Below are 57,671 nucleotides of genomic sequence, written 5' to 3' on the forward strand. Positions count from 1 at the left end.
GGCCTAAAGTAAGACGCATCATGATTGTTCATGAATTCCTCATAGGCTAATTGTTGTTCGTTGAATCGCATGGGCAATACATAAGTTAAACAATAAACTACAGCGCATAGGATTGCGCTAGATAAGGTAACTTGCAGATATACTTTTTTTGCAACACCTTTACTATTTTTTGATTTTCTAAAACTTTGTTCAACAAAGTAATATGAAAGCACACCTAGTAAAATTGAAAGGATCAATACAATAACTTTATCTAGTGCTTTCAGTTCTGTTTCAAAATGAAGTTGATAGAAGATTATAACAGGCCAATGCCATAGGTAGAGAGAATACGAAATATTACCTATAAATTCTGCAGGCTTGACCGATAATAATTGGTAGATGAATAAATCCTTTCTTGAAAAGGCAAGCACAGCAACTGTAGCTAATGTAGGAATGACAGCTTTTATTCCTGGAAACTCATCATGAGTAAGAAAAAAGCAGCTTGCGAGGAGGGTAATTACACCAATAGATGTCAATAATTCGCAAAGAGTGCGATGGTTTTTTAATTGTAAGCCATAAATAGCTATAGCCCCTCCTAAAATAAATTGCCAAAACCTTGTAAATGACGCGAAAAATGCAAAGCTAACATCACTATGAGTTAAATAAACACACCCAATAAAACTCAATGCACCAATGGTACTTAAAATAGCAATAGAAAACCTTTTATATGCCCCATACGCAAGTATCATAATTACTGGCATGAATGCATAAAATTGTTCTTCGACCGAAAGCGACCAAGTATGTAGCAGAGGGGAGCCTTGTAGTTCGCTATCGAAATACCCTGACTTCGTATAAAAGTAGAAATTTGAAACATAAAGACAAGAAGAAATTAAACTCCACGCATATTTACTGAATTCACCGGGAAGGAAGTACAAAAAAGCGAAGAAAGAAGATACTGAAACTGTCGCAAAAAAAGCGGGAAATAAGCGTTTAAAGCGTTTTACGTAAAAGTCTGAAATAGAAAACGCGTTTTGCTGAATTTTATTGTATATCTGCCCCATGATGAGATAACCAGATATAACGAAGAAAATATCTACGCCTATGAAGCCTCCAGGTAAATGGTGAGGGCTGATATGATATATGACTACACTCAATACAGCTAATGCTCGCAAGCCTTGAATGTCTTCCCTGAATGTCATTTTTTGTTTTACCTGTTGTGAGAATTTATTTTTCTTAATTTTATACACATAAAGGCTAGTGATGAACAGCCTTACAGTAATATTTAGGGATATTCACTATGCTAAGTTCAAAGAGTAGTAGCTTTAAAAGGGTACGCTCTTGGAAATTTCGCCATTATCAGCTATATAGGGTAGCGGTAATGTCTGTCACTCGTGTAAACTACCACTTTTATTTCAGGCAAGCCTTAGCGCACAGAAAAATTCTTCCTATGCTTTGGCCATGCAGTCATCATGTAAATTGAGGAAAACATGGAGCTTGACGCTATTATCAATCAGGCACAAAGCCAGATTGACGCTGCACAAGATGCAGCCACATTAGACCAAGTTAGGGTCGAATTCATGGGTAAGAAAGGTAAACTTACCGACTTACTTAAAGGGCTAGGAAAGTTATCGAACGAAGAACGTCCTGCCGCAGGCCAAAAGATTAACCAAGCTAAGCAGGTTATTCAGCAAGCTATTTCTGCAAAAGGTGAGTTTTTACGCACTGAAGAGCTTAACAAAAAGCTAGCCGAAGAAGCCATTGATGTTACTTTGCCTGGCCGTACTGAAAAGCCTGGTAACTTGCACCCGGTTAGCCGCACAATTGCGCGTATTGAATCTTTCTTTGGTGAGCTTGGCTTTTCGGTAAAGACCGGCCCTGAAATTGAAGATGGTTTTCACAATTTCGACGCACTGAATATTCCTGCGAATCACCCAGCGCGTGCTGATCACGATACCTTCTATTTTAACCCAGACATGATGCTTCGTACGCAAACCTCTGGTGTTCAAATTCGTACTATGGAAGCGGAAAAGCCGCCATTGCGTATTATCTCGCCAGGGCGGGTGTATCGTAACGATTACGATCAAACTCACACGCCAATGTTCCACCAGGTGGAAGGTTTGATGGTTGATAAGAACGTTAGCTTTACCGACCTTAAAGGTATTTTGCATGACTTCTTACATCACTTCTTTGAAGAGTCGCTAGAAATTCGCTTCCGTCCGTCTTACTTCCCGTTTACTGAGCCTTCAGCTGAAGTAGACGTTATGGGTAAAAACGGTCAGTGGCTTGAAGTTCTAGGCTGCGGCATGGTGCACCCAAATGTACTTAAAGCTGTGGGTATCGACCCTGAAGAGTACACAGGTTTTGCCTTTGGTATGGGCGTAGAGCGTTTAACTATGCTTCGTTACGGTGTTAACGACTTACGCGCGTTCTTTGAAAACGATCTTCGTTTCCTTAAGCAGTTCAACTAAGGCAGAGAGTACACATGAAATTCAGTGAAAAATGGTTAAGAGAGTGGGTTAACCCGTCGCTGTCGGCACATGAGCTGTCTGAACAGTTGAGCATGGCTGGCCTTGAAGTAGACGGTGTTGAGCCAGTGGCAGGCGATTTTAAAGGCGTGCTAGTAGGTGAAGTAGTTGAGTGCGGTCAGCACCCGAATGCCGATAAACTGCGCGTAACTAAAATAAACGTAGGTGGCGATGAGCTACTTGATATCGTTTGTGGTGCGCCTAACTGTCGTCAGGGCATTAAAGTAGCCGTTGCTGTTGTTGGCGCTGTGTTGCCGGGCGACTTTAAAATTAAAAAAGCGAAGCTTCGCGGCGAGCCGTCATTCGGTATGCTATGTAGCTTCTCTGAGCTAGGTATTAGCGACGACCACGACGGTATTATCGAGCTTCCAGCCGATGCACCTATTGGCGAAGACATTCGCGATTACCTTGGTCTTGATGACAACGCTATTGAAGTAGATCTAACACCAAACCGTGCAGACTGCTTGGGTATTCGCGGTATTGCCCGTGAAGTAGGTGTGCTTAATAACCTTGACGTGTGCGAGCCTGAAGTAGCGGCGGTAGACGCAACTATTGAAGATAAATTATCAATTACGTTAAGCGCTGACGACGCATGCCCACGTTATTTGGGCCGTGTGGTTAAAGGCGTTAACGTAAAAGCGGCATCGCCATTGTGGTTAGTCGAAAAGCTACGTCGTTGTGGTATTCGCAGCATCGACCCCATTGTAGATGTGACTAACTTTGTATTACTAGAGCTTGGCCAGCCAATGCACGCGTTTAATCTTGCCAGCATTGAAGGCAACATTAACGTGCGTATGGCTAATGAAGGCGAAACGCTTACGCTACTTGACGAAACCGAAGCGAAGTTACAAAGCAATACGTTAGTTATTGCTGATGACAATAAAGCGTTAGCAATGGCAGGTATTTTCGGTGGCCTACACTCTGGTGTAACGACTGAAACCCAAGACATTTTGCTTGAAAGTGCGTTCTTTAGCCGTGATGCCATTATGGGCCGTGCCCGTCAGTACGGTTTGCATACCGATGCGTCGCACCGCTATGAGCGTGGTGTAGACCCACAGCTTCAGCGTAAAGCCATGGAGCGCGCCACTGCACTGGTACTAGAAATTTGTGGTGGTGAAGCTGGCCCTGTAGTTGAAGCAGTGGCTGAAGACAAGCTACCTAAGCAAGCTACGGTTACGCTTCGTCGCGAACGTTTATCTCGCGTACTAGGCATTAGCATTGACGATGCAAAAGTAACGGAAATGCTTAACCGCCTTGGTTTAGACGTTACTCAAACTGAAGCAGGCTGGGAAGCAGTTGCGCCAAGCTATCGTTTCGATATCTCAATTGAAGAAGATTTGATTGAAGAAATTGCGCGCGTATACGGTTACAACAACATTCCAAACGTGGCACCAAAAGCTACGCTAGCAATGCTGCCTTCGCAAGAAGCCAAACTGCCGCTAAACACTATGAAGTCGTTGCTTTTAAGCCGCGGCTACAATGAAGCGATTACTTACTCGTTTGTAGACCCTAAAATTCAAAACGCACTATTCCCAGACGTGAAAGGCATGGTGTTACCACATCCGATTTCATCTGATATGTCGGTAATGCGCGTAAGTCTATGGCCGGGTTTGCTAGGTGCTACTGCTTATAATCAGAAGCGTCAGCAACAACGTGTTCGCATGTTTGAAACCGGATTACGCTTTATTCCTCAACAAGATGCGCCAAATGGTGTATTGCAACAACAAGTAATTGGTGGTGTAGTAGCAGGGCGTCGTAATGAAGAACATTGGGACTTGGGCGACAGCCCGGTTGATTTCTTCGATGCGAAAGCAGACGTTGAGGCGTTGTTGGCACTTACAGGTAAAACCGGTGAGTTCCAGTTCGTTACAGGGCAGCATAGTGCGTTACACCCTGGTATGACGGCAAAAATTTTGCTTAATGATGAAGAAGTTGGCTATATTGGTGCTATACACCCGCAGTTTACTAAATTGCTTGGTGTTAACGGCCGTGTATTTGTGTTCGAACTAGTGGTAGATGCCATTACCGATCGTAAATTACCGTCAGCCGTACCAGTATCGCGCTTCCCATCGAATCGCCGTGATATTGCTATTACGGTTAAAGATGAAGTGCGTGTAGGGAATGTTCTTTCTTACATAGAAAATATTGGCGTAAATCAACTAGTTGCTCTAAACTTGTTCGATGAGTACAAAGGCAAGGGAATTGAGCCTGGCTATAAGAGCCTTGCTTTGTCACTTCATTTACAAGATCCGGATAAAACCTTAGAAGAAGCTGAAATTCAGCAAGCTGTAGATACTGTGGTTAAAGGTCTGGAATCTGAGTTTGGGGCCGCGTTAAGAGAGTAAACTATGGCATTGACCAAAGCCGAGATGGCTGAACACCTATTCGAGAAACTAGGCATTAACAAGCGTGATGCGAAGGATCTGGTAGAGCTTTTTTTCGAAGAGATTAAAGGCGCTCTGGAATCTGGTGAGCAAGTAAAACTGTCGGGTTTTGGTAACTTTGACCTGCGTGATAAAAACGAACGTCCTGGCCGTAATCCTAAAACCGGTGAAGACATTCCAATTAAAGCGCGCCGCGTGGTTACATTCCGCCCGGGTCAAAAATTGAAAAGCCGAGTTGAAAACTCAGAGCCTGTCGACCAATAATCTTTAGGTCGTTACAATACTGAAAAAAAGAGCGAGGTCTCTCGCTCTTTTTGTATTGCTTCTATTTAACAGTGCACCCGCACTGAATTTCATATGCAATTTCTTTGGAGGAAAGTGTGAAAAAAGCACTTGTCGTTCTTGCTATTATTATTGCCGCTACCTTTTCATGGCTTGCTTATTTGTCGGTAGATGCAGACAAACGAGACCAAGACGCAGCGCAAGTTCCGCTTATAACAGTAATGGAAATTCTTCACGCAAGCGATTTGCAGAAGGGTGTAAAGCAGGCTGTTAAAAATGATGACGCCGAAGCTGTTGTTTCATGGATGGCGCAGGCCCGTGAAGTAGGGCAGGCTGCTAAATTGTCACCTGAAGATATGGATTATCTTAATTCAGAGACCGCCAAAGACTACGTAATTTTTAATGCAAAACGCCAGCTGTATAACGAAGCCTTTGAAGCACGCTATTACGCACTAGAAGATGTAGATGTGCTTAAAGAACAGTATCCTGAAGCTAAAGATCTATTCCCTCGCACTGATGCGTTGATTAAAAAGCGCGATGACATTATTCAGCAGATTGCCGTAGCTATTTCGGGTAACGAACAGCCTGATGAAGCAGCGCTTGAAGAAGCGCGCAAGCAGTGGTTAGCGCAGGCTGGTAATTAGGCAATGTCTAAGGCTATAACTTAGGCTATTGCTCGCACTGCACTTACACACTCACCTGAAACCCATACCACAGCCCAGCTTCATATCCTTTCCTACTTCTAATACTATAAACTGATTGAAAGCTTATTTGAAAATGTACGCAATTTGGCGTACATTTTACGTGCATGCGGAGTGCTGGGTGGGTTACAAGGAAATAAAGCGGCAGGTCATTGACTGTCTAAATAAAGGATACGTTTCCCATGAGCAGAGAAACGATATTGATGTTAAAAACCTATTGGCAATTGGGCAAGTGTCGCTTGAGGAAGTTGCCGAAATTATAGGTCGAAGTCGTGGAAGCGATTATTCTTCCAGCCCTCATCATTTTGATAGCAGTATTACAGTACACGTAATTAAGACAAGACTAGCCGGTCATAATTGGTATGTTAAATGGTATTTCGTAGAGCCGAATAGTGTTTTTATTAGCGTCCATCATTGAGGAAAAGATATGAAAATTTTCAAAGTAGGCGAGTCGCAGAAAGCGGCATGCAGCAATTGCCAATCATTTGAAAATGCGACATTTCAACTTAGAGATGTTCCTTTCAGTGATGGTACGGGTGTAGTTAAAAAGGTTTTGGTGGGGGTATGTGATAAGTGTGAAAACGTGACTGTATTACCTCATCAATCAACACCTGCGGTTAAACGTCAATATGAAGCAAAGCGAAAGCCAGTGGAAGGGCGTTTACCAGCGCATTTAATCGATATTCTAAATTTAGCGACAATGGAAATTGGTGCAACTACAGACTTTGTTCCAAGCATGATGAAGTACTACATTCACTCATTGTCTGAAGATGAAAAATCAGCAAAAAAGATAGCGAATTACCTTCAAAGTGACTTGGCAAAAGGTAGATCAGAAAAGCGCCTATCGCTAAAAGGGCGCAAGATTTTCGAAGACATAGAGCATCTTAAGTCACTATCGCACATAGAGAACACTACTGATTTATTGAAAGGTATTATCCTCAAGATAAACGAAGATGTGCTGGTTAAAAAAAGGCTTAAATCAATCGAAAACCTTAAGAACATAATGGCGGCAGTCGCGTAACCAAAAGCTGCATTGTAAGTTTTTGCTAACGTATCTAACGATATATTGGATTGCGCTAAGTTAACTTACCGAAATATCCGCAAATTGAGCACCGGTCAGCAAAGCTAAATCGGCAGGGGAAAGCGCCACTTCTAACCCTCGCTTTCCTGCGCTTACGTGCATAGTGGCAAGGCCTTCAGCACTTTTGTGAATTACGCTGGCTAACCGCTTTTTCTGGCCCAACGGACTTACCCCACCTAATACATATCCAGTGGCAACCATTACCGCGTTTGCCTGAGCCATTTCTACCTTTTTTACACCTAATGCTTTTGCCATTTTCTTCTCGCTTAGCTTGGTGTTTACCGGTACTACAGCAACAGCCAGTTTATTGTTGTCTGTACTAACCACTAGGGTTTTAAATACGGTGTCGGCGTTAAGATTTAGTTTTTCAACGGCTTCCAGACCATAAGACGCAGCATTGACATCGTGGTCGTATTTTAAAACCGTATGTGCGATACGTTTTTTAGTAAGCAGTGTGATTGCGGGTGTCATTCAACCTCTTTTTTATAGAATGTTCGGCTGTGTATAGGCTCGCTCGGTAGTAGGGGCGTTGCCGCGTGAGTGGCGTAGTCGTTAAAACCGGCTGTAAAAAAATCTGACAGCGGGTGACCGCTCTGCCCACCCGGTAAGGTTAAAATGGCGTCTTCTAAGTGGCCTGGGCTTACAAAAAATCGCTCCGATGCGCCAAAGCTAGGGGCTTGCACTGCGGGCATGTAAGTATCACCAAAGCCTTCCACTTGCTGCATATTTAACATGCTTCCTATTAATGGAATTTGACTAGCGAAGGGGTGCTCTACCGATAGGGCATTAACCTTACCCCAAGCTAGGGCTTCCATATCAGCTTCTACCGGAGAATACTTATCTAGTAACTTGTGTTTGGCTCGGCGGTAAGCGTCTACCAGTAACTCGTCGAAACTTTCAGTGCCGGCAGGCAACCAAGAATCAGGTTGGCTATGGATAAGCTGCCAGGTAGCTGGTTCAATACCTCTAAGCAGACTACGGCTGTTTACACCTTGTTGATCTAAGTTCGAAAGTAAACCACCAAAAAGGGTTTGTATCACTTCGCGCCTAAAGTGTTTAACTAAGGTATAGCCTACCGAGTCTTCACATGCGCATTCTTTCCACGCGTTTAAATAAGCAAGATCTGGCTTAAACTCAATATCTTGCATGTTCAGCAAGCCGTACAATAGGTGTTGCCATGGAATAAGAAAGCGAGCGTGATTATCTAACTGTATGGCGTAGAAATCGGTTTCACTGAAGGTGTCTTTTTCAAAAAGTCTGTCTCTTATTTGCTGTCCGCGGGCACCTAGGGCATAGCCACCGTCGCCCCATATTTTAAAGTCGTCAGCTGAAATTACTCTGGCATTGGCTGTCCATATTCTTCCCATTTCAGGGTTCAACAACATAGGCAGTTTTGTAGCGCGTTCTGGCATCGTCGCGTCTTGCTGTTTTATAGCGGTGAACGACGCTTTTTTCCTATCCAAAACCGCGCCGCCAGGTAGCCACACGGCATTGCCGGTTTCATCTACAATAACTAAGTTCTGTGTTGGAATGGCAATGCGTTTGCCTATATCGATAGCTTTTTGAACATCTTTTGCAGCGCCGAAATTGATGATACCCAAATTAGCAGCAAAGGGATGATGCGCGACCCAGTTTAGTGCGTAACGTTTACCGTTAAGTCCTGTTACAGGGCCGTATTCGCTTACTTCAAATGTGAACTCATGCTCACCGTCCGGTAGGGGGATACGCTCTGTTACCGTGTTCGTTGGCGTTGTATTATCTAGCTCTACCCAATCTACGTTGTCTAAGTTTGCGTTAGTAAAGCCCCACGCAATATGACCGTTGGTTCCCACCACTATTCCAGGTATTCCTGGTAAAGAAACGCCAGTTACCTGCACCTTGCTACCCGATTCTTGGTAGTTAAGCTGGGCGCGATACCAAATAATTGGTACCCGCAAGCCTAAGTGCATGTCGTTCGCTAAAAGGCCTGCACCTGTTGCTGTGTGACTTCCTGTAACCGCCCAATTGTTACTGCCAATATCAGGTAGCTCAGTGCCGTTATATTCTGCACGAGCAATAGCAGTGTTGATGTTTTTGCTATTGCTTGCAGTTTTTGCGGTTAAATTGGTCGAGGTTGAAGTAGTAGAGATAGAAGCATCTGAGCCTTGTTCTGTGCTTTGTTTGCTGTTCTTTTTGGTGTTGAGCTCCGCGCTTTGCTCGCTTTCATCGTTCTGCTGATTGGTAAGGGTACGAAGGGAAGCAGGGTAGTCTGGTATTTCAGCCTCCAGTAACGGGATTTCGCTGGCGTCTAATGCAGCTTGATAATTACTTGGCTGGGTAATAAAGCTATATATATCATTTCCGAAAGTTGAAAGCAGTGCCTCTCTTGCTAAATCTAGTTCTACTTGGGTGCCTTGTAAGTCTAAATACATGCTGTAAATAACTAGAATGCTGTCGGTGGGCTGCCATTGTTTTATATCAACGCCTGCTGCGAGGTACTCAAACGGCGGCAAGGTGTATTCATCTAATGCATCATTTACACCGTGAGCGTAGCGTACTAACAACTCTTGCTGTGTTGAAGGCAGGCTTTTGAAAACGGCTTTCGCGCGTTTTTCAAATTGGTGAAAGCGGGCTTTCTTATCAATGTCTAGAGCTACATCGCCCACCCATTGCGACAAACTCCCAGATGCGGCGCGACGTTGTAAGTCCATTTGAAAAAAACGGTCTTGTGCGTGGGCAAAGCCTAACGCATAGGCAGCATCGAAAATATCGTCGGCATTAATGACAGCGTGACCTAAGCCGTCGCGACTTAACTCGGTGGGGGCGTTTACGTGATAGGTGGCACTATTGCCATCAAGCGCGGGTAAGCTTAGCCGAAGCGAGATATATATCCCCAAAGCCGCTATTAGAAGCAGTGTTAAAACACTTAAAACCAACCACTTGAACCAATTTATCACGTGTAAAATTCCTTGTTTTTCTCTATCCTAACCACAGAACTAGCAAAATTGAAGTGATGTTTTATGACACATACAAAGGCGGTGCTGTGGGACCATTAATGTTGGATTGTCAGGCTGAAGAACTTGCGCCTGAAGAAAAGGAAAAGTTAGCCCATCCAGTGGTAGGGGGCGTAATTTTATTTAGCCGTAATTATCATGATAAGCGCCAGCTTTCTGCGCTTGTTCAAGATATAAGACGGTATGCGAAACGCCCCGTACTGATAGCGGTCGATCACGAAGGGGGCCGCGTTCAGCGCTTCCGTGAAGGTTTCACCGCAATACCTGCTATGGGCAATATTCTAAAGCAGTCAGAACATCAGGATGAAAGTGCAGCGTATGCTAAGGCGTGTGGGCTAGTGTTGGCACATGAGCTTAAAACCCTAGATATCGATTTTAGTTTTGCGCCTGTGCTTGATATTAACGGTGTATCTAAGGTTATTGGCGATAGAGCATTTGCTGATAATGCAAAAGAGGTGATACGCCTTGCTACCCACCTTATACAAGGGTTAAAAACCGTCAATATGCCAGCTATTGGAAAGCATTTTCCTGGGCATGGCAGTGTTGCCCCCGATTCACATATTGCATTACCGGTAGATGAGCGAGATTTTGATGAGATAAGAAGCACTGATATGGTGGTGTTTGAACGCTTAATTGAGCGCGCTATGCTTGATGGCGTTATGCCAGCCCATGTTATTTATAACCAAGTGTGCGATAAGCCCGCTGGGTTTTCTCCGAAATGGCTACAAGATGTGCTTAAGCGTGACTTGGGCTTTGGTGGCGCTGTATTTTCTGATGATTTGTCTATGCATGGCGCTAGCGTTGCCGGAAGCTATGTGGAGCGCGCTGAAGCGGCGCTAGATGCTGGCTGCGACATGGTCCTTGCTTGCAATAATCCAAAAGGGGCAGAGAGTATTCTGGATGGATTAGAAGCACGCTTTTCTAACTTAAGTGAGGGCGATTCACAGAAGCAAGAGCGGGTTATGGCGCTTTACGGGCGGGTTATGCCTGCAGGGCTGAATGATAAGTACGACAGTGCCGTTGAGTTAGTAAAGCAATTAAGTGAACGGTAGGTTTTTAAAAAACTACCGTTTTTTGCTGAAAGCAATTCGCTGATTCGTTAACTTAGTATTGCTCATGCATACATCACATAAGAATCTTTCACACTGAAAAAGACCAATTTACAGCTTTTAATTAGCCATGTGAGAATCTCACACCACGCATAACGTGATATTTTTTTATATTTACACGTATAAGTTGAGATTTTTTTGATTGATGTTGCTTAACGAATGTTGATCAATGCAAAGGAGGTGTATTTCTAATTCTGCATAAAGCATCGGCAACACTCAGACTGGCAACTATTATAGAATGAGGTTTTATTGTTGATAAGCAGCTATGAGCGAATACCAGCCATTGAGATTGGCTCTATATAATGGTTAGTTAATTGTACTTTGTTCATATATTCAAGCAAACAAGCGATGCGCGCATATTTTTCCATTTAATTTGACTTAAAAGTTTTAGAAAACTTAGTGATAGTAATATCTTAGGTTATTTGCTAAAACGATAGAAAGTAGATAAATGAGCGTCAAGTCGGCAGAAATATGCGCGACTAGCGCACTATTAAATTGTTAGGCTGAATCGACTAGACTTTACTAGACAGATTTTCGTTTGAATTCTTCTAACTTTTCATAAGCCAGTGGAGGCATATTACTCGCTTCACCATGCTTGCATCTAGCGTTATAAAACATTTCGATGTAATCAAATATGTCGGCTCTTGCATGTTCACGTGTTGTATAAATTTTTTCTTTATTCGTTCTCTCTTAAGTAGCTGGAAGAAGCTCTCTGAGACGGCATTGTCGTGGCAGTTTCCTCGACGACTCATGCTGACCTTGAGATCATGCTCTGTTAAGAAGTCACTCCACTCATAGCCTGTAAATTGACTTCCTTGATCTGAGTGTATGAGCACTTGATTCTTGGGCTTTCTTCGCCATACTGCTGCTAGCAGTGCCTGAGTAACGAGTTCCGATTCCATACGAGAACTCATCGACCAACCACAGCGCGAGAGTGTAAGTCTAAAACGACGGCAAGGTAGAGCCAGCCTTCATGAGTGTGGATGTAGGTAATGTCAGTGACCCAGTACCTGTTCGGTTTAGCAACCGTGAATTGCCTATTGAGCACGTTATCGGCGACAACAGCAGGCTTTCCACTGTAATGCCCTTTATGCTTTTTATAGCCGACTTGTGCCTTTACACCTTCTAGTTTCATCAATTTAGCTACACGATGTTTGCTACAAGCTTCACCTAAAACTTTAATGTCTCTCGCGACTTTTCTATACCCATAGACACAGCCTCTTTCTAGCCAAGAATGCTTAATTAACCCCATTAGGCGCTCGTCTTCTAACTGTCGCTTTGATTTCGGTTTATCCACCCATGCATAAAAGCCACTTCGCTGTATTGAGAGCGCCTCACACATGAGTTTTATTGGGTAATTCTTGAGCCTAGTCTTTATGAATGCGTATTTTTCTTTGACTCGCCCGCGAAAAATACCGTGGCTTCTTTTAGGATGTCGCGTTCCATTGTTACGCGTTTAAGCTCTTTTTCTAGCTGCTTAATTCAATCAGATTGTTCTTGTGACTGCCTATGTTCTTTACTGTCTGGGCCATAGGCTTTTATCCAGTTATACAGCGAACTGCTAGTCATTCCCAGCCTCTCATAAACGCTTGCCACCGAATAGCCTTGGTCGGTAACTTGTTTGACGGCTTGTATTTTAAATTCTTCTGTAAATCGCTGAGACATATTTTCTCCTTAGCACACATAATTATAAATCAATTAAGTGTCTAGAGAAGTCTGGTCGATTCACTGCTTGACTCTGGTGAGCTTGGTAAAATTAAGCAAACTACTACTAATTAGATTATTGAAAAAGATTATCATTTTAGACATAGTGTTGCGTTAATAATCCCAGGCTGCATTACTGAACTTTTATTCGATTAATATGAGTTATGACATGCTTTAATTGTGCTCTTGTAGAATCTAGAGTGACCTTTGCATGCGGTCTTATATGGGGCAATCTGTTTATATAAAGTGAAATAGAAAGATGGATCTAAAATACAAAGGCACGTTTGTTGCCATAGAGGCATGGACTAAAAGCCATAAGAATGAAGATGAGATAGTCGGTGATATTCATTTTCCAGATGACGATATGATATATAGCGGAATCCTGGATTCATCATTGTTAAACAAGTGGAAGGTTTTTGAACTTGAAGCTGAAGCAGAAATACCAGTGTCTCTGGTAAGAGTGCAAAAAAGCGATGACTATGAATATGATTTTGAAGTTTTGACAGTAGACTTTGAAGTTGAAAACAAGTTTTCAACGACAGTTACTAACCTTGTCGCTGACACAAAGAATGATAATAAAGTAAAAGGTAGGGTAACTATTTCTCAAGATAGCAAGCCTGGAATTAGGTGCTATATCAATATAGATCTAGGGACAAATACATTTACTCTCCCTTCCCAAAAGTCCGCTTCGGATGGCGTTCATGCTGTTGTTAAATACAATTCAAAGAGTGAGTGGCCGTTTAGTGCCATCCAATTAGTGGGTGGATGTGTAGGCAATTTAATTGAATGTCCACAGTTAACCTTTCCAAAGACAACGCATGTGCCAGATGAAGGTTTTGATGATGTCACTTTTCAATTTGGAACATTGAGCATTTGCATACCACTTAGTGGCCAATTGTGGCACAAATTCAAAGACTCATTAGATTCTTATCGGTTGCGTTTGAATATCCCCCAATACAATGAGTTCACTTTCCCGGTTGTTTACAAGTTATGGAAAAACGAGCAGAACCGTATTGATTTAAATAAGGCACATATTCGTAGAATCTTTTCAAAACAAACATGTGTTGCTATAGAAGCCGACATCGAAGCAAAGGCTCCTTCTACATGGTTTCGCCCTGAGGGCGTTAGATATGACGTGAGTATTCAGCACAATGAAATGATGCTTCATGGTTTTAGAGATATAGAGATGAATACATCTGTTCAGTTTCAGCTCGAAGACGTTTGGGAAAAGCAACAAAGAGAAACGGACGAAGGAACAGAGATATTTTATAACTACGATAACCGCTGGCGTATTAAGCATATACAGCCCAATGAACAGCGAGTCTTGGCACTAGATGGAAAGGAGTTCAATGGTGAAGTGTTATTCGATTGGTCGTCTATTGGTGCCGAACATGATCTAGATGATGATCATTTGTGCCGTTTAGTCCCATCTACGCAGTCTCAGTGTTGGGTGACTGTAGAGGCTAAAGGAGTCGGAAAGGTCGCCATTCAAGTCAACCCTTCAATGCTAAAGTCACACTCATTCATACCTTCAGGCAGCCAAGTAGAAATTGAGTTACGTGTCGCACAACGTTGCGGTTTTGAAGATATCAATGAAGAAGGTGTTTTCGAAATATGGTGTGCAAGTATTTGTGTTGATATTGAAAAAAGAACGCCTTCAACCTCAAGGACTCGCCGTTTGAAAATTGAGAGTGTTGAAGAATCAATGAGCAAGAATAACAATGAGATGTTGAAAATAATTTTTTCTGATCCCACATCTAAATCTATAACAGTAAAAGAGTTTTCTCGTCCCTTGTCTTATTTGGAAGCAATTAATCTTATCGATGTAACTGATAAATATTGCCATGTTACTGCCTTCCGAATTAATGACACTTTGCATGTGAAACGTATCGATTTAATAGAGATGTAAATATATGAAAAAAGCTCTAGCCCTGCATTATAACTTGTTACAAGGTCATCCATTTGGTCAGCTCAGTAAGCCATTATTGAGTAATAAGGATACTTTAATCGCAGCTCATGGCGACATCAAACCCAATGCTTTTGGTGCACTTTCAAAATTAAGCTGCCTTTACCCTTATAAGGGATTTGAAACAGACAATAAAGACTTATTGAAAACGTTAAATGACGTCAAGGCCTCTAAATCTAAAGAGAGTGATGGCGCTGGTGGTGATAATCAAAGTTCAGACAAAAAATTACCCACTTTCAGCTGTAATAGATATGTTTTAGCAATTGACGTCAATCCTGCATATGGGCGAAAAACGATCACGGTAATGACTATTCCTGTGAGAATAAAAAACCTTAGTGGGAACTATAATCGTTTTGTATTTTATCCAGATACATCTTCATTTCCGATAATCAATCCAGAACTTTTGGAGGTAGAAGGAAATGTACCGCCACATTGTATCGGGAAAATGGAAAACTTTGATAAATTTGATTATTCAGTATTCAAAGAACCGACAGAAGACTTGCATGAGCTGTTTACAGTTTCTGAAGCAATGTTTGACAAAATCTGTGATACAACACTTGGTTCCGTGGAACACCATGAATCATTGAGTCTTGATAACCCAGATGTCACAGTGACGTTGCGTCGTGTGATGGCTGATAATTCAGCGAATCAACACATCATTAACCTCTATCGTGATCTTTTTACTGTCAGTGACGATTTATTGAAAGGAACATCTGTATGTAAAACAGATTCTGCTTATAAAGAGAATGGCGACGTAAAAAAGCTAAATGATGATTACCTTATCCGTTTGCTCCAATCTCGTGAAAAGCCATTTCTGGCTCATATGGACGAATGCACCGGTACTGATACAGGCGATTATAGACACAGGGAGCTGTTTGCTCTAGATAACACACAACGTGGAGCTGCTAGTGTTGCAACGTTCATGCGTGAAGGTGATGTTTTGGCGGTAAATGGACCACCAGGGTCTGGTAAAACAGCGATGCTCAAAGCCATCATTAGTCATCAATATGTAGAAGCTGCTTTGGCTAAAGGTGATTGCCCGATCGTTATTGGTGTCGGTGGAACAAATCAGTCTGTTACTAACATTGTTAATGCATTTCCTAACGTGTTGTATCAAGGGGACAGTAAAACACTGTTGCACATGAGACGATGGATTGATGGGCCTACTAATTACGGTACATACTTTCCATCAACTAGTATTAAAAATAATATGTCTCCTGAGCTGCTCAAATCGGCGGTGTTAGGGGAGATAGATAAATCAAATAAAGGCGGTGTGGTACGTTGGAGTGGAGAGCTCGCCAATTTAAACAACCCTTCAAAGTTAGATCAACTCATCGGTCAATTTACGAACTACTGTGAACAACATTACGCTAAAACATTTAGTGATTTAGAAAGCTGCGTTGCACAATTGCATCATACACTCACAGCTTACTCTAAAGCGATTAATACCTTGTATTATCAGCTTGTTGAAGAGTTTGACAAAGGTTTTGAGACACACCCTAATATTCACAAATCCTTTTCAAAACATTTTGACGAAAAACACAGTAATAGTCAGGGGGCGGCCCAAATTGAAACCATGTACGATTTACTGCATGGTGATGATTCGAAAAAAATTCAAATTATTTCAGACGTATGTCGAGAGTACCTGCGAGATAATGACTTGGAAGGTAACAATCCGGCTATATTAGAGAACTTTGGCGTTCTTTCCGGTATGGCAAAAGTCATTCTTGCTGATCGCGCGGTAGACCTTCTAATACGTTCAGAGCTATTCCATTACGCAGCCCGTTATTGGGAAGGGCGCTATCTGCTTTCTTGTTCGGAACATTTCTTAATCTACGCATCTCCGTCTAACCTTGAAACTGCGCTTCGAAGAATGTGCATGATTACGCCAATACTGGTCTCAACTGTACAATCTGCGCCCAAAATTTTTGCTTATCAGAAGCCTCCAGGGATATCTGAGCAGCCATATTTATACGGGAAAGCAGACTTATTGATTATTGATGAAGCTGGGCAGGCAGATATAAGGAGTACCTTACCATTACTTGCGTTGGCAAAGAAAACCATCGCAGTCGGGGATATAGCTCAAATTCCTCCGGTAATACAAGACGTTACTCCGATACAAGAACAAGGGTTGTTTCAGATATTGGGTATCGGAGTGAACGAAGCTCATACAAAGCGTTGTTTTGTCCATGCATTTAAAAAACAGCTACTGCCTAGTATCAGCGGTAGCATTTTGCATGTGCTTCGACAGATCTCATGTTTTAATCACCAAGGGCAAGGCATGTCACTGCGTGGTCATTATCGATGCCAAGAAGTCTTGAGTCAATTTTGTAATGAATTGGTCTATGACAATAGTATTTTTATTATCCCACCTCTTTTTAAAGAGAGGGGACCATTTCGACCACTTACTTGGGTTTCATCAGCATCGGAAACTCAAAAGGTAGGTACATCGCATAAGAATGAAAAAGAAGCTCGGACAATTGTAGAGTGGCTTATTGACCAATGGCCAAGGATTCATGACCACTATAATAAGCCAGGCAAGCCTGAAAAGCGTTTACCTGACCTAGTGGGGATTATCAGTCCATACAAAAAACAAAGCTTAGTTTTTATTGGTCACGACGAGGATGATAGTGGGAGTAAAGGTAAAACGCAGGGCATGTTGCATAACCTTCTAATTGAAAAGTTTAAAGGTACTGAATATGAAATCACGGTTGATGATGTAGATAAAATGAAGATCGGTACCGTCAATGCACTGCAAGGTGCTGAAAAGCCAATTATTTTATTTAGCGGAACTAAGAGTATCAAGTTTGGCGGAGATGTTCATTACCGTGCTGCTGCATATATCTTAAACGTTGCGGTTTCCCGTGCGAAAGAATGCTTTGTGGCATTTATTTGCGAAAAGACATTTGGGATTCCCACGGTAAAAGAAGGGTTAATACTGCCCACCGACCCAAAATCCGATTCAGTGAGGTATTTAGGTTACTACATCGGCAAACGTGGAGAGCGATTGTTCCCAAGAAGCGTTGTTATCATTGAATCTGACAACAAGATAAAGAAGCTCGAAGCATTGCTTGGTAAGCGCTACATAGTGGTTAGCACTAAAGGAAAAGTATTAGGTCTACCCTTTAGTGATAAAGAGGCTTTACTGGTAAAAAACGGATTACACCCTAAATACCAGTACAACGTCAAAAAAAATCCAAAGAAAAAAAGTAATGACAAAGGTAACGCAGCTCGTAAAGCGGTTAGCGATATTTTACAGCTCTGTGGTGGTGCAGATATTGATGAAATTATTTTGGCAACGGATGATGACAATGTTGGTGAACACATCGCATGGCATTTACAAGAGCTATTTAGGCAGCACCAACCAGGCTCTCTTGAAAAGCTTCAGCGCGTTAGGCTTCGTGGTCTATCACCTAAAGCTATTAAAGAGGCATTCGATGTAGATAATCGAGAGTCATTAGATATTGCGCGAGCTTCTGCTGAGATGGTCAGAGAGGCACTGGATTTAATTCTAGGGAGAAAGTTAAGTGCAATTACGAAAATGTGTCCCCCGGTTGGTCAAGGAGAAAGTGTTCGATTAGCTCTAGAGAAACGACTAATTCGCGAAGTTGATGAATCTCAAGTCAAGGGGATGGGGCGAGTGAAGGCTGCTATTTTATCTCTCGCTTATGGTCATCTTAAAGAACAACTGGCATCAATTACTCACCCCACGGAAGCGCCAGTAACTGTGGTCGTAAACGGGAAGAAACTTCGAGGAAGGTTGATTCAGCAGAGATCAATGAGTGAGACCCAAGAGGTAGGTAAGTCCATAGAATATATTCGAAGTAAAGCGCCATTCGCGTCTGAAGGTTCAGGCTGGACCGTAGTCGAATCTGAATTCGAGGAAAGGACGGTAAGCCCGCCGGATGCATCAACACTTAACGTGATGCGTCAAAATGCCATTGAACAACAAGTCAAACCCGTTGAGAGCTATAAAGCATTAACCGGGCTCTATGAGGGAAATGATTTATGATTCAGTCAAATAGTGCGCATGAACCAATCGAAATTATTGTAGATGAAAATGAGTTAGCTGAAACATATAAATTACTTGCGCAAAAACATAAATCTAGTTCAAACGACTCATATCTACATATGAGTAAAACACTTAATACTCTTGAAGCTTTTGAGAAAGCTAACAACACAGGTAATTGTCAATATCAGACTGCTCGTGTGGTCTTACAGTCAAATAAAAGCGGTTCTGTTGTAGTTGAGCTTGAAACTCATGTTTTGGTAGAGCCAGGTTGGACTGAACATTTGTCCATTGACATAGAGAACGCAGTTGACGTCGGAATTACCAAGGCTGATCTTGCGACATTTAAGCAAGGAAACTTTAGTGTTGAGATCTCCAAGCCACAAGCAATATCGAATCTGACAGTTGAAGACTTATTGTCATTAATGGACAAGTACATGATTGGTCGTCCATCGACTTATGCCGATGTTATTTGCGATCTTACAGAAGAGAGTAATTTGTTAAATATTGATGACAATAACGTTAGATTAACGACTTTAGGACTGTCGATAGCTGAACATCTTGCTAGTGAGGCGTTAGATGAGTTTTCACCGACTTTCAGTTTAATACTTGGTCAAGATTTAGAAAAAATCGAACAAGGAAAAATGTCGCCGCTGGATGTCCTGATAAAGTACCTTCCTCTTGTAGCGGATGAAAATGAGAGCGATGACTTCAGAGAGAACGCGTGGCATACCTTGTCTGATATCAGTATTGAAGTGTATTAGGGGATAGTTTGTGAGTAAGATCAGCTACCCACGTACGCAAACAAAACGTGCAAATCAGAGTAAGTGTCGTGAGTTGATTAAACGTATCGAGTCCTTGCTTTCAAAAGGTCATTTAACCGAAGCAGAGATCGAAGAGTTAATTGCCCTAATCGGGCACATCAATTGGGCCTATGGAGCTCGAAGCTACAGACTTAAAGCTCTTAGGCGGATACACAATTTACGTCAAAGGGTATTACGCGAGCAAGAGGAACGATTTAAACAAGAACTAGATGCCTATTACCAAAAACAAGCTGAGTTAGAAGAGCAACGAAAAGCAGCTATCGACGCTGGAAACGAAGCTAAGATGTTAGATGCACAGTTAACATCGCTGCTGCACAGTATCGCCCTACATAATGATTTCATTAATGATACGAATGAACTGAAGCTAGAAATCCAAACTGCAACATTGCTGTTGACGTCTAGTCACGACGTGCGTTCGATTGCGGATAAACTAAATCAGCCGCTTGAAGATGACTCTTCTTTTAAGCCCTACAATTTTAAAGAGTTAGTTGATACTAATAGTTCTAAATACTATCACGACCAGTACGGTGAGATATTACGTGAGACCGACTTGGAACAAGTTGATATAACAAAGTACGAAGAACGTGCTAAAAATATCAACAGGGATAAGTTAATTTCGGAAGCTGAACGGTCACAGTTAGAAAGTGAAGTGGATAACCTCAACACTTTATCTATCGACGCACGGAAAGCAATTTTTGATGGGTGGATGAAAGGTGGAATTACTCATATTGATAACGAGTTTGAAGAACTAAAAGATACTAACAAGTGTATTCAAGTGCTAAATGACTTTGGTGTGATGTTTGATACGTACAATGAGTTAGGAAAGCGAGGAGTTGGTCAGGAAATGTTCCATAAATATGGTTATCAAAAGGAGCATTATCCGCCATATTCATGCTTTACAGAAAGGTTGAAAATCGGTAAAGAGTCACGAGGTAGTATTCCGTTGATCGATGGGTTGAACAACTACAATGAGAAAAAGGCTCTTTGCTTTGCGATTTTTGATGGTCAACACATTAATGAAGAACATTATAAAGCTACCCGTGCATCTGAAGCATTTATGAAGGAACTACAAGCGAAAGGTGAGAATGCCACTTTAGGCCAATGGCTTGATAAAGCTGTTGAGTGGAATGCCGAAATTTTTACTGAACGCTTAGAGCGTGATGCAAAAGAACCGTACGATAGAGATGCTCTGGCGAAACAAGGACGCAAGGCCGCTGTTGCCATGAGAAATGTTACACAAGCGCACTTTGTTAGTTTGGAAGGTTCTAATGTATTGAGTCTCAAATTAGAAAATGGGAAACACAGAAACAAACCAAGCCCAAAGACAGCGAGCAGAGACCAAAATGATTTATAACCACGAAATTTCACGCCTTCGTGAAACCAAAAACAGAGATGCAGTTCTAGCTATAATGGTCAGTGTTCCTGACAACGGCAGTATGCCGACGAGTGATGTTTATCTTGGTATCTTTGATGAAAGCAAGGATAGTGGCTTTTGCTTTTGGGTAAACAGTACCGTACTGGATGCCGCTATGACTCAGTCTAACCAGTTCTGGTGTGTAGATAATGAAGGGCATGTATTTACAACATCAACATTGGTTAACGCCCCTTTGGCAGTATTGGAGGACGTTTCTTTTGGTTATAAAAAAGAGTACTTCTCCAAAGTTAATGCCTATCGTTTTTCTGAGTTACCAATCAATACTTTGTGGTGTAGTGACCTAGTAACTATATTTGCAGACGAATCGGGTACTGTGTGTCATATCGAAGGTGACAAAGTCACGTTACACTCTCTGGATCTAATTCCATTATCTTTTTTTGGAAATACTTACAACGATTTATATCTATATGGCAGAAAAACGAAGCTCTGGCATTTCAATGGTATACAGTGGACTGAAATCGCATTGCCTGATATTGGGCTTGATCATTTAGCGATCTCTGGAGGAATTATACTTAGTGACGCGGATGTGATATTTGTGACATCTTACGGGTTTGTTTTCAAAGGTAATGCTAAAAAAGGATTTTCGCTACTCTCTACTCCCAAAAAAACTTATTCGGGGATCTGTCAGTATGAGGGGCGTTATTTTGTTAGCGCAAAAGATGAAGGGTTGTTTGAAGTGACTAACATTGATAATCAGTGGCAATTTCATCTCATTTCAACAGCGCGGCTTCCTCTTTCACTTCATACAATGGGTAAGGAAGGGAACCAGGCTCTATTTATGGCGAGCGCATTGAATATTGGGAAACCGCATTTTTTTGTTGTGGATCCAGGCAACAATATTGGAGAAAAAGAAAGAGCATATAGCTGGGAGATAAACATTGAATAACATAACGGTCGTACAGCAGATTGAAGAACTTTCTGTTTATGCAAATTACCTAGATGAATCTGATCGACGCAAGCTGGTGGTTTGGTTCGAGTTGTTAAGAAATGCACTTCAAAGCAATGATCTAAACAAATCGCAGAGAGAGTCGTTGTGTCGACTGATGGTTGCTCAATGTACGCCAAATCGTTGTAAGAATGCAGGAGCTGTATTGTTCTATGTTCCATATGCGCTTCGCTGTTACTTTATTCTAGGGGATTTTTCTGAGGGAAACCTTATGAGTATGAAAGGTTTATACGCATTATTAGACCCTGAAGATTTGATTGAGGTATTAGATTGTCACTTTTTCTACCACCAACTTTTTGGTTTTCCCAAAAAATTGGCGAGCATCATAGAAGATGCAGATAAACAATCAGCTCAATCGTCTAATAATGTTAAAGAGTTTGTCTCTGCTATTAAACAAGCAAACACAATGACAATGGGGGCGCTTGACAAGCTTGAATATTTACCAAGTGTTAAATCAGATAGTGCTTGGAAAAAGTTGCCGTGGTTGAAGTGGCAGTTGGATACTATGAAGAGCGTAATTTAAGGGAATTGGAATGCAATAAAGTATGTTGTAGTGGTTTAATGATCTCGGACACCAAATTAGGTGGTAAAGTCTCCACCGTAAATGAGGTGTTCGATGACAAAACGACAGCGATGTACATTTTCTTCTGAGTTTTAAGTAGACGCCGCAAGCTTGTTTCTTGATCAAGGTTACTCAAAATCTGAGGCGGCACGTTCTCTAGACATCGGTGATACGGCCATACGGCGCTGGGTCGGTCTGGACTTCCCATAGTTTGCTAGACACCCAATGAGTTACATTGTAACTTCTAGTTAGAGGTGTTTTATGAGCAAAGGCAAACGGTATACCCAAGAATAGAAAATAGAAGCAGTTAAACAAATAATTGAATGTGGTTATTCAGTTGCTAAAATATCAGAACGATTAGATATTTGTACCAAAACGTTATATCACTGACGAAGCCAGTTATCAAAGAAACCCAAACAAACCAAATCATCAGATGAACAACTAAGGATCGCCAACCTTGAGGCCGAGCTAAAACGTATCACGGAGGAACGCGACATTCTAAAAAAGGCGCAAGGTACTTTGCCAGCAACCCCGAGTAAAGTACGCTTATATTCGTGAGCATCAAAATGAGTTTTCTATTGTTGCGATGTGTAAACTATTTAAGCTACACAGCAGTGGTTTTTATGCGTGCTTAAAGAAGTCATTGAGTGACAGAGCAATCAAAGATAATCGTTTGCTTAAGCTTATTAGAGAGTTTTACGTTGCCAGTGGTGGCATTTACGGTAGTCCTTGGATACACGCAGATTTACGTGAAGCTGTTGAGCAATGTAGTGTTAATCGCGTAGCTAAAAGCATGCACCAAAACCAAACTCAAAGCGCTAATAGGTTATAAACGTCGCCATATTAAAGGCGGTAAAACATCACGCATTGCAGATAACTTGCTAGCTCGTCAGTTTAATCCTCCTGCGCCGAATCAAACTTGGCTAAGTGATATTACTTATGTGAGAACCTATGAAGGCTTCTTGTATGTAGCAACTGTCATGGATTTATTCTCTAGGCGCATCGTAGGCTGGTCGATGGATAAAAACATGGACAAGCACTTAGTAATTAAAGCATTGCTCATGGCAGTTTATCAGCGCCAACCCAAAGCTGACGTACTGGTACATAGTGATCAATGAAACCAGTATGGTAGCGCTGATTACTTAGCCTTTATGAAAGAACATTACCTTGTACCCTCAATGAGTCGAGCGGGGAATTGTCACGATAATGCAGTTGCTGAAAGCTTTTTTGCGACGATTAAAAAGCGAATAGTTAAGCGTAAGATATATTCGACAAGGGAAGATGTGAAAGCTGAGATATTCAATTTTATAGAAATGTTCTACAATCCAAAAAAACGCCAGTCACACACAGGCGGTGTTTCACCTGCTAAGTTTAAGGAAGCGTATTTTTCTGGTACATTCATTATTTTTATCGGATGTAGGTTGGTTAAGCCGAAGGTGCCACCCAACATGCTTTCAAATTCACTTGTCATCCGCAATTGGCACTAAGCCGACTGCAGGTATTTACACATAGTTGCTTAGGAATACGTCTGATTATAATTTTTATATATGTTGACTGCGTGTTCAATTAATATCCATTTTTGCTACTTTAAATCGGCCAAAAATCTCACGCTTTGCAACAATCTCACTTTCGGTATGTATGCTCAGTAGCTTAGCTAACCGACCGTCAGTCATTTAATAAGCTGCTATGAGACGCACTTTAAACCTTTGTTTCCTCTACCCCGGCTTCTACATTCATGAAGCGCGCAAAGGTAAAAAGGAAGTCGCTTAAGCGGTTTAAATACGCATGTACTACTTCGGGTACGTCGTAGTGTTTGGAAAGGCTAATAACAGCCCGTTCAGCGCGGCGGCATACAGCACGACATACATGGGCCTGCGCAGCAGCTTTACACCCGCCGGGCAGTACGAATGACGTATTGGGCGGCATTTTACTTGTAATGGTGTCTATCAGGCTTTCTAAGCTTTCAACGTCTGCTGGCTTCAATGTAGAGCTTGCAGAGATGGCAAAACCAGCTTGGAACAGGTTACGCTGAATATCGTGCAGCATAGGCTGATGTTCGTCAGCAACATGAGCGGCTAGCAAACCAATATGGCTATTAAGTTCGTCCATGTCACCGTAGCTTTGAACTACCAAATCGTCTTTATCAACACGTACGGCTTTGTCGGCATAAATTTGCGTACTGCCTTTATCGCCAGTGCGAGTGTAAATTTTCATAAAAACCTTATTTTCTTAACTCAATTCTTGTATTGCTTTTACACGCTAGCTATTTAATGCGGCAAAACTAGCAACTAGCAAATAGCAACTAGCAAAGCTAGACGCGCCAATGCTGTAGCTGGCGCGAAAAAAGCTACTCGCTAATGTTAGGGCGGTTGTAACGACGCACCTGAACCACAAACCCAAAAAGCGGGTGGTCGAAATAGTGCAGCTGAGTACTGATCACCCGTCGTTGTTCGGCTAAAGGAACTGACACCAATTTGTATTCGGTTGGTGTTGCTTGGTCAGCTGATGCGGTGTTACTTTCTTCACTACTAAAGTAACTTAACGGCACTGGCTGGCGGTAGAACATCTCACCATCTACGTGAAGATACGGCACGCGGTTGATGTATTTAAGGAATACTTTTATTGTACCGTCAATTTCCCAAATAGGTGTTCTAAGTGATGGGTCTAGTGCGTTGTCGTCGCCTTGCTCTACAATTATGGCGGTATCTAGCGCTTTAAACGCTTCATACTTTATCGCTTGTGGGTTCGATAACCGGCGGTCGATATCAGCAAAAATATCTGAAGTGGTGGCTATTTCGGTTAACGAAAACTCGTTGGCGGCTGCGCTGTCTGCAAGAGGGGATGCAGCCTGACTGGTGCCAAGCGAGTTTGCATTACTCTCGTCACTATTTAAATTTGCGGTTGCGTCATAGCCAAATTCTGTCTCAGTGTTGGCAGACGCAACAAGTGCTGTGTGGCTTTCTTGCTCTAGCATGTCGCCATTTAAATCGAACTGCTGCGAATAGTTTTGACCCCCGTAGAGTCGAACATCAAAAGCATTGTTTTTGCCGAACATAACGGGTTGGCGCCAGGTAGCATGAAATAAGCGTTCTAACTGTCGGTTCGAGCGAATTTGGCGCGAGATAGATGATAGCGCTTGTTGCTCACTGGTAAGCAGGTGAGCTTTTGAGGCTAGTGGCCAGTCGTGCCCTTCAACCACTATGGGTAGGCTTGCAGGGGCGGGCATTCTGTTGTCTGGCTTGTTGACCTTCCAAACAATAGCCGGCTTCAGTGCAGACTGAATTACCCCTGTTTTATCTGAAATAGCGCTTGTCATTGCCTCGTTGTTAACGTCGCTCTCTGTCGAGGCTACAACGTTTAGTACAGTGGTAATTTCTGCGCTAAGCCAAGGCTTTGCTTCTTCACAATATTTAAACTTGGGAACAGTAACGGGCGTAGTTTGTTTTACCCCAAAAAACGATGTCCAGTAGCTAGCGATAGTTGTTGCATCTGGTGCGTTACCTGCAACTTCTTCATTTACATAGCCAAGGTTTTCGGTATAACCCGCCGATGAATAAGCCAGGTTACCTTGGTTTGAAGTATACGCGTCGTTTGCTTGGGTATTGGCATTTGCAGCGTGGCCAGTGGTGTTGTTATAGGCACTGCCAGCGTCGTTAGTGTTCGAGCTTGATGGCACATCAGTGTACGAATTTGCGCTTTGCTCGCTTTCTTGCGTTGATAGCGACAAAAAGTCCACATCTTTTGACGGATTATCAAATAGGGTTTCGTTTGGCCATTTTATTGTAGAGGCTTTACCGCAAACGGCTAAGCCCTGTTTTAAATAGCTAATATCGGGTGCAATTACATCGCTGATGATGTCTGCCTGAGCGCGAGGGGCGTTTAAGTTGTCGGCTAGCGAAAACTGCTCTTCTAACTCAGTCAGTGCCACGTTGCGCTTAAACGCAATCACTTCCACATCGAACCACCAGTTATCGTTGGCGTAAGCTGTGGTTGAAATTGTTGTTAAAAATACGGCGCTTATTGATGCGACTAACGGGCACCAGCGAGATAACTTCATGTTATCGCGACTCCTTTGCAAAATCGGCAATAATATCGCTAATAAACGCGATGCGTTCTTTAGCTGTTTCGGTCTTTTTCACCAAACGCAGTTTTTGGCTACCTTCAAATTTGAAAGTATTAGGTTTGGTTTGTACCAAGCTGATAATAAAGCCTGGGTTGACCTTAGTGTTTTCTTTAAACTCTATGGTACCGCCTTGCGCCGACAAGTCTACTTTTAGAATGCCTAACTCTTGGGCTTTTAGTTTAATTTCAGCTACTTCTATCAAATTTTTAGCAGGCTCTGGTAAAAGACCGAAACGGTCAATGCACTCTACCTGGAACTCATCAATATCGTCTTGGTTAGTACAGCTTGCCAAACGTTTGTATAGCGATAGGCGGGTGTTAACGTCGGCAATATAATCTTCAGGTAATAGAGCCGGAATACGCAGTTCTACCTCAGTGTGCCCTGATGTTGCATCGTCTAGTGATGGCTCACGACCATCTTTAAGGGCGTTAACCGCTTTATCGAGCATATCCATATAAAGGCTAAATCCAATGCTGGCGATTTGCCCTGATTGGTCGTCACCTAAAAGCTCACCAGCACCACGAATTTCCAAGTCGTGGGTAGCAAGGGCGAAACCTGCACCTAAATCTTCAAGTTGAGATATGGCTTCTAAGCGCTTCACTGCATCTTTGGTCATGCGCTTTGGATGCGGTGTTAAAAGGTAAGCGTAGGCTTGGTGGTGTGAACGCCCCACGCGGCCGCGAAGCTGGTGAAGCTGTGCTAAGCCGAGGTGGTCGGCCCTATCCATAATAATGGTGTTTGCACTTGGTACGTCGATACCGGTTTCAATGATAGTGGTACATACAAGTACGTTGTAGCGCTGGTGGTAGAAGTCGCTCATTACGCCTTCTAGTTCGCGCTCGCGCATTTGACCGTGCCCCATTGCAATACGTGCTTCGGGAACAATTTCGGCAATCTCTTCCACCGTTCGCGCGATGCTTTCCACTTCATTGTGAAGGAAGTAAACCTGACCACCACGCAATATTTCACGCATGATAGCTTCGCGAATAACGGCTTTATTACGCTGCTGCACAAAGGTTTTTATTGATAAACGACGGGCCGGCGCTGTAGCGATAATAGATAAGTCGCGCATGCCAGATAACGCCATGTTCAGCGTACGAGGAATAGGCGTAGCGGTAAGGGTTAGAATATCTACATCGGCACGTAAAGATTTAAGCTTCTCTTTTTGACGCACACCAAAGCGGTGTTCTTCGTCGATGATCACAAGGCCTAAGTCTTTGTACTTAATATCGCTAGATAGCAACTTATGTGTGCCTACCACGATATCGACCTTACCTTCGCCAATACGCTCCACCACAGACTTTTGCGCTTTACCGCTTACAAATCGGCTCATTACTTCAATTTCAAACGGCCAAGCGGCGAAGCGGTCTTTAAAGTTTTCGTAGTGCTGCTGCGCAAGCAGGGTAGTCGGTACTAATATAGCTACCTGTTTACCTGCATTTGCGGCAAGGAATGCCGCGCGCATGGCCACTTCAGTTTTACCGAAGCCTACGTCGCCACATACCAAACGATCCATGGCCGATGGGCTTCCCATATCGTGCATAACGGCAGCAATGGCTTGGGCTTGGTCTGGCGTTTCTTCAAAGGGGAAGCTGTCTGAAAATGCTTGGTAGTCGTCCCAATTTATATTGTAAGAGAAGCCTGGTTTAGCAGCACGGCGTGCATATACGTCTAGTAATTCCGCGGCAACGTCACGTACTTTTTCAGCGGCTTTTTGCTTGGCCTTTGTCCAAGCGTCAGAACCTAGTGCGCTTACTGGTGCACTGTCTGCATCTCCGCCCGTATAGCGAGAAATTAGATGCAGCGATGCAACAGGCACATAAAGTTTCGACTGCTTGGCGTATTCAATACACAGATATTCAGTGGCAACACCGCCCGCATCTAGCGTTTGCAAGCCTAGGTAACGGCCCACACCGTGGTCTAAATGCACCACAGGTTGGCCTATAGAAAGCTCGGCCAAGTTGCGAATGATGGCACTTTCATCGGTGGCAGAGCGCTTATCGCGTAAACGGCGCTGGCTTACTTTTTGGCCTAATAGCTCTGTTTCCGTAATAAATAGCAGCTCGCCTTCCTGGGTTTGCCAGCGAAAGCTGTTATCAACCATACCCACCGTGATACCAATAGTATCGTGGCTGGCTATGAAGTCGCTGAAGCTATCAACAATCTTGGGTTTTAAGCCTGCTTTGGCAAGCACAGTGATTAAGCCTTCTCGGCGACCTTGGGTTTCAGCACAAAACAGTACTTTAGCCCCGTTGTCAGTAGCCTGATCTACGGTTTTAATAAGTCTTTCAGCAGGTACTTTTTTCTGCGAGTTAATCGCTATGTCATCCAGTTTTTCGCACTGAAGGTTGGTAGAACCTTGTTTTTCTTCAAGTACCTTGCTGGAAAGGGACGCACGAGGCCACTGTTTAATGGCCCCGAATAGCTCGTTAATGGGTAAAAACAGTTCATCTGGTGCCAGTAACGGGCGAGCTAGGTTATAGCGATATTGCTCGTAACGTTCTTGTACGTCAGCCCAAAAGAACTCGCTGGCGTCTTGCACATCACCGTGAAGTAATATCAGGCTTTTCGGGTGAAGGTAATCGAACAAAGTCGCGGTTTGTTTGAAAAATAAAGGCAAGTAATATTCAACACCACTTGGCATGGTGCCTTTGCTCACTTGAGAAAAGACGCTTTCAGAGGCGTTGTTAGCGTCGAATTTTTCTAAAAACTGCTGGCGAAAAAGGGTTATCGCTTCTTTATCAGTTGGGAATTCGCGAGCGGGCAGCAGACGAATTTTATTCACGGCTTCGCCAGATCGCTGGGTTTCTGTATCGAAATAGCGAATAGAGTCGATTTCATCGTCGAATAAATCTATTCGAAACGGCTGGTCGCTACCCATTGGGAATAGGTCGATAATGCTGCCGCGTACCGAGAATTCGCTATGGCTCATTACCTGGCTAACGTGAAGATAGCCAGCTTGCTCTAAGTTGCGCCTAAATTGGTCTCTGTCTAAGTTGTCGCCTTTATTTAGCATCAGTAGGTACTTTGCTAAATAGTCGGTAGGCGCAAGGCGCTGCATTAGCGTGTTAACAGGAACAATAAAAACGCCTTCGACTTGTTGGGTAAAGCGAAACAGAGTTTCTAATCTTTGCGAAACAATATCTTGGTGAGGTGAAAAGGAATCGTATGGCAGCGTTTCCCAGTCTGGAAACAGGGTTATGGGCGTATTTTTTTGATTATCGCTTAAGAAAAATGCGATTTCTTTTTCGAGCTTCATTGCCGATGGCGTATCGGCGGTAATCAATACAATAGGGCCTTTGTATTGGTTTAGCGTTTGGCTTATGCATAGCGCGGCGCTGCTACCTTGCAGTTGGCCCCACTGTTTGTGATCTTGTGATGAGGCTTCTTTTTTAGGCGCAGGTAATGGAAGCGATAATAAAGTGGCTGTCATGACGTCCTGTTTTTTAAGTGCAAGATAAGTTTTACGGCTTATATACTGTTGTTAGGGGCTATTCAGATCCCGCTTTTTTTTCTTTCGCCCGTTTTCTTAATTGCTGTGTTTGAATATGCAAACTGGCGCGAACTAAAAGCTCCTGATCTTGCTCTCGAATGGTATTAAAAATAAAGGCGATATGGTAACTATCTTCAACTTGCTCGCAAGTAATTACTTCACCAAAACAAAAAATTGCTGCGGCTTCGGCATCGAGAAAAAGCTTTAGTTCTGCATATTTACCTACTTCTAGTGGGTCACTCGACTCGATAATAACGCCACCACCACCGAGTTTTACGGTTTTAAATCGGTATTCTGGTTCATCTTGTTGATGCAATACAAAAGACATCATCAGATCAATTTTTCGCGACTGATGATTTAGGTATTCGGCCAAGGTTTCAGCATGATCGCCTAAGTTTCTCAAAGGGCGAATTGCCTGCGCTTCTAACGCCGCCATTTCACTAGCAATGCGAAATGCATAGGGCATCGACTCTTCAAGATTTTCCTCATCAGGCACTTTTTCGTTTTCACCTAAAGGGCGCACGTTTGCATTTATGCTGTGCGCAATAGAAAAATACTCATCGAATTGGGCTTTTTTTTGTTCTAGGCTAAGTTCGCTCACATCATTCCTCTGCCACTATTTCTTGTGCCGCTAGTCACTTATAAGTAGTATACCGGTCACACGTAGTATACCCACTTTACTATTTTGGGGTTAACCCGTCATCTCGTCTTTGGGCTACTTATCTGAATTATTTATTCACTAAGCATAGCTAAATGTAAGGCAGATTACCGTATTACTGAAAAGCAAGGCGCTATGTTTTATCCTCTTTCTGCATTCATTGCTTATCGTTATGCCAAGTCTAACAAAGCAAGCCAAACCAGTTTTGTCTCATTTATAAACCGTTTCTCAGTGGCCGGCATCGCGCTAGGGCTCATGGCGCTTATTATCGTAGTATCCGTAATGAATGGCCTAGAAGGGCAGTTAAAACAGCGCATACTAGGCATAGTTCCCCACATTGAAATTACAAAGACACCCATCGCAACCAACAGCCTTAACAAGACACCCACTCAAAAAGAAGTTGCAAAGACACCCACGTTAAAAGAAGTTGCAGAGACACCCACGTTAAAAACTCAAAAGTCGGAATTTACAGAGACACCCACTCAAAATGCGTCCGCGTTGAAGCCTTTAACTTTAAATGAAGTTAGCATGACACCCATCGAAGGCGTTGTTACGAGTATGGACTACAGAGAAGCTGAAGCCGTAGTGCAATCACGCTCAGATTTGCGCGGCGTGCAGGTTCACGGTGTTCAGCCAGATGTGATGCTTGAGCACACCTTAGTTGCAAATCATATGGAGCAGGGCCGTTTTAGTGACCTCGCTAAAGGTAGTTTCGCCGCCATCATTGGCCGTTCGCTGGCTATAAAGCTTGAAGCGCGAGTGGGCGACAGGTTACGAGTTATGGTGGCAGGAGCCAGTGTTTATACCCCATTTGGAAGAATGCCAAGTCAACGGCTTGTAACTGTAGTGGGTGTCTTCGATATGGGCTCGCAAATGGATGACAAGGTGATGTACATGAACCTTGATGATGTAAATCGCTTAATGAGAGACCCCAAAGGCAGTGAACAATCATTGCGTCTCTTTTTGGATGACGCGTTTAATTACCAGGCGGTGGTTAATCAGTTAACTGATAGGGTGGGTGTCTCTGTAAATAATATAAGAACGTGGCGGGAGCGCCAGGGGCCGCTGTTTGACGCTGTAAAAATGGAAAAGAACATGATGACACTCATGTTGCTACTCATTATCGCTGTAGCTGCATTTAACATAGTGTCTGCACTGGTGATGGTGGTCACCGAAAAGCAAGGCGATATTGCGGTACTTCAAACTCAAGGTATGCTGCCTAGTTCGGTAATGTGGATTTTTATATTGAACGGCTTATTTAATGGCATAAAGGGCGCAGGGATAGGACTTATCTTGGGTGTCTTTATAACCCTTCAGCTTAATAATATCCTGGATGCAATAGGTTCACCCTTAGCACTTGCCGCTGATGGAAGAGGACTGCCTATTGAAATGGACGTAGTGCAAATTGTTAGCATCACCTTACTTTCGTTGTTGTTGTGCGTTTTAGCCAGTGTATATCCTGCGCGCAAAGCGATGAAAATAGCACCGTCTCAAGCCCTTCAAAACGAATAAATAGTTGAATTTACCGTGCAAAAGGCCGTGAAATTCACTATACTCGCGGTCTTTTAAAATTTGCTCAGTGAGACGTCATGAACAAAAATTTTATCACCTCGCAATCGCTTCTACAGGATTCCTTTCGCTTAGCGGCAAAGGTGTATGAAGACGGCTTCCGCCCTGACTTTATTATTGGTATTTGGCGTGGTGGTGCTCCAATTGGTATCGCAGTTCAAGAATTCTTTGAATTTAAAGATACGTCAACCGACCATATCGCGGTACGTACTTCGTCTTACTATGGAATCAATAAACAGTCGAAAGAAATCCGTGTGCACGGGTTACACTACTTGGTTGAAAACGCCAATGCCGATGACAAGTTATTGATTGTTGATGATGTTTTTGACTCAGGTCGCAGTGTCGACGCGCTTATCAAGCAAATTAATAAGCTTATGCGCTTGAACATGCCAAAAGACATTCGAATTGCATGCCCTTGGTATAAGCCTCAAAACAACACTACTGATATCGTGCCAGATTACTATGTAAACGAAAGTGATGAATGGCTAGTGTTCCCTCACGAAATTGCTGGTTTGTCAGAAGAAGAAATTCGCGAAGGAAAAGGTGAGTTGGCTGACGTTATGGACATTTTGTTCCAAAAATAGCGTTCCCACATTTAAAATAGCGATTACGAATCGCTATCGAGTCTGTCTAAACCGCACGTCTGTGCGGTTTTTTTATCTGCTAAATTCGTTGGAAATGAGAGCGTAAACGTAGTACCCACGTTAACCTCGCTATCAACGGCAATAGTGCCGCCCATGGCTTCAACGATAGAAAAAGAAATATAAAGGCCTAACCCTGTACCTTTCCCTGTGGGTTTGGTTGTATAAAACGGCTCGAAAAGTTTTTGAAGGGCGTGTTTTTCTATACCACTACCCGTGTCTTTAACGGTGATAATAGTATGGTTATCTTCTTCAAATGAAGAAATAGTTAGCCTGTCTCCATCTTCCATTGCTTGCGCAGCATTAACGAAGAGGTTTACCAATACTTGATTTAACTTTCCGGTTTTACCTTTAATTAGAGGAACTTCCGTTAAATGCTGTTGTATCTTGATACGGTGCTTTAATTCGCTATTTACCAGCCTTAAGGCATGGGCAATACAGTCATTTACATTAATAGTTTCGTCATCAGGGATGTCGGCATCATGAGAAAATGAGCGAAGGCTGGTGATTATATCAGTGACTCTGTTTAAACCTTCTTCAGATTCTCCACATATATCTGCAATCTCATCACTTAGTGAATCAATCTTGTTACGCGATTGCCACAATATTGCTTCTTGCGCTATTTTCAACCTTTCTTCATCGTTAGCACTTGATGCTAAATTCAGCACTATGTCTTGCATCTGAGATAGGGCAGGCAATACATTTCTTAAAAAGTGAATGTTGCTGTTGATAAACGCTATTGGATTATTTATTTCGTGGGCAACACCTGCGGCCAATAACCCTAAAGATGCCATTTTTTCAGCATCGATAAGGCTTTTTTCTACTTTGGCTTTTTCTTCTTTTAACCTTACGGTTTCCAGCGTCATTAATTTTGCCTGCATTCCCATGGCCATTTGTTCGGTAAAGGTGCGATACCTATTAGCCATATCTACGTATTCTTGGGTGTAATAACCCAGTGCTTGATGACAAAAAACAATGACGGCCTGCTGCTGATGCACCTTAAACGGACAGTAGAGTACCGATGTAACGGGAGTTTCAAATAAGGCTAGATGCTGTTGCCAAGTAGGTTGTTGTTGAATATTAAATAATGCAACGGGTTCACTTTTGACTGCGCGAGAAAGGGTGTCGTCGATTTCCCAAATTGTGTTAAGTAAAGCGTCATGTGTGCTGTTGATACATTTCATTTTGCCTGCACTTTCGTTCTGAAGAACAAAGCATGCTTCGTAATTGTAAAGCCCCTTAAAAACGCTAAACATCTTCTTGTAAAGATCTGCTTCATCCTCAGCGGTAAGCAGTACTCGCGTGCCCTCTAGCAACACATCGCTTTCTTTTTTATGGGCTTCAGCTTGCTGTTTCAAGCGGTAAACAAGGGCTAGGTCTTCTAAGATGTTTTCGTAATCTTTATTCATCGAGAAAATACTACCGCTGATATCATGAGGTTCCCGTGCCTATTCTTTCCGTCTAAAAAGCGCCCTTGTTCACCAAAAGTAAATGGGCCACAAATAGGCAACGAGGCGAACGTCTCTTGTAGAGAGTTCAACATAGCGTTTATTTCATCGCCCACCATTAACCGGCATCCGGCGCAATAGATCATCAATACGCCAACGGGCTTTTTGTTTTCTGGTAGCAGCATGATGGCATTATTGATAACACGCTCTGCGCGGGAGGTGAGGCTAGTAATATTGCCCTCCATTAAAACTAGCTCTTCGCCTTCTTGTACTTCGGAAAAAACATTAAGGGTACCATCCTCATCCACGGAGTCAGGGTGACAAAGAAGATAGTTTATTGCGCCATTTTCAAGCTCGACTGGCTTGCCTAAGGGGGCCGATGAAGTAAGGCCTAATATTTGCCCGCCCTTTAACTGATGTGAAATTAGGCCGTTAGTCGCATTATTGTAAATAGTGCTTGCTCTGTCATTATCGAGTTGTTGAAGTTGTCGCCCTTGAGCTCTGGTAGCTTTAAGTACCGTCTCAGTTGGTTTGTAACCAGAACTATAGCTTAACCCTAAGGGCGTTGAGGGATATAACACTGCTACAGCAATGGTCTGAGACCCCCATGAAGATTTAGTAACGGTACACCAATTCCCTGAAACAGTGTTGTCTGCCATCGACCCCCCAAAGATGGGGACTTTTGTGCCAACAACGCTAGCAAAACCTTCTAGTATACTCTCTTCATCACCAGGCGGCAGAGCACACCAAATGAGTGCTGGGCTTTCATACGGTCTTGCGGCGTTTATCAATGCTTCCTGCAGTGCGTAAGCACCAGCTTTAAATGGACCGCTTTCAAATAGATCTGCGCTGCCAACACCATAGGCGCCGCTATCATCGTCTATACAAAACAGCGCTAGATCACAATTGGCTTTGGCAATATTTTCGTCGCAAAACAAGGCGCCTAAACAAGAACTAGAGATAAAAATAGGTAGCTCTGCACCGCTTATCGTTGTTGCCAATGTCTCTAACGATGCATCCACATTACCGTAACCTATGAGTAATGAAGGTTTAGTATCGGTCAATATACTATTTAATTCTGAAGCTATGCTCGCAGTATCGTTGCACTCTAATGCGATTGTCTGAATATTCATTTGGCTCTACCACTTACTCAACAAGTTAATAATAGATTGAAATCAGCAAAACCTTATTAACTATTAGTTTAATAAATTAAATAAGTGAAGTGAGTTGAGAAGGTGGAGGATTTAATTGTCGAGATAAAACTTATCGTGGAAGGTATATACCCACGTCGGTTGATAGATGACGAGAAGTGTAATAGCCATTCCATTGAGGAGGGCTTCTGGAAACACCAATAACGGGATGAGTAAAATGTAGTTATCGAAAACGATGTCCCATGTGTATGTGCCTTCGATAAAATAGAAAGCGCCTAAGGATAGTGTTTTGAGTGCAATTGACAGCGCGGCCGGAAAGAAAGCGCATACAAAAATATACACAAAAAGTTGACGAGGTATGTGGTGGAAAGACAGCATGTAGAAAAGATAGGTTGTTCCAATTGGTAAAATAGTTCCAAGCAGACCATTAATACCAAAGTTTTCCCACGCGCCGTAACCTATTAGGTTTGCCCCCAAAAGCGCGATAAAAGAAGCAATGATTGCATTTCTAAAGCCTAACATAAGGGTGAGAACAGAAAGGCCTAGAAAATGAACGTCTAAGCCTTCAAAAATCCCTGCTTTAAACAACCAGAGCACAAATAGAGAAGCAGCAGTGCCGAATATAAGGTGTTGCTGCTGTTTGTTGCGAGCGAAGTGACTAAAATCGATGTGCTTAATCGCGCCTAACAAAAATGCGCCATAGAATAGCAATGCCAACAACTGTAATGAACTCACTGTTACTCCTTATTTTGGCGCTGTTTTAATCGCTATCGGCCAACTACTTTTTATATTCAGCCCAAATCGGCGCGTGGTCAGACGGCTTCTCAATGCCTCTTAACTCATAATCAACGCCAGCGTCGTGCAGATGCGAATGCAATGTTTTTGTAGCCAATATCAGGTCGATGCGCAGGCCGCGGTTGTCGTTAAAACCTTTTGAGCGATAGTCGAACCACGAGAACTTGTCATTAGTCTCAGGGTTAAGTGTTCTAAAGCTATCCTCAAAACCCCAGTCGATAAGTGTGTTCAACCACTCACGCTCTTCGGGTAAAAAGCTACACTTGCCTGTTCTCAACCAGCGCTTCTTGTTTTCTTCACCAATACCAATGTCTAAATCTGTATGGGAGATGTTCACATCGCCCATCACAATGACGTTCTCATCCGGCGTGTGGTTCTCGTTCAAATACGTCATTAGATCTTTATAAAACTTGCGCTTGGCAGGGTATTTTGTTTCGTGCTTTTCGTTCTCACCTTGTGGAAAGTAGCCGTTAAGGATAGTTACAGGTTCGCCCGCTTCATCAGTGGTTTTCAAGATGATCATTCTACGCTGGGCATCTTCTTCGTCGGTAGGGAAACCCATAGAAACAGAAAGGGCTTCTTTCTTCGCTAAAAACGCTACGCCATAATGACTTTTCTGCCCATGGAAATAGACGTGGTAGCCCATGGCTTCCACTGCCTCTACTGGAAATTGCTCGTTATGAACCTTAATTTCTTGCAAACCAATAATGTCTGGTTGGTGAGCGTCAATAACCGATTGTAGTTGGTGCAAGCGGGCGCGTATGCCGTTTATATTAAATGAGATTACTTTCATGTTTATGTTTTTGTTGTTTCAAGGTTGCTGTAATTCTATCAGAAACTCAGCAAGCGCTTAACGAAGAACTATTGATATATTAATGCATTCAGACGATTGCCATGATTAAGTTTATTTATAGCTTGGTAGGTTTGAACAACCCGGAGGAAAGTCGCCGGGAGTGGGTGAAACGAATTAACGTACAATTGGTTTATTTTTTGTTGAAGGACGAAGCGTTATCTTATATGGCGCTAAGCTATTTGCCTGTAACAGCCTGAGCTTTGCTATCGTGACCGATAACTTCAGCCTGTGAAATCAGGTAGTTAAACCAAGAGTTAGCGTCTGTCACTGCATCTGCAATAAAGCTTTCATTTTCCAGATCGAGTTCAGGGAGTAGCCTTTCTACTTCTTGTTTGAATGACACCCATGCTTTGGCGCACCCAGCCATCGCTTGGTAATAGTTCGTCGGTATATTGCGTTCCATAGCGTCTAATCTACGAACAATGATATTTGCACCCATTGATGAGCCTAACCATACGTATATTGCTGAAATAGCTTGGCTGGTTGGCGAGTTGCTGTGTTGCGTAGGTAGTGAGTTGGGGTGGGTGTCTTCGTAAGCTTGGTTACTAAGCGATACAGCAGTATTAGAAGCATTCAATGCGTGGGTGTCTTTGGTAAGTGAATCTCTGGTAAGCGCAACAATGTCTTGATTTAGCGCATCTTCAATTGCGCCACTGTTTATCATCGAAGCCACTGATGCAAGGGCAGGAACTTGGAGTTCAGCTTGTTGAACAGCGTTTGCGGCTGTTTGATGGAACTTACTCATGATCTTTAAAATAGCGAGATATGCCTTTTCATCGAACAAATTGTTTTTGTGGTAGATAGAAAATGGGAAGGTGTTTTCCAAAATATCGTGGTTTGCATGGGTGTCTTGCTTAAGAGCAGTGAAAAGATTGCGCATGGTTTTAAGTATCTTGGCGTTGTTGCTTTATAGTCATTATCGGTTTGGTTTTACTTTAGCATGGGTGTCTCTGTAACCGATAGTGAATTGAAGAAAAGCTAGATAATTTTAAATTTACTTGGTTCATTGTCGGTTAAGGTGGGTGTCTTTGTAAGAAAGGTTTCTTTGTAAAAAAGGTTTTGTTGCTTTTGGCATGGGTGTCTTTGTAAGGGAGGTTTTGGTTACTATTACATTGCGCCTTTTGCTGGTGCGGGTATACTTGCCCCAAATTTTGAGATAGGTGAATAAACGTGTTTCCAGAAACAATTGCAGACAAGTTGAGCGATACGGTCATTGAGCAAGCGATGAAGCTAAGTGCTGAAGAGCGACAAGAGCTTGTTGTTAGCTATGTAGCGAAAGCAAAAGAAATATGGATGATACAGGGCAGTGAAGGCTTTGTAATGTTCGAAGGCAGCGAGAGTGTTCAGCTACCCGTATTCCCACATCGCGACTTGGCGCAAAAGTTCGTAGACATAAATGAAATAGAAGGCCAATGCGTAAGTGTTGAGCTGGCTGAATTTACAGAAACTTGGTTGCCTGGACTTACAAAAAATGGTGTGGAACTGGTTATGTTTCCAACAACGAGTGACGTTGAAAACCTAGTGATGACCGCAGAGGATTTAGCTGCCGAGCTAAGCGGCAATTAAACTGGACTAGTAGCAGATGAGTTCGGATGAGACTTTGCTTCCTTTAGCTTCCTCACTTGCCGCTTCAAAAGGCTGGGATGATTTCACGCGCACGCTTATGTTGGCGGGGAAATCTTTGACGCCACTTCCTTTAGATGAGCGCACGCCAGATACAGCAGTTGAAGGATGTGAAAGCCCCGTGTGGTTGTCATATTCTGCGGAACGAGACAGCTTAATGGCATACTCGCCAAGTAAGGTGATACGGGGAGTACTAGCAGTATTACTTGAAAAAGCCAATACCTTGTCCAAAGCGCAGCGCGGTAATTTTGACTTCGAAGGTTACTTGTCCCGCTGCCAGTTGGAGCGATATCTAAGCCAGTCGCGAGGCAACGGAATAAAGTCGGTGATAACAAAGTTGAAGTGCGTATAGGCACCTCCCACGCTCCTCTACTTGCTTTTTGCTTCAATCCACTGGCTCATATATTTACTTGCTGCAAGCGTTTGGTGCCACAACAAGCTTTGCATAAACAACGTATCTCTATGTTTATCCAGACCTTGTTTTAATTCATTGATTCTTTCAATAAGCGGCACTTCTGGCTGCTGCTGTTTAAATTCGTCTAGCAAACTAGCCGTGTGTTTATTGGCTAAATTCCATACTTTCTCATCTTCATATAGCGCTACGGCCCTTTCAACGTAGTCGCGAATAACGGACGAATCAGTAATGTCAGCATCGCATAGAGCGCCAGGCCATTGTGCTGACTGCAAATTTTTAACCTCTTTTTCTGGTTTTACGTTCATACCACTATCTACATCAACGCTATCTTCAGCAATACCTTCCGCGCCAATCCAGGTCGTGATACTAGGCGTGCCGCAGCGCATCGCATCAAGCAATTTTCCTTTTATACCCGCGCCGAATCGTAAGGGTGCAATCAGGGCTTTAGCATTCATCATTACAGACTCAACATCGCTCGCCCAGCCTTTCACTAAAAAGCCTTGTTTCTCGTTGTGAAGCTGCGTTGCTTTCTTAGGTGGGTAAGCGCCGTAAATATGCAATTCAGCATGAGGCAATGCTTTTTTTATAGAAGGCCACAGGTGCTGCTTCAACTGCAACACCGCATCCCAGTTTGGCGCATGGCGAAAGTTACCAATATGAATAAAATGTGAGCGTTGCTCAAAAGAAGGGGTAGAGCTAATAGACGGGCCAACCACAAGAGGATGATACTGAAGTTGCGCTGAAGGTACACCGTAGTGTTCAGTCAATAAGGCCATTTCTTTTTTTGAGATAACTAAGGTCAGATCGCTTCGAATAATCGAAGCAATTTCTCTTTGGGCCAGTTCGGTATGTAAATGCGCTAGGCTTGCGTCGCCATGCTTTTTTACAGCTTCATGTCTTGCGTGGCGAAGGCTATGTAAATCTTCGGTATTAAGCACTCTAAGTGCATTCGGGCAAACTTCTTTTACTCGCCAAGAAAACTGTTCTTCAGTCATGTAGCGGTCAAAAACAACCACGTCTGGTGCAATGTCTGCAATAAGAGCATTAAATGAACTGCAGTTTAGCGCCACAGACTGAACATTTACTCCCATTGTTAAAAGATCGGCTTTGTGCTCGCTATCGGTAGCAGCTGTTAAGAAAGTCACGTTAAAGTTAGCGGCTAAGCAACGCTCAATAATAGAGAGCATGTTCTGCCCCGCTGCTGAGGAATTTGGCTCGGGCCACACATAGCCGACTACAACAACATTTAACATGGTATGGATCACTACTCTTAATTCAAAATGTGCCTGAACTGCACGGTTATTTTGAAGCGAATGCTATCACAAAACTACGCGTGCCATGTGTTAAAGGGGAGTGCCTTAGAAATTCTAATTCTTATAGGTAATTACCCTAAGTTTTTCTTTGAAATAGAATTTTAGATTTGTAAATACAAGCAGTTAGTTATAATACGCGACGTTCCGGCATGTTCTAGGAACTCCGGAGGTGTCTTGTAGTCTTGAGTATTACCAAAATTGGTAATACTCAGGGTTGGAAAAACAACCTATACTTAAAACGTAGCCTCAATTAATAATCACTTTTTTAAGAGTTTTTAACTGCCTGATTATTAAAGAAATCATACTTTTTTACTAGGCGATATTAATTGACCTCTTTAGTTTTAAAGCCTATACCTTAATTAAGTTCACGGCGAATGGAGGTGCCTTGAACACGACAATGACAAAGACTGCATTGAAGAGAGTGCACGAATGAATTTAGATGAAATAGTTTCGAAAGCGGAAGACCTCTTTGTTTTACCAGACTCGGTAACGCGACTCAAAGCTTGTATGGATGATGAGGCTTCAAGCATTGACGATATTGGCGATATCATTGCTTTCGACCCTTCATTGGCTACCCAGTTACTTAGAGTGGCGAACTCAGCGCTTTATCGTTTTCCCAATAAGATTGACACCATAACAAGGGCTATACAGGTTGTGGGAACCCGCTCTACTTACGATTTGGCGCTGGCCTATGGTGTCAGTCAGGCATTTAGCGACGTGGATGGACAAGTGGTCGACCTAGACAAGTTCTGGGAACAAAGCGTGTCCTGCGGGTTACTTGCCAAGTATTTTGCTGATATGCGCAATATCAGGGAGCCAGAAAGACTTTTTGTTTCTGGGCTGCTTCACAACATTGGTGAGTTGGTAACTGTTTCGTTAATGCCTGAGTCGGCAACCCGCTGTCAGGCGTTTAATACGCGTGTGAGCCCTGCAGAGCTCCAATTTGGCGTATTAGGGTTTACTTACGCAGAGCTATCTGCAAGGCTGATTGAAAAGTGGGGTATACCTACCTCAATTTATACGCCTATTGCCAGCATTCACAAGGGCGAAGATGCAGAGACAAATGTAGAAGACAAAATTCTTCAGCTTTCTTACGTACTTGCGTTAGATAATGTAAATCCGGAAATTTACCCAAGCTATCACAACTTGAAGCCTGAGCTTCACGAGGCGTTATCGTTAAATCGTGAAGATTTGGAAGACGCGCTAGATATAACTAACCTGCAATGCATTTCGGTTATTTCCTTGTTTAATCCTAACGCGTTTATGCTTTATTAACGCTAAGCGCCTCTAATCATAGTAAATGCCGTAGCGATTAATCGAAAATTGCTACGGTTTGTCTGCTAATAGCTATGACTTCGTTATCTTTATCCCAAATCGTCGCTTCCGTGTGACCGTAACCGTCAGCGGCTTGTCTTGTATGGGCCTTGTAGCCGAACCAATCTGTAGGGCTTACCGGCTTGTGCGGATGGATAAATTCTAAATTCCAGCTTACCGTACTAGCTGGTGCTGGCAATTTCATCATTTGCAAAAGCGTAGGTGGCCAAGCATCAATCATGGTAATGATATGCGCATCAGTTATTGCTTCAGGAGCTTGTTTAAAACGCATGAAGCCGTGGTAGTGACTGGTTTTTCTTCGCGTAAAGGGAATACCACCATCTTCAATGGCTAAGTCAAAGTAACGTAAAAACTTTGGCGTAACTTTAGGTATTTGTGGGATAAATTTCGCCTTGTTAGGCAAAGGCATATCGTGTTTTTCGGTATTCTCTACCTTAATGCCAGATTCTCTAGCAACCCCGAAACACGCTTGGGAGAAAACGCAGCTTTTGCCGTCTTGAATGGCATGCGCAGTATATTGGGAGACATTTTTTCCCGTTCTCAATAGAGTAACTTCTATAGAAAAAGGGGCTTCGAGCGATAGAGGACCAACAAAATTAGTGGTAAAAGAACGTAACACGCGATTATCAGTTACTTGTTGCTTCACAGCCGTATATAGCATGCCGGCAGAAATGCCACCAAACGCCGTTCGTCCTTGCCCCCAAGTTTTCGGAATAATTAGCCCGTCAACTTTCCAGGTGTTTTCGGATGTTTGTGATAGTTGGGGAATATTGAGCAATTCATCTACTGTCATATTGGCTTGTCTGGTCTGATGAGTTAAGTGGGTTTCATCGTACATTAAGCGCTGTGGAACGAAAAGCCTGAGTTAGAAATTTTCGTTATGTTTACAAATAAGTAACAATTAGTTGTTTATTTTTTTACCAAGTGCGTAGACTGGGGTATTGTCACTTAAAAGGACTGTTATGGCCCATACGCACGTTGAAGGTATTCCGGCTAACGAAGCTGGAGCATCTAGAAGTTACCGCAATTACGTTCTGTTCATATTGACCTTGGTGTATGCCTTTAACTTTATAGACAGGCAAATTATTGGAATATTATCGCCGTTTATTAAAGCCGACTTGGGGTTAGATGACGCCCAGTTGGGGTGGCTCAAAGGCATTTATTTCGCACTGCTTTATACCGTGATGGGTATTCCAATAGCGTGGCTTGCAGACCGTTACAGCCGCGTAAATATCATTGCAATATCCCTTACGCTGTGGAGTGGTTTTACTGCGGCATCAGGCTTGGCAGCCAATTATATGCAACTCGCTATTGCTCGTATTGGGGTAGGTATTGGTGAAGCTGGGGGCAGTCCACCCTCGCACAGTATCATTTCTGACCTATTCCCTAAAGAAAAGCGCGCTGGAGCGCTGGCCATCTACTCCTTAGGCATTCCGTTTGGTGTAATGCTCGCGTTTTTTGCCTCAGCATTTTTCTTACAAGGCGGCTCTGCCGACTGGCGTACGGTAATGTATAGCGTTGGTATACCTGGAGTGTTACTGGCTATTTTATTGAAGTTGACGGTAAAAGAGCCCGCTAGGACAGTTTCTGCGCCAAGTGCAGATGACGCTAATAAGCCGAGTGTTAAATCGTCATTGAAAATGCTGCTAAAAATACCTACCTGGTGGGGGATGGCCTTAGGTATTTCATTTGGTTCTTTCGGTAACTATGCAATCTCGACATGGGTCATTGATTATTATGTGCGAGCTTTTTCAGGGCTAGATATTACACAGCTTCTTATTGTATTTGGCATCATCAACGGAACCGCATATGCATTGGGCGTCTGGTTAGGTGGCTATATTGCTGACAGATGGGGTAAGCACAACAAAAAAGCTTATGCATTGATACCCGCCATTGCGCTGATTATTGGTGTTCCTGCCTTCTATGCATCGTTACAAGTTCAAGATCTGTGGCTATCAGTGGGGCTTATGGCGTTGCTGTTGTTTACTAGTGGCTCTTACTTAGGGCCAAGTTTTGCGATGGCACAAACCCTTGCTCCAATAAACGTAAGGGCTATGTCGACGGCACTTTTCTTCTTTGTTTTAAATATCATTGCGTTAGGTGGTGGGCCCACGCTTACCGGTATTATTAGCCAAGCGCTTGTACCTTCATTAGGGGAGACAGAGGCATTAAGGCAGGCACTTATTTACTTGGTAGTTCCTTACGGCATTTCGATTGCTGTGTTCTTATGGACAAGTACTAAGATAGTAAAGGATTGGGAAATGGCAGAATCTAGGGGCTTGTAGTATTATCGACCTTTCATGGTAAGGGGCTGATTATAGGCCCCTTTATTGTTTGAATGTGAAGGAGTGTATAGGTGTCCTCGTCAGAGTTGAGTTTTCATTTTGCCCATGCGAACGGGTTTCCTGCAGGAAGCTATAACGCAATGTTTTCGGCGTTACCCAGCCACTTCAACCGTTTGCACGTTGAACGATTCGGGCACGACCCTCAGCTTCCTGTAAATGGTAACTGGCGCAATCAAGTTCAAGAGCTAATCAAACACATTAGAAAAGAAAATAAAGACCCTCGTGGTGTGTATGGTGTAGGGCATTCGTTTGGAGCCGTTATCACCTACATGGCGGCGTGTGAGGCGCCTGAGCTATTTAGGGGCGTTATTTTATTTGACCCGCCGCTGGTGGTTGGCCCTCTGAGTTACTTTTTTAAATTTGCTAAATATACGCCTTTAATCAATAAACTAACGCCAGCAAAACTTGCTCAAACGCGTAATACGCGTTGGCCAAGCAATACCGATATGGTTGCGTACTTTCATGGAAAAGCGTTGTTTAGAGATATGGATAAACGATGTGTGCGTGACTACGTGCAGTCTGTAACAGAGACTAAGTCAGACAATATTTCACTTACATTTCGGGCTGATGTGGAAGCTGATTTATTCCGCAATGTGCCTCATAACCTCGGGAAATACAAAGGAAAGCTAAAGTGTCCTGCAGTATTAGCAACAGGTAGCAAGAGTAACGTTTGTAAGCCTGAGATGTACTCGCGACTTATGAAGCACAATGCGATTGAACATGCTGTATTAGAAGGTGGTCACATGTTCCCGTTAGAGCACCCCGAGAAAGTGGCAAGCTTTATTGAGCAAACCCTTAAACGTTGGAACTCTAAGGCTGAATGAGCTGGTGACTTTACGTAATGAACTACTGAGGTAGTGGGCTTGCTTGGCACGATATTTTAAGGCTAGCTGGCTTGGCTGAGATTGATTTTGGCGCCTAACGCCAAAATCAATCGCGCAGTCTTTTATACGTTTATTAATTTTGTTTAGGCGCTCAACCCACCCACTGGCTGCCCAAGCATTTCACGCGTTACAAGTACCACGCCTTTTTCTGATACTCGAAAGCCTCGTGCTTTGTCCTGTTCGTGGTCATAACCTATGGTCGTCCCTTCCGGTACTACGCAGCCGCGGTCAATTATGACCTTTTTCAACTTACAATGGCGTTTAATTTCAACGTCTGGAAGGATGACAGCATCTTCAATGAGTCCGTATGAATGCACTCTTACGTTAGAAAAACAAATGGAAGAACGAAGGGTTGAACCAGAAATGATACAGCCACCAGAAACTACAGAATTTATGGCTTCACCTCGTCTATCGTGGTCTTCCCATACAAATTTGGCAGGTGGCAATTGTTCTTGGTAAGTCCAAATAGGCCATTTCCTATCGTATAAATTGAGTTGAGGTACAGGTGCAACCATTTCCATGTTGGCTTCCCAGAACGAATCGATTGTACCTACGTCACGCCAGTAAGCGTTGTCTCCGCCACTTTGTTCAAATGGATAGGCATATACGGGGTGATCAGCGATAATCGATGGAATAATGTCTTTCCCAAAATCACGCTGAGAACCCATATTTTCAGAGTCTACTCGCAGTTGTTCAAACAAGAAATCGGTGTCGAATACATAGTTGCCCATAGAGGCTAAGCAGCGGGTAGGGTCGTTCGGAAGCGGAGTAGGGTTGGCAGGTTTTTCTTCAAAACCATTAATACGGTAGTTTTCATCTACAGACATTACACCAAAAGCACCTGCAGCTTCCTCTAAAGGTACTGACATACAGGAGACCGTCATTTTCGCTCCTGACTCCTTGTGCTTCGCAAGCATGTCACCGTAGTCCATCCGATAGATATGGTCTCCTGACAAGATCATAACGTATTTAGGCAGCTCATCACGGATGATGTCAATATTTTGGAATACAGCATCGGCGGTGCCTTCATACCAATTATCGGAGAAACGCTGAGACGCAGGAAGAATCTCAACTGATTCGCCGAGCTCCTTTTTAAAGTGCCCCCAACCTCTGACAAGGTGGCGAATCAAAGAGTGAGATTTGTACTGAGTAACTACGCCTATTCTCCGAATGCCGGAGTTAACACAATTTGATAAGGGAAAATCGATTATCCTAAATTTACCGCCGAAATAAAGCGCCGGTTTGGCTCGCCAAGTTGTGAGCTCGTGTAGTCTTGAACCTTTGCCCCCTGCTAGAATTAGCGCATATGTATCGCGGGTAAGGTTACTGATGTAACGAGAACTTTGATCTGCCATTTTCTAAAAACTCCTGTAAAAAAGCGATAACTTTGTATCAATAGAAATATAAAGAGAAAACGAGGTGTTGCGATTTGCTGCGCTATCCGTGAGCCGCCAATTGAACAGGCTTAGCTGATAACCTAAACCCATATTACACAAGATAATTTATAATAACAGCGTGATTTCATTGCTTTGTGATGAAATGGTTAAATTTTTAAAATTTATGTTGTTTTGCGTTTTTTAGCAAGACACCCACTCATAAAACGAATATCTATAAATGATAGTCGAGGCGTTGTTTTAGCAAGACACCCACTCATAAAATGAATATCTATAAATGATAGTCGAGGCACTCACTATAGGTATAGAGAGACATCCATTTCACCCGTTGAACGACAGACTTTCAGTTTTATCTTCATATTTATGAAGACACCCAGCTAGACAAGCAGCTGGGCAACCACGCTACTTAAGTTACTAAATCATTGAAATGGTTTTAATTTCGTCAAAAATGAATGGATGGGTGTCAATCTAACGTTAACTCCGGAAAAGCGCTAACTACAACAATAAGTGACAATTGTTAATAAAGTGTTATATTTTGGTGGTTGATTATTTTATGGAGTCTTAGATGGGAGCACTAAAGAAACTTTTAGTTGTGGCTGGCGTAATAATTTTATTGTTTGTCGTTACGAGCTTTTTTATTCCAAATGAGTATAGCGTGGAAAGAAGAGTCAATATCAATGCTGAGCCTTCTGAGATATATCCTTATGTTGTTGACCTAAAAGAGTGGCAAAAGTGGGGAGTCTGGTTCAAACGCGATCCAAACATGAAACTCGATTATTTTGGACCTGATAGGGCGATTGGGATGCGTTCGGAATGGGTAAGTGAGACGGAAGGAAATGGTGAAATGGAAATCACGCAACTAGAACACAACAAACGAGTTCTCTATCGGCTGTATTTCCCCGACTTTGACATGGGCTCTTCAGGTGTGGTTGAAATTGAACCTATGGGTCAGGGCTCTATAGTAACCTGGAGGGATGAAGGGGCCGTAGACAATAATCCAATCAACAAATATTTTGCATTAATGGCAGATGGTATGGTTGGTCCGGATTTTGAGACGGGACTTGAAAACCTAAAGGTACTGGTTGAAAACAACGGTTAGAATGCGCAACCTTTTGATCTGAAAACATATAGATGCCGTACACACCGAATCGTTTACGGTACGTGCTATCGACCATGAAAGAAAAAAAACTCCTCATTGCTGGCCTTTCGCTTAATAAGCTTGCCGACCTGTTGATATCAGCAAAGACAACTTTAACGGCAGTTTTGCTGAGCGTTGGTGCTCCAGTTTGGATGGTGGGATGGTTGGTACCTATCAGAGAGTCGGGAGCACTGCTTCCTCAAGTACTCATTAGTATTTATCTTCGAAAACATTCGCAGCGGCATATCGTTTGGCGCATCGGCATGGCAATACAAGCATTTGCTGTAGTTGGTATGCTGTTTTCGGTAATTTTCTTTTCTAGTTTTACAGCAGGCGCTTTACTACTAATTTCTCTTATATTTCTAAGTTTAGGCCGTTCTGCGTGTTCATTAACTGTTAAAGATATGGAGGCCGATGTAGCAGAAAAAGGAGAGCGCGGAAACCTTATAGGGGTTGCATCAACTATATCTGGGGTAGTCACACTCCTAATTTCAATACCCTTGGTCGTTATAGATGATAACCTTTCTTCGAACGTACTTTTGCTAATCTTAAGTGGAAGTTTGCTTTCTTTTGTTTTGACCTTGGTATGCGTATGGCCTATCAAGACAAGTGTAGACACCGGCAGCGACGAGCAAAAAGCATTTAGTATTAACTTTGACTCTACTATTTATAAATTTATTTTTGTAAGAGGGCTTTTTGTGCATTCGGCGCTTGTTGCTCCCTATTTTATGATTGAAAAAAGTAGTGACGCCCAAGAGTTACTGCCAATCTATATAGGTGCTGAGGCTTTGGCTGCGCTTTTATCTTCGGTCGTTTGGGGCAAGCTTGCTGATAAAAGTGCGAAATTAACGCTGCGACTATCAGGTGTGCTCGCGTTGTGTGCGTGTGGAGGGCTCCTTTACTGGCAATCAGCCTCAATCGCCACATCGGCTTTTTTATTCTTTTTGCTTTCAATAGCCCATACGGGTGTACGAACAGGAAGAAAGACATATAGCTTAGACGTTAAAGAGGGGCATGAGCGTACTGAATTAGTTGGTTTTTCTAACACTGCGATAGGAGTAATCTTGTTAGCATTTGGAGCTTTATACGCTGCGCTAACACCTTTTTTACCGTTTTCTGTAGTGTACATCATGGCAGGAATACTTATGTTCGCAGTTGTTATGACTGTAATTCTACCTTCTGAGAAATAAAGCTACAATCAAAGCAAAGCGATGCGGATTTCTGTTTGGCCATTCGCTTCCTATTGGTGTGCTTTTTGAATTTTTGCATGGATACTTTGTCTCCAGCAGCAAAAGAAAAAGTGTTCTCGAAATCATTGATAATCTTGATCCATTGAGCTTTTCCGAGGCCAATGTAATTTGCCTTGTCACAATTTTCTTGCTTAGAAGCTTGTGCACTGCCATCAAGAAGTAACGTTATAGAGTTATTAAGAAGTTCACAATAGTCGTTTAGAGTGAGATTTAAGCAGCGGTGGCCGTTATTTACCCTATGAGTTTTAAACTGTATTAACCCTTTCACAGGTTTATTATTCAATGCGCTTGAAGCCAGCCTAGTATACATACTTGTATACAATGAGTTTTTTAAATTCGTAGCTGCTCTTGCTCGAATAGGGTTTAAATCAACATAGGCCATACAGGAAAGTAGTGCCTTCTCAGTTAATAATGCCTGTGAACGAAATCGGCCTTCCCAGAACCTACCAGTACACTTATCTTCTTCATTGGCTTTCCTCGCGATAAACTCATTCAAGTTTCTCATAAACCAACTAATATCAAAAAGACGCTTTCTATAAACTTCAGCCGTAGCTTTGACTGTATCTAATTCACTTTCGCTAAGTAACTCGCCCTTCAAATATTTTTTTGTGAGTAGGGTACCTTTGTGCATTTTATGCCACTGCTTTAAGACAGTGTCTACTGGCCAGGCGAGGGCAACACTTTTATTTACGGATAAAACGACATGAACATGGTTGCTCATGACCGCATAAGCACAAATATCTATGGAAAAAATTTTACTTAAGAATAAGAGCCTTTTCTCTACCCATGACTTTCTATGTTCGTAACTAGTATCGGTGCTTCGGTCGTATCCACATAGATAACTTCGTCTTACGCAGCGAGATATGCAGTGATAATAAGGCGTGTCTTGAAGGCTAATTAGGGATTTTCTGCTTTGCGCCATTTTTCATCCAGCATGGTCATATTACTTGAACAAACCTTACCATTTGAGGTATAGCTCTGTGACCTGAACTAAAGCGCGGTTTTCACCCCTGCGTGACAACCATGGGGAGAGAGCTTACAGAGACATCCATCCTAGAGGAGTTGAAACCTAAAGAAAGTTTGTAGAGACACCCACCAAAATAATTCCCCTTATACTTAGGGTGGGTGTCTCCATTAGAGATTTCTAAAGGCATGAACATGAGTTCATAGGCCCGTTATGAAAGACTATTTTGCTAAAAGTGCATTGGCTGATTTAGACACAGGAGAGCGACCTAAAATGTCGGAAATATACGACGAAGCTACAAGCAGCTTATTCATGTTGACTCCCGTGGAAATATCCATACCGTTTAACATATACAGGACATCTTCAGTTGCGACGTTACCGCTGGCTCCTTTTGCATAAGGGCAGCCTCCTAGGCCTGCAACAGCCGAATCGATGGTTGAAACTCCATATCCTAGCGCCGTGTACAAATTAACTAGTGCCTGTCCATAGGTATCATGAAAGTGGGCGGCAACCTTGCCAACACTAATCTCTTTTAGTACTTCATCAAGCAACATGCTGGTAGCTTTTGGTGTGCCCACTCCAATGGTATCGCCTAGTGAAACTTCGTAACATCCCATGTTAATCAGTTCCTTGCTTACCTGTGTAACGGCATTCGGAGAAATATGACCTTCATAGGGGCAGCCCATTACACACGAAACATAGCCTCTCACTTTTATATTATTGTGGTTGGCTAGTTCAAACACGTCTTCGAAACGCTTTAAGCTTTCGCTGATTGAGCAGTTTATATTCTTCTGTGAAAAAGACTCAGAGGCTGCACCAAACACAGCAACCTCTTTCACTCCTGACTCTATGGCCGCTTCCAATCCCTTGAGGTTAGGAGTCAACGCTGAATATCGAATACCAGCATCGGTTTCTAGCGCCTTAATAACCTCATCTGAATTTGCCATTTGAGGCACCCATTTGGGCGACACAAAGCTACCAGCCTCAATGCGGTTGAGACCGGTTTCGGAGAGAAGCTTTATGAGCTCTCCCTTTTGTTTTGCGCTCAAGGCCTGCTTTTCATTTTGAAGGCCATCTCGGGGGCCCACTTCAACAATGCTTACTTCTTTAGGAAACGTCACACTAAACCTCGGCAGCTTCTTTGGTCGAAAACGCTAATAGTGTGGCCCCGCCATCAACTAATTCACCTGGGTTGAAGTAGAACTCTTCTACTGAGCCGTCGTGTGGGGCAATGATGCTGTGCTCCATCTTCATCGCTTCCATGATTAAGATTGGATCACCTTTCTTAACCTGCTGACCTTTCTCAACCAAATGCGCAACTATTGTTCCATTCATAGGGGCACTGAAATTGGCATCATCACCATCGCTGTTATCATCACCTAACGAGGCTAGAACTACACTAAACTTAGCATGGGTGTCTTTGTTAAAAAGAGTAAACACTCCATCATTGTCTGAAAACGAAAACGTTGATTTGTATCCATTAATTGTCGCTTCCAATGTGTTGTTTATGATTTTGCCACTTACTTTGAAGCTTTTGTTATCTACCGTTAGCTCCCAAGCAGGCTCATTTCCATATTGTAAATGTTTCACCTCAACACCAATCTCTTCTTGGTCGCAAAGCAACGTTAAAGTTTCTTGGTGAATTCCGTTAGACCGCCACGCACCTGCAGTAGACCATACCGATGGGGTTTTATTGTTTAATGCAACTTTTCTGGTTAAAAGCGAAAGTAATGCCATTGTTGGGGTGTTGGCATGGGTGTCTTTGCTAGCACTAGCTACAGGAGCAAACAAGGAATCATTATGTTTCTCCACAAATGTGGTTGTAAGCTCAGCAGCAACGAATGCAGGGTGGGAGGCGACACGCTTGAGGAAGTCAATATTCGTACTTACACCGTCTATATAGTAATCACCTAGCGCACTAATAAGTCGCTTAAGCGCTATCTCTCGGTTTTCTCCCCAAACTACAAGCTTGGCAATCATAGGGTCGTAAAATACGCTTACCTCATCACCTTCAACAACACCAGTATCAACGCGAACTACGTTATTTTCTTTTGGTGTACGCAACAAGCAAAGAGTGCCGGTAGAGGGGAGAAACTCGTTGCCTGGATCTTCAGCATAAATGCGCGCTTCGAATGCGTGTCCTGTTAACGTAAGTTCATTTTGTTGCTTAGGAAGTGGCTTGCCTTCGGCAATAGTTAACTGCCAGTGAACCAAGTCTTCTCGGGTAATCATTTCTGTCACAGGGTGCTCTACTTGCAAGCGCGTATTCATTTCCATGAAGTAAAATGAATCGTCTTCGTCAAGTAAAAATTCAACCGTTCCAGCACCTACGTAGTTAATGGCTTTTGCCGCAAGAATCGCCGCTTCGCCCATTTTCTCTCTCACTGACTGAGACATATTGGGGGCAGGGGCTTCTTCAATAATCTTTTGGTGTCGGCGTTGAACTGAACAATCACGTTCAAAAAGGTATACGCCGTCGCCATGGGGGTCACAGAAAACTTGTATTTCAACATGACGAGGACGAGTTAGGTATTTTTCAACCAGCATGTGGTCGTCACCAAAGCTGGCCATAGATTCACGTTTAGCGGCGTTTAAAGCTTGAGAAAATTCTTTTTCGCTCCAAACTTGGCGCATACCTTTACCGCCACCGCCAGCCGCGGCTTTTAACAGAACTGGATAGCCCATTTCATCGGCCGCAGCTTTTAATACAGCTTCACTCTGTTCGTCACCGTGATAGCCCGGTACTAACGGCACGCCTGCTTTTTCCATAATGCTTTTTGCAGCAGATTTAGAGCCCATAGCCTCTATTGCTGATGCAGGTGGGCCTACAAAGATAATATTGTTTTCTGCACACAGATTGGCAAATTCAGCGTTTTCAGATAGAAAGCCATAGCCTGGGTGAATTGCATCTACACCTAGTTCTTTCGATTTCTCAATAATGAGATCACCACGTAAATAGCTTTCTTTTGACGGAGATGGCCCTAGATAGACAGCTTCATCAGCCATTTGTACATGAAGGGCATTTTTGTCGGCGTCAGAGTAGACGGCTACTGTTTTTATACCTTGAGCGTTGGCTGTCTTTATAACGCGGCATGCTATTTCACCACGGTTTGCAATTAGTAATTTATTTATCATTCTTAACCTCCACCCATGACGCATTGCGCTTTTCTAAAAAGGCTGACAGACCTTCTTGACCTTCTTCAGATGTCCTAACTTGTGCGATAAGTTTGCTCGTCTTTGAGAGAAGGGCATCGTTAATCTCTTGCGTAGACACCCACTGCACTAAGTCTTTTGCTTTAGCTACTGCCTTGGGGCCGTTTTTCAGTATGTTTGATACAATGTCATCTATTGTGCTATCTAGCTCGTCTTCAGTTACTGATTCGCTCAATAGCCCTAGTCGTCGTGCTCTGCGCGCAGAGAATACCTCAGCGGTTTGAAAGTAGCGTCTACACACACGAGCGCCCATCGCTTCAACAACGTAAGGGCTGATAGTTGCTGGAATGAGGCCTATTTTAACTTCGCTCAAGCAAAATTTACTGAGCTTACTGCCAATAGCAATATCGCAACATGCAATTAGACCAACTGCGCCTCCAAAGGCTGCGCCTTGAACTCGCGCTATTGTTGGCTTAGGCATTTTATAAAGCGTCTGCAGCATAGTTGCTAATGCAAGTGCATCACTTTCATTTTGCGCTTCGGTATAACTGGCCATTTTTTTCATCCAGTTAAGATCGGCCCCTGCACTGAAACTTTTGCCTTCCGCTCGTAAAATAAGCGCGCGAACGTTTGCGTCTTCACCCGCTTTTTTAAAAACGCGAGTAAGCTCGTTTATCATTTCGTCGTCAAAGGCATTATGTTTTTCAGCTCTGTTTAAAGTAACAGTGGCAATGTTTCTTTCATCTACGCTGTAAATCACGGATTGTTCCATTACCTGTACTCCTACATTCTAAATATGCCAAATTGGGTGTCTTCGATAGGCTTGTTTAGCGTCGCTGAAAGCGATAGACCTAGCACTAATCGTGTATCTGCCGGGTCAATAACCCCATCGTCCCAGAGTCTTGCAGATGCATAGTATGGGTGTCCTTGCTTTTCGTACGTATCGATAACAGGTTGTTTAAATGCCTTTTCTTCTTCTTCCGACCATGACTCGCCTGAGCGCTCTTTTTGGTCGCGCTTAACCTGAGCGAGAACGCCAGCAGCTTGTTCACCGCCCATTACAGAGATTCGAGCGTTTGGCCACATGAAAAGGAAGCGTGGGTCATAGGCTCTGCCGCACATACCGTAGTTACCTGCACCGAAACTTCCGCCGATAAGCACTGTAAGCTTTGGCACATTCGCACATGCAACGGCGGTTACCATTTTTGCGCCGTGTTTTGCGATCCCGCCGTGCTCGTATTGCTTACCGACCATAAAGCCGGTGATGTTCTGCAAAAATACCAGGGGGATTTTTCGCATGGCGCATAGTTCGACAAAATGAGCACCTTTAAGCGCGCTTTCACCAAAAAGTATGCCGTTGTTAGCCACAATGCCTACAGGGAAACCGAAAATGCGCGCAAAACCACAAACCAAGGTTGTGCCGTAAAGCGGTTTGAACTCATCAAAGTCTGAGTCATCCACAACACGCGCAATGATTTCTCTTACATCGTATGTCTGACGACTATCTGCAGGCACAATGCCGTATATCTCTTTTGTGTCGTAGCGCGGTGGTTTTACCTCGGCCACATCTAGGCATTCTGGCTTCTTTCTGTTTAGTCTGGAGACAGCATTACGCGCTAATGAGAGTGCGTGGTGGTCGTTGTTGGCGAGATGGTCGGCAACGCCCGAAATTCGAGTATGAACGTCACCACCGCCAAGCTCTTCTGCGGTAACTACTTCCCCAGTTGCAGCTTTAACAAGAGGTGGTCCTCCTAAGAAGATAGTCGCCTGCTCTTTAACGATAATACTTTCATCAGCCATAGCTGGAACATAAGCTCCGCCCGCCGTGCACGACCCCATTACTACTGCAATTTGAGGAATATTCTTGGCAGACATATTAGCCTGGTTGAAGAATATACGGCCAAAGTGCTCCCTGTCAGGGAATACATCATCTTGGCGCGGCAAGTTAGCGCCACCTGAATCTACAAGATAGATACACGGAAGGTTATTTTGCTCCGCGATAGTTTGTGCTCTAAGATGTTTTTTAACGGTGAGAGGGTAATACGTACCGCCTTTAACGGTGGCATCGTTTGCAACAATCATACATTCGATACCAGCAACAATTCCTATGCCCGCAACAACTCCTGCACAGGGAACATAGTCGTCGTAAACTTCCCAAGCAGCCAATTGACCTATTTCAAGGAATGAAGTGTCTGGATCGATAAGTGCGTTTATGCGGTCACGTGGTAGAAGCTTCCCTCGCGAGACGTGGCGCTGCGCTGCTTTTTCGCCGCCACCCTGGCAAATTTGTTCTATTTTCTCGACAAGATCATTTACCTGAGCCTGCATATGTTCGGCGTTTGCGATAAATGTTTCAGACTTCGTATTTATACTTGAGCGAAGAACGGGCATAACCCCTCCTTTTATTGGGTATTCGCGACAACATCGCGATAACCACTAGTTAGCAAGATGGTTAGCATGACACCCATACTAGACGCTTTTGCTGCGGTGGGTGTCTTTGCAATTCTAATAAAGTTCAGCTTTTCTAAATCTCTTTATGTAGAGTAGGGTGGGTGTCTTGCTAAATTCTATGAAATAAGGAACGTCAAATTTTTCCTTGTTTCAAACAAATTATTTTCCACCCTAAACTCCGTATCATTTAGATTCGTTAAATAGCTCGCGACCTATAAGCATTCGGCGAATTTCGGACGTTCCCGCGCCAATTTCATAAAGCTTGGCATCACGTAGTAGGCGACCAGTAGGGTATTCGTTTATGTAGCCATTTCCACCAAGTAGCTGAATGGCATCCAATGCCATTTTAGTTGCTAACTCGGCTGAGTAGAGAATAGCGCCAGCTGCATCTTTACGTGTTGTTTCACCGCGATCGCAGGATTGTGCAACGGTATAAACATAGGCGCGTGCAGCATTCATTTGTGTATACATATCAGCAACTTTGCCTTGTATTAGCTGAAATTGACCAATCGATTGACCAAATTGCTGACGGTCATGAATGTAAGGAACTACGATATCCATGCACGACTGCATAATGCCTAGCGGGCCACCTGATAAAACAAGACGCTCGTAATCTAGGCCGCTCATGAGTACGCGAACGCCTTCACCTTCTTTGCCGAGAATATTTTCAGCGGGTACTTCGCAATCTTCGAACACTAGCTCACAAGTGTTAGACGAGCGCATGCCGAGTTTGTCGAGTTTTTGCGCGCGGCTAAAGCCTGGAAAATCACGCTCCACAATGAATGCTGTGATACCTTTCGGGCCGGCGTCAGGGTCAGTTTTTGCATAAATAACAAAGGTGTGTGCATCAGGACCGTTCGTAATCCACATTTTATTGCCGTTGAGAATGTACTTGTCGCCGCGCTTTTCGGCTTTCAATTTCATGCTAACAACGTCAGAGCCTGCATTAGGTTCACTCATTGCAAGTGCACCAATGTGTTCACCGCTTACTAATTTCGGCAAATACTTTTCACGTTGAGCGTCGTTACCATTTTTGAAGATTTGATTTACGCAAAGGTTTGAGTGAGCGCCATAGCTCAAGCCAATCCCACCTGATGCTCGGCTAACTTCTTCCATCGCAATAGTGTGGGCGAGATAGCCCATATCAGAGCCACCGTACTGCTCTGATACGGTCACACCAAGTAGACCCATATCACCGAGCTTAGTCCACAATTGATTTGGGAATTGGTTGTCTGCGTCTGCTTGTTCAGCAAGAGGAGCAATCTCATTTTGTGCAAATTGATAGACCTGGTCACGCAACATCTCGATGTCTTCGCCAAGTCCAAAATTTAAAGTAGGGTAGGAGGTGTTCATGCGATATTTCCTCGTTTTAATTCTGCGAGTTCTTCACGGCAACGTGCTTCAACATCATCCAGCTCTGTCATTAACATCTGAATATCTTCTAATTGTTGTTTAAGCACCGCTCTTTTTCGCTCAGTCATTTCAAGCATGGCTTCTAACTGAATGGCTGAGTTGGGGTTAGTGTCGTACATGTCGAATAGTGTCTTGACTTCAGCAAGGGAAAAACCCAAGCGCTTTCCGCGTAAGATAAGCTTTAAGCGCACTCTATCTTTATTTAAATAAACGCGATTTTGCCCGGTTCTTGACGGTGACATTAGCCCCTGCTCTTCGTAAAAACGAATTGAGCGAGGAGTAATGTCAAACTCGCGCGCGAGTTCGCCTATTGCATATGTTGTTTCGTCATCGTACTTGCTCATTACATGTACCTTGTTTTTAGCGCTGTTTAACACCCTTGTTCTTAGCGTGGGTGTCTCTGTAATTAATTTTGCTGTACAGGGTGGGTGTCTTTGCAATTACACTATTGTTTTTAAGCAGCGTATTTTTATACCGCCATATTAAAACGTAGTGTTTGGTTGACACTCACTTGGTACAGGTTTACGTTAACGTTAATTACATTTTACGTTAAGGTAAAGTAACATTTTGCTAACGTCAATTTTTCATGGTGAAGGCAAGACGTTGTAGCTGTTAGGGGTGTTTACTTTTGTATACATCTACGTAGCTTTATTCACTTAACTCTATAATTTTAATGAATTTTAAGGGCACGGTTATGAGTAACGAATCAGTAGTTATTGTCGCGGCTAAGCGCACACCAATGGGTGGTTTCAACGGTAATTTGTC

44 protein-coding genes and 2 pseudogenes (1 of these 46 running past the window's edge) are annotated in these 57,671 nt (G+C 43.1%); 23 read left to right on the forward strand and 23 right to left on the reverse strand.

Going from position 1 to position 57,671, the window contains the following annotated elements; genetic code table 11:
• On the reverse strand, window positions 1–1,175 hold a 1,175-nt coding region (locus V7R55_RS05330), incomplete at its 3' end, for an acyltransferase family protein (RefSeq protein ID WP_334057993.1).
• Window positions 1,176–1,463: 288 nt separating this feature from the next.
• Between V7R55_RS05330 and pheS the strand changes: the two genes are divergently transcribed.
• The 5 genes from pheS to V7R55_RS05355 all read left to right on the forward strand — a co-directional run bounded on the left by pheS (window position 1,464) and on the right by V7R55_RS05355 (window position 6,889).
• On the forward strand, window positions 1,464–2,444 hold the full coding sequence (gene pheS / locus V7R55_RS05335; RefSeq protein ID WP_015066912.1) for a phenylalanine--tRNA ligase subunit alpha: 981 nt from the start codon (window positions 1,464–1,466) through the stop codon (window positions 2,442–2,444).
• Between the two features lie 14 nt (window positions 2,445–2,458).
• Window positions 2,459–4,846 carry a phenylalanine--tRNA ligase subunit beta gene (pheT, locus tag V7R55_RS05340; RefSeq protein WP_334057995.1) on the forward strand — a complete coding sequence of 796 codons (2,388 nt, stop codon included), beginning with the start codon at window positions 2,459–2,461 and terminating at the stop codon, window positions 4,844–4,846.
• A gap of 3 nt (window positions 4,847–4,849) precedes the next feature.
• Window positions 4,850–5,149 (forward strand): integration host factor subunit alpha, encoded by a 300-nt coding sequence (gene ihfA, locus V7R55_RS05345; RefSeq protein ID WP_012518129.1) that lies wholly within the window; start codon window positions 4,850–4,852, stop codon window positions 5,147–5,149.
• Window positions 5,150–5,265: 116 nt separating this feature from the next.
• Window positions 5,266–5,811: a hypothetical protein gene (locus tag V7R55_RS05350; RefSeq protein WP_334057996.1), complete on the forward strand. Its 546-nt coding sequence runs from the start codon at window positions 5,266–5,268 to the stop codon at window positions 5,809–5,811.
• A gap of 484 nt (window positions 5,812–6,295) precedes the next feature.
• Window positions 6,296–6,889 (forward strand): hypothetical protein, encoded by a 594-nt coding sequence (locus V7R55_RS05355; RefSeq protein WP_334057997.1) that lies wholly within the window; start codon window positions 6,296–6,298, stop codon window positions 6,887–6,889.
• A gap of 60 nt (window positions 6,890–6,949) precedes the next feature.
• On the opposite strand, the gene ybaK is transcribed toward V7R55_RS05355, so the two are convergent.
• Window positions 6,950–7,420 carry a Cys-tRNA(Pro) deacylase gene (ybaK, locus tag V7R55_RS05360; RefSeq protein ID WP_334057999.1) on the reverse strand — a complete coding sequence of 157 codons (471 nt, stop codon included), beginning with the start codon at window positions 7,418–7,420 and terminating at the stop codon, window positions 6,950–6,952.
• Window positions 7,417–9,885 (reverse strand): penicillin acylase family protein, encoded by a 2,469-nt coding sequence (locus V7R55_RS05365; protein WP_334058001.1) that lies wholly within the window; start codon window positions 9,883–9,885, stop codon window positions 7,417–7,419. Before V7R55_RS05365 ends, ybaK begins: the two co-directional genes overlap by 4 nt.
• A gap of 98 nt (window positions 9,886–9,983) precedes the next feature.
• Here V7R55_RS05365 and nagZ point away from each other — a divergent pair, with 98 nt between their 5' ends.
• Window positions 9,984–10,994 (forward strand): beta-N-acetylhexosaminidase, encoded by a 1,011-nt coding sequence (gene nagZ / locus V7R55_RS05370; protein WP_334058444.1) that lies wholly within the window; start codon window positions 9,984–9,986, stop codon window positions 10,992–10,994.
• A 579-nt stretch (window positions 10,995–11,573) separates the two neighbouring features.
• Here the strand turns inward: nagZ and V7R55_RS05375 are convergent.
• Window positions 11,574–12,716, reverse strand: a pseudogene (locus V7R55_RS05375) (IS3 family transposase).
• A 298-nt stretch (window positions 12,717–13,014) separates the two neighbouring features.
• On the opposite strand from V7R55_RS05375, the gene V7R55_RS05380 reads away from it, so the two are divergent.
• From V7R55_RS05380 to V7R55_RS05415, 7 genes and pseudogenes are all read left to right on the forward strand, one after another.
• Complete coding sequence (locus V7R55_RS05380) at window positions 13,015–14,664, forward strand: hypothetical protein (RefSeq protein WP_334058003.1); 1,650 nt, start codon at window positions 13,015–13,017, stop codon at window positions 14,662–14,664.
• 4 nt (window positions 14,665–14,668) lie between these two features.
• Window positions 14,669–18,733 (forward strand): AAA domain-containing protein, encoded by a 4,065-nt coding sequence (locus tag V7R55_RS05385; protein WP_334058005.1) that lies wholly within the window; start codon window positions 14,669–14,671, stop codon window positions 18,731–18,733.
• Window positions 18,730–19,494, forward strand: a complete 765-nt coding sequence (locus V7R55_RS05390; protein WP_334058007.1) for a DNA topoisomerase — start codon at window positions 18,730–18,732, stop codon at window positions 19,492–19,494. The genes V7R55_RS05385 and V7R55_RS05390 overlap by 4 nt, the downstream gene beginning before the upstream one ends.
• 10 nt (window positions 19,495–19,504) lie before the next feature.
• Window positions 19,505–20,908 (forward strand): hypothetical protein, encoded by a 1,404-nt coding sequence (locus V7R55_RS05395; RefSeq protein WP_334058009.1) that lies wholly within the window; start codon window positions 19,505–19,507, stop codon window positions 20,906–20,908.
• On the forward strand, window positions 20,898–21,875 hold the full coding sequence (locus V7R55_RS05400; RefSeq protein ID WP_334058011.1) for a hypothetical protein: 978 nt from the start codon (window positions 20,898–20,900) through the stop codon (window positions 21,873–21,875). The genes V7R55_RS05395 and V7R55_RS05400 overlap by 11 nt, the downstream gene beginning before the upstream one ends.
• Complete coding sequence (locus tag V7R55_RS05405) at window positions 21,868–22,458, forward strand: hypothetical protein (RefSeq protein WP_334058013.1); 591 nt, start codon at window positions 21,868–21,870, stop codon at window positions 22,456–22,458. Before V7R55_RS05400 ends, V7R55_RS05405 begins: the two co-directional genes overlap by 8 nt.
• A gap of 336 nt (window positions 22,459–22,794) precedes the next feature.
• Window positions 22,795–23,885 (forward strand): annotated as a pseudogene (locus V7R55_RS05415) (IS3 family transposase); the annotation flags it as partial.
• Window positions 23,886–24,195: 310 nt separating this feature from the next.
• Here the strand turns inward: V7R55_RS05415 and V7R55_RS05420 are convergent.
• The 4 genes from V7R55_RS05420 to V7R55_RS05435 all read right to left on the reverse strand — a co-directional run bounded on the left by V7R55_RS05420 (window position 24,196) and on the right by V7R55_RS05435 (window position 30,714).
• Window positions 24,196–24,711, reverse strand: a complete 516-nt coding sequence (locus V7R55_RS05420; protein ID WP_334058015.1) for a cob(I)yrinic acid a,c-diamide adenosyltransferase — start codon at window positions 24,709–24,711, stop codon at window positions 24,196–24,198.
• A gap of 133 nt (window positions 24,712–24,844) precedes the next feature.
• Window positions 24,845–26,554, reverse strand: coding sequence for a CsiV family protein (locus tag V7R55_RS05425; protein WP_334058017.1), 1,710 nt, complete (start codon window positions 26,552–26,554; stop codon window positions 24,845–24,847).
• A gap of 1 nt (window position 26,555) precedes the next feature.
• A complete protein-coding gene (mfd, locus tag V7R55_RS05430) occupies window positions 26,556–30,053 on the reverse strand; it encodes a transcription-repair coupling factor (RefSeq protein ID WP_334058019.1) in 3,498 nt (1,165 codons plus the stop codon).
• A 58-nt stretch (window positions 30,054–30,111) separates the two neighbouring features.
• Entirely contained in the window at window positions 30,112–30,714 is a 603-nt protein-coding gene (locus V7R55_RS05435; RefSeq protein WP_334058021.1) for a PilZ domain-containing protein, read from the reverse strand.
• Window positions 30,715–30,906: 192 nt separating this feature from the next.
• Here V7R55_RS05435 and V7R55_RS05440 point away from each other — a divergent pair, with 192 nt between their 5' ends.
• The gene (locus V7R55_RS05440) at window positions 30,907–32,283 is read left to right on the forward strand and encodes an FtsX-like permease family protein (RefSeq protein WP_334058023.1); all 1,377 of its coding nucleotides are present in this window, start codon (window positions 30,907–30,909) and stop codon (window positions 32,281–32,283) included.
• A gap of 77 nt (window positions 32,284–32,360) precedes the next feature.
• Window positions 32,361–32,924: a phosphoribosyltransferase gene (locus V7R55_RS05445; RefSeq protein ID WP_118489551.1), complete on the forward strand. Its 564-nt coding sequence runs from the start codon at window positions 32,361–32,363 to the stop codon at window positions 32,922–32,924.
• A gap of 23 nt (window positions 32,925–32,947) precedes the next feature.
• On the opposite strand, the gene V7R55_RS05450 is transcribed toward V7R55_RS05445, so the two are convergent.
• The 5 genes from V7R55_RS05450 to V7R55_RS05470 form a co-directional block, all read right to left on the reverse strand.
• Window positions 32,948–34,390, reverse strand: a complete 1,443-nt coding sequence (locus V7R55_RS05450) for a sensor histidine kinase (RefSeq protein ID WP_334058038.1) — start codon at window positions 34,388–34,390, stop codon at window positions 32,948–32,950.
• Window positions 34,387–35,562: an FIST signal transduction protein gene (locus V7R55_RS05455; RefSeq protein ID WP_334058040.1), complete on the reverse strand. Its 1,176-nt coding sequence runs from the start codon at window positions 35,560–35,562 to the stop codon at window positions 34,387–34,389. The genes V7R55_RS05450 and V7R55_RS05455 overlap by 4 nt, the downstream gene beginning before the upstream one ends.
• Before the next feature lie 111 nt (window positions 35,563–35,673).
• Window positions 35,674–36,315, reverse strand: coding sequence for an energy-coupling factor ABC transporter permease (locus V7R55_RS05460; protein ID WP_334058042.1), 642 nt, complete (start codon window positions 36,313–36,315; stop codon window positions 35,674–35,676).
• 43 nt (window positions 36,316–36,358) lie between these two features.
• A complete protein-coding gene (gene xthA / locus V7R55_RS05465; RefSeq protein ID WP_334058044.1) occupies window positions 36,359–37,168 on the reverse strand; it encodes an exodeoxyribonuclease III in 810 nt (269 codons plus the stop codon).
• A 235-nt stretch (window positions 37,169–37,403) separates the two neighbouring features.
• Complete coding sequence (locus V7R55_RS05470; protein WP_334058046.1) at window positions 37,404–38,108, reverse strand: hypothetical protein; 705 nt, start codon at window positions 38,106–38,108, stop codon at window positions 37,404–37,406.
• A 290-nt stretch (window positions 38,109–38,398) separates the two neighbouring features.
• Here V7R55_RS05470 and V7R55_RS05475 point away from each other — a divergent pair, with 290 nt between their 5' ends.
• Both V7R55_RS05475 and V7R55_RS05480 read left to right on the forward strand, forming a co-directional pair.
• Window positions 38,399–38,794, forward strand: a complete 396-nt coding sequence (locus V7R55_RS05475) for a DUF2750 domain-containing protein (RefSeq protein WP_334058048.1) — start codon at window positions 38,399–38,401, stop codon at window positions 38,792–38,794.
• A gap of 16 nt (window positions 38,795–38,810) precedes the next feature.
• Window positions 38,811–39,203 carry a SufE family protein gene (locus V7R55_RS05480; RefSeq protein WP_334058050.1) on the forward strand — a complete coding sequence of 131 codons (393 nt, stop codon included), beginning with the start codon at window positions 38,811–38,813 and terminating at the stop codon, window positions 39,201–39,203.
• 17 nt (window positions 39,204–39,220) lie between these two features.
• Here V7R55_RS05480 and V7R55_RS05485 read toward each other — a convergent pair whose 3' ends face one another.
• Window positions 39,221–40,519, reverse strand: a complete 1,299-nt coding sequence (locus V7R55_RS05485) for a glycosyltransferase (protein WP_334058052.1) — start codon at window positions 40,517–40,519, stop codon at window positions 39,221–39,223.
• A gap of 489 nt (window positions 40,520–41,008) precedes the next feature.
• Here V7R55_RS05485 and V7R55_RS05490 point away from each other — a divergent pair, with 489 nt between their 5' ends.
• Window positions 41,009–41,854: an HDOD domain-containing protein gene (locus V7R55_RS05490; protein WP_334058054.1), complete on the forward strand. Its 846-nt coding sequence runs from the start codon at window positions 41,009–41,011 to the stop codon at window positions 41,852–41,854.
• 37 nt (window positions 41,855–41,891) lie between these two features.
• On the opposite strand, the gene V7R55_RS05495 is transcribed toward V7R55_RS05490, so the two are convergent.
• Window positions 41,892–42,707 (reverse strand): acyl-CoA thioesterase, encoded by an 816-nt coding sequence (locus V7R55_RS05495; RefSeq protein ID WP_334058057.1) that lies wholly within the window; start codon window positions 42,705–42,707, stop codon window positions 41,892–41,894.
• A 169-nt stretch (window positions 42,708–42,876) separates the two neighbouring features.
• Here V7R55_RS05495 and V7R55_RS05500 point away from each other — a divergent pair, with 169 nt between their 5' ends.
• Both V7R55_RS05500 and V7R55_RS05505 read left to right on the forward strand, forming a co-directional pair.
• Window positions 42,877–44,199 carry a spinster family MFS transporter gene (locus V7R55_RS05500; RefSeq protein WP_334058058.1) on the forward strand — a complete coding sequence of 441 codons (1,323 nt, stop codon included), beginning with the start codon at window positions 42,877–42,879 and terminating at the stop codon, window positions 44,197–44,199.
• A gap of 71 nt (window positions 44,200–44,270) precedes the next feature.
• Window positions 44,271–45,083: an alpha/beta fold hydrolase gene (locus tag V7R55_RS05505; RefSeq protein WP_334058060.1), complete on the forward strand. Its 813-nt coding sequence runs from the start codon at window positions 44,271–44,273 to the stop codon at window positions 45,081–45,083.
• A 143-nt stretch (window positions 45,084–45,226) separates the two neighbouring features.
• Here the strand turns inward: V7R55_RS05505 and glgC are convergent, their stop codons facing one another.
• Window positions 45,227–46,498, reverse strand: coding sequence for a glucose-1-phosphate adenylyltransferase (glgC, locus tag V7R55_RS05510; RefSeq protein WP_334058062.1), 1,272 nt, complete (start codon window positions 46,496–46,498; stop codon window positions 45,227–45,229).
• 604 nt (window positions 46,499–47,102) lie between these two features.
• On the opposite strand from glgC, the gene V7R55_RS05515 reads away from it, so the two are divergent.
• A complete protein-coding gene (locus V7R55_RS05515; protein ID WP_334058064.1) occupies window positions 47,103–47,636 on the forward strand; it encodes an SRPBCC family protein in 534 nt (177 codons plus the stop codon).
• 74 nt (window positions 47,637–47,710) lie between these two features.
• Window positions 47,711–48,865, forward strand: a complete 1,155-nt coding sequence (locus tag V7R55_RS05520; RefSeq protein ID WP_334058066.1) for an MFS transporter — start codon at window positions 47,711–47,713, stop codon at window positions 48,863–48,865.
• On the opposite strand, the gene V7R55_RS05525 is transcribed toward V7R55_RS05520, so the two are convergent.
• From V7R55_RS05525 to V7R55_RS05555, 7 genes are all read right to left on the reverse strand, one after another.
• On the reverse strand, window positions 48,834–49,847 hold the full coding sequence (locus tag V7R55_RS05525) for a transposase (RefSeq protein ID WP_334058067.1): 1,014 nt from the start codon (window positions 49,845–49,847) through the stop codon (window positions 48,834–48,836). The genes V7R55_RS05520 and V7R55_RS05525 overlap by 32 nt on opposite strands.
• Window positions 49,848–50,110: 263 nt before the next feature.
• Window positions 50,111–51,010 (reverse strand): hydroxymethylglutaryl-CoA lyase, encoded by a 900-nt coding sequence (locus V7R55_RS05530; RefSeq protein ID WP_334058069.1) that lies wholly within the window; start codon window positions 51,008–51,010, stop codon window positions 50,111–50,113.
• Window position 51,011: 1 nt separating this feature from the next.
• Window positions 51,012–53,024 (reverse strand): acetyl/propionyl/methylcrotonyl-CoA carboxylase subunit alpha, encoded by a 2,013-nt coding sequence (locus V7R55_RS05535; protein WP_334058071.1) that lies wholly within the window; start codon window positions 53,022–53,024, stop codon window positions 51,012–51,014.
• Window positions 53,014–53,814 (reverse strand): enoyl-CoA hydratase/isomerase family protein, encoded by an 801-nt coding sequence (locus V7R55_RS05540; RefSeq protein ID WP_334058073.1) that lies wholly within the window; start codon window positions 53,812–53,814, stop codon window positions 53,014–53,016. Before V7R55_RS05540 ends, V7R55_RS05535 begins: the two co-directional genes overlap by 11 nt.
• 11 nt (window positions 53,815–53,825) lie before the next feature.
• Window positions 53,826–55,433, reverse strand: coding sequence for a carboxyl transferase domain-containing protein (locus V7R55_RS05545; protein WP_334058075.1), 1,608 nt, complete (start codon window positions 55,431–55,433; stop codon window positions 53,826–53,828).
• A gap of 243 nt (window positions 55,434–55,676) precedes the next feature.
• Complete coding sequence (locus V7R55_RS05550; RefSeq protein ID WP_334058078.1) at window positions 55,677–56,846, reverse strand: isovaleryl-CoA dehydrogenase; 1,170 nt, start codon at window positions 56,844–56,846, stop codon at window positions 55,677–55,679.
• Window positions 56,843–57,250, reverse strand: coding sequence for a MerR family transcriptional regulator (locus V7R55_RS05555; protein WP_334058080.1), 408 nt, complete (start codon window positions 57,248–57,250; stop codon window positions 56,843–56,845). Before V7R55_RS05555 ends, V7R55_RS05550 begins: the two co-directional genes overlap by 4 nt.
• Before the next feature lie 350 nt (window positions 57,251–57,600).
• Here V7R55_RS05555 and V7R55_RS05560 point away from each other — a divergent pair, with 350 nt between their 5' ends.
• Window positions 57,601–57,671, forward strand: the beginning of a protein-coding gene (locus V7R55_RS05560) for a thiolase family protein (RefSeq protein ID WP_334058082.1). The gene runs 1,105 nt beyond the window's last position; 71 of the gene's 1,176 nt are visible here — the first part of the coding sequence; the start codon lies at window positions 57,601–57,603; the stop codon falls past the right edge of the window.

This window comes from Alteromonas sp. S005, assembly GCF_036864475.1.
In the GTDB taxonomy this organism is placed as follows: domain Bacteria; phylum Pseudomonadota; class Gammaproteobacteria; order Enterobacterales; family Alteromonadaceae; genus Alteromonas.

Coding starts and splice junctions, on each gene's coding strand:
- V7R55_RS05535 (WP_334058071.1), bottom strand. CDS start 53,024: ATGATAAATAAATTACTAATTGCAAACCGTGGTGAAATAGCATGCCGC.
- V7R55_RS05545 (WP_334058075.1), bottom strand. CDS start 55,433: ATGCCCGTTCTTCGCTCAAGTATAAATACGAAGTCTGAAACATTTATC.
- V7R55_RS05515 (WP_334058064.1), top strand. CDS start 47,103: ATGGGAGCACTAAAGAAACTTTTAGTTGTGGCTGGCGTAATAATTTTA.
- V7R55_RS05380 (WP_334058003.1), top strand. CDS start 13,015: ATGGATCTAAAATACAAAGGCACGTTTGTTGCCATAGAGGCATGGACT.
- V7R55_RS05455 (WP_334058040.1), bottom strand. CDS start 35,562: ATGAATATTCAGACAATCGCATTAGAGTGCAACGATACTGCGAGCATA.
- V7R55_RS05490 (WP_334058054.1), top strand. CDS start 41,009: ATGAATTTAGATGAAATAGTTTCGAAAGCGGAAGACCTCTTTGTTTTA.
- V7R55_RS05555 (WP_334058080.1), bottom strand. CDS start 57,250: ATGAGCAAGTACGATGACGAAACAACATATGCAATAGGCGAACTCGCG.
- V7R55_RS05425 (WP_334058017.1), bottom strand. CDS start 26,554: ATGAAGTTATCTCGCTGGTGCCCGTTAGTCGCATCAATAAGCGCCGTA.
- pheT (WP_334057995.1), top strand. CDS start 2,459: ATGAAATTCAGTGAAAAATGGTTAAGAGAGTGGGTTAACCCGTCGCTG.
- V7R55_RS05485 (WP_334058052.1), bottom strand. CDS start 40,519: ATGTTAAATGTTGTTGTAGTCGGCTATGTGTGGCCCGAGCCAAATTCC.
- V7R55_RS05390 (WP_334058007.1), top strand. CDS start 18,730: ATGATTCAGTCAAATAGTGCGCATGAACCAATCGAAATTATTGTAGAT.
- V7R55_RS05400 (WP_334058011.1), top strand. CDS start 20,898: ATGATTTATAACCACGAAATTTCACGCCTTCGTGAAACCAAAAACAGA.
- V7R55_RS05520 (WP_334058066.1), top strand. CDS start 47,711: ATGAAAGAAAAAAAACTCCTCATTGCTGGCCTTTCGCTTAATAAGCTT.
- V7R55_RS05495 (WP_334058057.1), bottom strand. CDS start 42,707: ATGACAGTAGATGAATTGCTCAATATTCCCCAACTATCACAAACATCC.
- glgC (WP_334058062.1), bottom strand. CDS start 46,498: ATGGCAGATCAAAGTTCTCGTTACATCAGTAACCTTACCCGCGATACA.
- nagZ (WP_334058444.1), top strand. CDS start 9,984: ATGTTGGATTGTCAGGCTGAAGAACTTGCGCCTGAAGAAAAGGAAAAG.
- V7R55_RS05420 (WP_334058015.1), bottom strand. CDS start 24,711: ATGAAAATTTACACTCGCACTGGCGATAAAGGCAGTACGCAAATTTAT.
- V7R55_RS05525 (WP_334058067.1), bottom strand. CDS start 49,847: ATGGCGCAAAGCAGAAAATCCCTAATTAGCCTTCAAGACACGCCTTAT.
- ihfA (WP_012518129.1), top strand. CDS start 4,850: ATGGCATTGACCAAAGCCGAGATGGCTGAACACCTATTCGAGAAACTA.
- mfd (WP_334058019.1), bottom strand. CDS start 30,053: ATGACAGCCACTTTATTATCGCTTCCATTACCTGCGCCTAAAAAAGAA.
- V7R55_RS05480 (WP_334058050.1), top strand. CDS start 38,811: ATGAGTTCGGATGAGACTTTGCTTCCTTTAGCTTCCTCACTTGCCGCT.
- V7R55_RS05445 (WP_118489551.1), top strand. CDS start 32,361: ATGAACAAAAATTTTATCACCTCGCAATCGCTTCTACAGGATTCCTTT.
- V7R55_RS05385 (WP_334058005.1), top strand. CDS start 14,669: ATGAAAAAAGCTCTAGCCCTGCATTATAACTTGTTACAAGGTCATCCA.
- V7R55_RS05450 (WP_334058038.1), bottom strand. CDS start 34,390: ATGAATAAAGATTACGAAAACATCTTAGAAGACCTAGCCCTTGTTTAC.
- V7R55_RS05540 (WP_334058073.1), bottom strand. CDS start 53,814: ATGGAACAATCCGTGATTTACAGCGTAGATGAAAGAAACATTGCCACT.
- V7R55_RS05550 (WP_334058078.1), bottom strand. CDS start 56,846: ATGAACACCTCCTACCCTACTTTAAATTTTGGACTTGGCGAAGACATC.
- V7R55_RS05500 (WP_334058058.1), top strand. CDS start 42,877: ATGGCCCATACGCACGTTGAAGGTATTCCGGCTAACGAAGCTGGAGCA.
- xthA (WP_334058044.1), bottom strand. CDS start 37,168: ATGAAAGTAATCTCATTTAATATAAACGGCATACGCGCCCGCTTGCAC.
- V7R55_RS05355 (WP_334057997.1), top strand. CDS start 6,296: ATGAAAATTTTCAAAGTAGGCGAGTCGCAGAAAGCGGCATGCAGCAAT.
- pheS (WP_015066912.1), top strand. CDS start 1,464: ATGGAGCTTGACGCTATTATCAATCAGGCACAAAGCCAGATTGACGCT.
- V7R55_RS05470 (WP_334058046.1), bottom strand. CDS start 38,108: ATGCGCAATCTTTTCACTGCTCTTAAGCAAGACACCCATGCAAACCAC.
- V7R55_RS05440 (WP_334058023.1), top strand. CDS start 30,907: ATGTTTTATCCTCTTTCTGCATTCATTGCTTATCGTTATGCCAAGTCT.
- ybaK (WP_334057999.1), bottom strand. CDS start 7,420: ATGACACCCGCAATCACACTGCTTACTAAAAAACGTATCGCACATACG.